Here is a 52830-nt window from a genome sequence, read left to right on the forward strand (position 1 = left end):
ACCCCGGCCGAGATCGCCGCGTTCGTCGCCGGAGTCAAGCGCGGCCTCGCCGACCATCTGGCCGCCGGCTGAACCCTCTCACCAGCGGGAAGGACCCGAGCCGGCCCCGGCCACGACCTGCCCGACACCCCCCACGCACCACACCGAAAGGGACAGGATGACCAACCCCCACGCCGCCCGGGACATCGACACCAGCAGGCCGCACTCTGCCCGGATGTACGACTACTACCTCGGCGGCAAGGACCACTTCGAGGTGGACAAGAAGGCGGCCGAGACCGTGGCGGCGGCCTACCCCGGCATCTTCGTCTGCGCCCGCGAGAACCGTGCCTTCATGCACCGCGCCACCCGCGTCCTCGCCCAGGAGCACGGCATCCGCCAGTGGCTGGACATCGGCACCGGCATCCCCACCGAGCCGAACCTGCACCAGGTGGCCCAGTCCGCGGTCCCCGAGGCCCGCGTCGTCTATGCCGACAACGATCCCCTCGTCCTCAAGTACGCCGAGCGCCTGATGCGCAGCACGCCCCAGGGCCGCACCACGTACATCGAGGCCGACGTCAACAGCCCGGACGGGCTGCTGGACGCGCCCGAGCTGGCCGAGGTCCTCGATCTGAGCCAGCCCGTGGCCCTGTCGCTCAACGCCCTGATGCACTTCGTCACGGACGCCCAGGACCCGTACGGCATCGTGAACCGTCTGCTGGCCGCGCTCCCCTCGGGCAGCGCGCTGGCCCTGAGCCACTGCACCCCCGACTTCGACCCGGGCACCTGGCAGAAGGTCACCGACATCTACACGAACGCCGGCACGCCGGTGCGGTTCCGCTCCCAGCAGGACGTCGCCCGCTTCTTCGACGGGCTCGACCTGCTGAAGCCCGGCATCACCGTCGGCCACCGCTGGCGCCCGGACGACCAGCCCAGCGCCTCGGACGCCGAGGTCAGCCTGTGGACCGGCGTGGGCATCAAGCCGTGACCGTCAGCCCGCGGCGGCGGATTCCGTAGCCGGCTCCGCCGCTCGGGCAGCCTTCTGGCGCCCGCGGCTCAAGGACGCCGACCTGCTCTCCTGCGTCGTCGATCCCGAGCCGTTGCGCTTCGTGGACGGGTACGCGCCGCGCGGCGACGCACCCGGTCTGGGCATCACGGTCGACGAGGCCGCCGTGCGCGCCGCCGACCGCACCGGTCACGGCTGGCGCGATCCGGTGTGGCGGCATGCCGACGGGTCGTTCGCGGAGTGGTGACGGTGCCGTCGGCGGTCGTCACCGATGCCGGTCGTCACCGATGCCGCAGGGCCACGCGGCCGTTGGCCCCCTGCGTGCCGGGCGCCGTGAGTGGCTGTGGCGCCGGGAGGGCACGGCCCCGCGAGTGCGTGTCGCCGGGTGATGCCTTCGTCGACGCGGGCGGGCTGGAGGAGTGCGTGCCGACGGTGCGTGGCGCTCCCGGTCACGGGGACGCCTGGTCACGCCCGTGGACGAGCGACGGGAAGGGCACGGAGAGCGTCGGCTGCGGGCGTTTCTCGCTGTCCCGGACCCTGCGCGCGGGAGACGTGGTCGATGACGTCCTGATCGCCGAGACCGGCTTCCGCTTCGTCTGGGCCGCCCATGCGTTGCTCGACCCTCTCCCGGCGGGCCACACTCCACCTGGCCGAGGGAGCGAGGACCCGCCCGCCCCCGGACGCGGGCCCCTGGGTGGCGGCGAACCGGCCCGTCGCCCGCGGTGTGCGCCTGGACCGGCTCGGGCCCGACGACGACACCGCGGCCGGGCTGTCGTCGACGCCTCCCGCTGCCGCGTCCACGATGACGCGGACCGTCTGACGTTCGCCCTGGAAAACCGACGGACAGCCGACGTCGATCGCCCTGTGGCGCAACCTGGGCGGGTCCCCCGCCGAACACCCCTACCGCAGCACGGGAGTCGAGCCGATGATCGGCCGCGGCTTCGACCTCGCCGAGGCGGGCCCGAAAGACGCCGCCCGCGCACCGGCCTCGGGCAAGGCGCGCTGGCGGCGCACGCTCACCCCGAACCGCATCCGCCCCTGAACCACCCCGAATTGGAGCACCTGTTCATGAACCTACGAGCAGCCCTGACCGCCCACCGCCTCATCGCCATCGTGCGCGGAGACGACCCCGAAGCCGCCCTCAGCACCGTACTGGCCCTGGCCGCGGAGGGCATCGAGCTGATCGAGGTGTCGCTCAGCGGCAAGGACGCCCTCACCGTCATCGAACGGGCCCGGCAGGCACTGGGCCCCGACCGCCCCCTCGGCGCCGGAACCGTTCTGACCGCCGATGACGCCCACGCCGCGCGGCGGGCCGGCGCGGACTTCACCGTGACGCCCGCGCTCGGTGAAGGCGTGCGCGTGGCGCGGGAGTTGGGCATGCCGGTGCTGGCAGGCGTGCTGACCCCGACCGAGATCGTGGCCGCGCGCACCTACGACGCCACCGCGCTGAAGATCTTCCCGGCCGCCGAAGCAGGCGGCCCCGCCTATCTCAAGGCCCTGCGCGGACCGTTCCCGCACGAGCTGTTCGTGCCGGTGGGAGGCGTCGACGAGGCTGCCGCCCGCGCATATCTGGCGGCCGGAGCGACCGCGGTCGGCGTCGGGTCGCCCCTGGTCGGCGACGCCGCCGACGGCGGCAGTGTGAGCGCCCTGCGCGAACGCGCCCGGAAATTCCTCGGCGCCGTACGGGACGTCACACCATGACGGAAGTCGCCGTCCTCCGCCCCGACCGCCTCGGACTCGGCGAGGCCATCCGCTGGGCCGACGGTGCCGTCATGCTCGTCGACATCCTCGCGGGCCGCCTGCTCACCGCCCCTGAAGACCCCACCGCCCCGCTCGATGAACCGGCCCGACTGCCCGTGCCCCTCGGCGCGGTGGCCCCGGTGTGCGAGTCCCCCGGCACCTGGATCGCCGCCGAGGGCACCGGGATCTGCGTCATCGCCCCCGACGGCTCGACGCGGTGGCTCGCCCGACCCGGATCAGGCGCTCCCGTGCCGATGCGCATGAACGACGCCGGCGACGGCGCCGGCTCGCTCTACCGCGTCGACCGCGACGGCACGCCGGTCCGCGTCCTCGACGGCCTCACCGTGCCGAACGGACCGGCGTTCACGGCCGACGGCACCACCATGGACCTGGCCGACAGCGCGCGGGGCATCATCCGGCGCCACCCGGTCGACCCGGTGACGGCCGGTCTCGGAGCAGCGGAGACGTTCGTCGTGCTGGACGACGGCCATCCCGACGGCGCCGGACGGGTCGCGGTGTGGGGCACCGGGCCCGTGCGCCGGTATCCGCCGGGCGGCCGCGTCGACCGTGTGCTGCGGCTGCCCGCACGACAGCCCGCCGGCGTGTGCCCGGAGTCGGACACCCTGCACATCACCACGGCCCGCGTGGGGCTCACCGCTCCCCCCGCCGAGGACGGCGCGGTGTTCACCGCCGGGGTCGACGTGCCGGGCACGTCGACCCCGGCGGCCTCCTGCCGCCGAGGGGAGATCAGCGAATGACGAGCACCTGGCGCCCCGGCGGGGGACCCGTCGTCTGTATCGGGGAGACCATGGCGGCCCTGGCTCCCGCCGTACCGGAGCCGCTGGAGACCGTAGAGGACCTGCGGGTGTCCGTGGCCGGTGCGGAGTCGAACGTGGCGATGTACCTCGCCGATCTGGGCGTTCCGGTCGCCTGGCTCTCGGCTCTCGGCGACGACGCCTTCGGCCTGCGGGTGCGCGCCGCCGTCGGCGCGGCGGGCGTCGACGTCAGCGGCGTACGCCACGACCCGCAGCGGCCGACCGGCCTGCTGGTCAAGGAGACCGGCCGCACCGGCACCCGCGTCCGCTACTACCGCGGCGGCTCGGCCGCGTCCGCCCTGGGCCCCGAGGTGCTGGACGACGTCCGGCTGAAGTCGGCGTCCGTCGTGCATCTCACCGGCGTGACCCCGGCACTGTCCCCGTCCTGCCGCGGCCTGGTGGAACGGGCGCTCGCCACCCCGCCGGGCGAACGTCCCCACGCCCTCAGCTTCGATGTCAACCACCGGCCCGTCCTCTGGCCGGACGGCACCGCCGCCGCCGTCCTGCGCGATCTGGCCGATCGCGCCGACATCGCCTTCGTCGGACTCGACGAGGCACAGGGGCTCTGGGGTGCGGATCTGGAGCCTGCCGAGGTACGCCGGCTGGTGCCACGTCCGCGTCTTCTCGTGGTCAAGGACGGCGGACTTGCGGCCACCGCGTTCGGCGAGGGGAACAGCTGGACCGTGCCCGCGCTGCGCACGGACGTGGTGGAGTCCGTCGGAGCGGGCGACGCCTTCGCCGCCGGATTCCTGGCCGGGCTGCTGCGCGACGGCGACGTACCGCGCGCCCTGCGGCTCGGGCACATCACCGCCGCGTCCGCGCTCCGGGTGATCAGCGACCATGGCCCGCTGCCGGACAGCGCCCGCATCGAACGGCTCCTCGACCTGCCCACGCGGGAGTGGGCGCGGCAGGACACGGACCCCTGGACTCACCGTGGTCGCTGAGCCCGCTTCCGCGGCACGGCGGCTTTGAGGAGGCGGCGGAAGGTGGGGCACTCCATGTGGCTCGGGGCGGGACAGGCGGCGGCGTGCCGCAGGGAGTCACGCAGGACGGCCAGTTCACGGATCCTCCGGTCCAGCTCGTCCGCCTTGGCCGTGAGCATCTCGCGGTCGAGGCGGGGCCGCCCGTCCGGGCCGAACATGTCCGCGATCTCGTCGAGTGAGAACCCCGCGGTGCGCCCCATCGCGATCAGGGACAGGCGCTCCAGTACGCCGGGGTCGTACTGACGGCGCAGGCCCCGCCTGCCGGCCGAGGCGATCAGCCCTCGTAGAAGCGCAGCGTCGAGGCGGGCACCCCGGCGCGCTGCGCCACCTCGGCGATGTCCAGGTCTGTCACCCCTTGACTTCAAGTCGACTTGAAGTAGAACGCTGTCATCCCGGCCGGACGAAGGCAAGCAGAGGAAAGGCAAGCAGAGGAGACGATCATGGGCGACGCACGCAGGACCGACGACGAACAGGCGGCCCGCTGGAACGGGGCCTCCGGCCGTGCCTGGGTCGAGGCGCAGGCGGTGATGGACGAGGTGCTCCGGCCCTATGAGGATCTGCTCCTCGAAGCGGTGTCCGTCGAGCACGCACGCCGCGTGCTCGACGTCGGCTGCGGCACCGGCAGCACCACGCTGGCCGTCGCCCGACGGCTCGGGCCGGCGGGCCGCTGTGTCGGCATCGACATCTCGGAAGCGATGATCACAGCCGCCCGGGCACGTGTCGGGCGTGCGGGCGCACCGGCCGACTTCATCCGCGCCGACGCGCAGGAGCACCCGTTCGAACCGGCCGCCTTCGACACCGTCATCTCGCGCTTCGGCGTCATGTTCTTCAGCGACTCCGTCCGCGCCTTCGCGAATCTCCGGCGTGCCGTCCGGGACGGAGGCGAGCTGCGGTTCATCGCCTGGCGCGACGCCGCGGAGAATCCGTTCATGACCACCGCCGAACGCGCCGCGGCACCGCTCCTGCCGGACCTCCCCGCCCGCCGGCCCGACCAGCCGGGCCAGTTCGCCTTCGCGGACCAGGACAGGGTCCACGGCATCCTGGCGGAGAGCGGGTGGGCCGGGATCGGGATCCGGCCGGTCGACGTGGACTGCTCCCTGCCCGAGAGCGAGCTGGTTCCCTACTTCACGCGCTTCGGGCCGGTCGGCCAGATGCTGCCCGAGGTGGACGAGAACACCCGCGCGCAGGTCGTCGAGACGGTCCGCGCCGCCTTCGATCCCTTCGTGCAGGGCGCGGAGGTCCGCTTCACCGGGGCCTGCTGGCTGGTCGGCGCCCGAGCCTGATGCCGGGCCTTGTCACCCGCGAAAACTTTCGTGTACACGCCAACCCTGTTCGAAACACGGGCGGTTGACGCATAGTGATGGCGCTGTTCTACGGGCCCGACGAAGGAACGAGATGACGCGGAAGAACGCCCTGATCGTCCGAGGCGGATGGGAGGGGCACCAGCCGGTCAAGGCCACCGAGCTGTTCCTGCCCTTCCTGGAAAGCAGTGGATACGACGTCCGGATCGAGGAGTCGACCGACGTGTACGCCGACAGCACCGCGATGGCCGGCACCGATCTCGTCGTGCAGTGCGTCTCGATGTCGGAGATCACCGCCGAGCAGCTGTCGGGACTGCGCGCGGCGGTCGAGGCCGGCACCGGCTTCACCGGGTGGCACGGCGGCATCGCCGACTCGTTCCGCGCCTCCTCCGACTATCTCCACCTGGTGGGAGGGCAGTTCGCCACCCACCCCGGCAAAGAGCCCTGCGAACGCCGGGGAGGCCAGGAGGACAACTACCTTCCCTACACCGTCACCATCACGGAACTCGGCCGCGAGCACCCCGTCACGGCCGGCATCGAGGACTTCGGTCTCTGCACCGAGCAGTACTGGGTGCTCCACGACGACCTCATCGACGTACTGGCCACCACCACCCATCCCGTGCGGCAGTGGCAGCCCTGGGACCGCCCGGTCACCTCGCCCGCGGTCTGGACCCGCCGCTGGGGCGCCGGGCGGATCGTGGTGACGACACCGGGGCACAGCCTCGACGTGCTGGAGAACCCGAACGTCCGCACCGTCATCGAGAGGGGCATGCTGTGGGCGACGCGCACCGCATAGGCGTCGTGGGGCTCGGCGTCATCTCCCGCGCGTACCTGGACACGCTCTTCGGCCATCCCGCGGTCCGCGTCACCGCGGTCGCCGACCTCGACGCCTCCCGGTCGGCCGCGGTCGCCGCCGAGCGGCCGGGCGTCGAGGCGCTGACCGTCGAGGAGTTGCTGAGCAGCCCGGACGTGGACACGGTGCTCAACCTCACCGTTCCCGCCGCGCACGCCGGGATCGCCCTCGGCGCGATCGGCCACGGCAAGCACGTCTACGGCGAGAAGCCGCTGGCCGCGACGCTCGTCGACGCCCGGGCCGTGATGGCGGCCGCCGATCGGGCGGCGGTCCGTGTGGGGTGCGCGCCGGACACCGTCCTGGGCTCCGGCATCCAGACGGCGCGAGCCGCGGTGGAGGCGGGAAGCATCGGACGGCCCCTGTCCGCCTCGGCGGTCATGGTCACCCCGGGACACGAACGCTGGCATCCGCACCCCGACTTCTACTACACCGCCGGCGGCGGCCCGCTGCTGGACATGGGGCCGTACTACCTGGCGTCCCTGGTCCATCTGCTGGGTCCGGTGCGTGCCGTGATCGGGGCGGCCGGCCGGCTGCGTGCCGAGCGTGTCATCGGGTCCGGACCGCGCGCGGGCGAGCGGATACCGGTCGAGGTGGACACCCATGTCTCCGGTGTCCTGGAGCACTCGGGCGGCGCCCTGACGACGCTCACGACGAGCTTCGACGGCGTGGCCACCACAGCCGCGCCGATCGAGGTCCACGGCGAGACGGGGACCCTCGCGGTCCCTGATCCGAACCACTTCGACGGCGAGGTGCGGCTCCACGCACTCGGCGGCACGCGGTGGCGCCCGCTCCCGCCGTCCGCGGGCTACGTCGCCGGCGCACGCGGCGTCGGTCTGCTCGACTTCGTCGCCGCCGACGGCCGGCGGGCGCCCCGCGCGAGCGGCGGTCTCGCCCTGCACGTGCTGGAGACGATGAGTGCCCTGCTCCGCTCCTGCGCCGAGGGGCGGCGCATCGAGCTGACGACGTCGGCCGAGCCGCCCGTCCCCGTTCCGCTGACGGCCGCCGAGGAGTGGCGGGGAACCTGGGAAGGACTCGCCGCCGGGTGAAGCCGTCGGGCGTCAGTCCACGGGCCACCGTCAGTCCACGGGCCACGTGTGTACGGGCGCGTTGAGGTGCATGTAGTCGATGTACGTCGCCGTCATCTGCCGTAGCGCCTCCCGCCGGTCCGGGGCGGCGCCCTTCTGCAGGCGGTGGACCGTCTCCGCCTGCCACAGGGCGCCGTTTCGGGCGGTGACGCAGCGCTGCTCGATGACGCCCAGCATGGGCTCACGCCATGTCGCGTCCAGGCCGGCCAGCTCCAGGCCGCGATGAGCCAGGGGGAGCAGGCGCCGCAACACCAGTTCCGTGACCGGCACTTCGCCCATGCCGGGCCAGTACAGGCGGGCGTCGATGCCGTCGCGGGCCGCGGTGTGGAGGTTCTCCTCGGCGACCGCGAAGGACATCCGCGTCCACACCGGCCGGTCCTCGTCGACCAGGGCACGCGTCATGCCGTAGTAGAAGGCGCCATTGGCGATGATGTCGGCGACGGTAGGACCGGCCGGCAGGACGCGGTTCTCGATGCGCAGGTGCGGCCCGCTGCCGGTGACCGCGTAGACGGGCCGGTTCCAGCGGTAGATCGTGCCGTTGTGCAGGGTCAGTTCGCCCAGTTGCGGCACGCCGCCCGCGTCGAGCGCCGCCTGCGGGTCCTCGTCGTCGCACAGCGGCAGCAGCGCCGGGTAGTAGCGCACGTTCTCCTCGAAGAGGTCGAAGACGCTGGTGATCCACCGTTCTCCGAACCACACCCGCGGCCGTACTCCCTGGGCCTTGATCTCCTGCGGGCGGGTGTCGGTGGCCTGCTCGAACAGGGGGATACGGGACTCGCGCCACAGCTCCCTGCCGAAGAGGAAGGGCGAGTTCGCCGCGAGGGCGATCTGCACGCCCGCGATGGCCTGGGCCGCGTTCCAGTAGCCGGCGAATTCCTTCGGGTCGACCTGGAGGTGGAACTGGATGCTGGTGCAGGCCGCCTCGGGGGTGATGACGTCGGCGTACATCGACAGGCTCTCCACACCGTCCACGCTGATCCGCAGATCCTCGCCCCGCGCCGCGAAGATCTGCTCGTTGAGCAGCCGGTACCGGGGGTCTCCGGAGAGGGCGGCCTCGCCCACGTCCGCCTCCCCCAGCGTCGGCAGAATGCCGATCATGATCAGGTGCGCGCCCACGGCCGAGGCGCGTTCCTCGGCGTGGTTGAGCGCGTCGCGGATCTCCTGTTCCCAGGCGCCGGGGCCGCCTGCCGTCAGCTGCCGGGGCGGGATGTTGATCTCCAGGTTGAAGCGGCCCAGCTCGGTCGACCAGGCGGGGTCGGCGATCGCCTGGAGGACCTCCGTGTTGCGCATGGCCGGCCGCCCGTCACCGTCCACCAGGTTGAGTTCGATCTCCAGCCCGACCTGGGGGCGCTCGCTCTCGAAGGCCGACTCGCGCAGCATCTGCGCCAGCACGTCGAGACAGGTGTGCATCTTCTCCCGGTACCGACGCCGGTCCTCCCGTGTGAACACAAGGGCCGGCACATCACGTCCCATCGTGTCCTCCCGAGTTCCCTCGGCGGAGCCCTCTCGTCCCAGCGTCGCACCTCCGGCGCGGCCCGGACAGTCAGCGCACAACCGCGGTCACAGAACGCCCACCCTCGTGCAGCACACGGTGAGCGGCCTGTTCCCCACCCGGTCCTGAACCCGGTCCTGAACCCGTGCCGGAACCCGGCGCCGGCGTACGGCGCCGGGGTTCCTTCTCCGCACGGGCAGGAGCCCCGGGTCAGGAGTGGGTGACCTTGATGTCGGAGATGCGGACCTCGCCGTAGTTGTCGTCGCTGCACGGGTCGGAGTTGCCGCAGTTGGCCTGCGTGTAGGCCCCGGCCTTGAAGTAGTTGGTGTCGCCCTCGTGCGAGATCGTGGTCTCCAGCCGCCCGTTGTAGTACACGTCGATCTCCCCGTCCTCCGCCACGAACTTGGCCTCGAACCTCGTGCCCAGTTCGTAGTCGTCGGTGACGAGGTGATGGTGGCGGTCGTCACCGTTGGTGACATAGAGGCTGCTGCCTTCGAGACGGAAGACCGTGACGTCGTCGTCCCCGCCGTGGACCTGCGCGCCGACCAGGTACGGCCGCTCCTCGGGCAGTGCCGTGAACGCCTCGTCGACCACGAGCGTGTGGGTGCCCTCCGTCGTGGACCATTCGGCCTCGTCCTCGCCGCCTTCGGTCATCTCCCGCAGTTCGGCGCGCGGATAGCTGGAGCCCCCGGTCGTCACGCCGTTGACGGCGGCCCGGAACCGGACAGCGTCGCAGTTGCCGCTGACCCGGAACCACGGGGACGCGGAGAAGCCGGTCAGCTCGGGCTGCGTGATCTCGGTGGGGTCCTCGTCCTCGCCGGTGGGCAGGGTCAGCTTCCAGTCGCTCAGGTCGAGGACGTCGGACGGGGCTGCGCACCGTGCGGCCGGCCGCTCCTGCGCGGCCGCCGTGGCGGCGGGCTGGGCGGACAGCGTCAGCGCGGCGGTCGACACGGCCGTGATGACGCCCGCCAGCACGCTGGTCGGAGTGCTTGGCATGGAGGGTTTCCTCCCTCTCTCGGATACTCGGTTCTGGCCGTCCCGAACCGTATGCGCCGCCGACGGGACGGGTCCCGAAGTACCTCCCTGCACTTGTTGACCATGGCCGAAAGCCCCAGCCACCCCACCGCCCTCCCCCTCCCTCGCGTCTACGCTTGCGTGCGACTGATGGAGGGTCTGGGTAGACACCGCGTACGGCCCCTCCGGCGCAGTAAGTTCGATGTGCGCGCACGGTCACGGTCGTACGCGTTCTGGACTCGAACGAGGGGGAAATTTCCGTGCGTTCCGGGGACGAGTTTGCCGGTCGCTATGTGCTGAGGGAGGTCATCGGCGCGGGGCGGAGCGGGGACGTGTGGCTGGCCCACGACTCGATGGTGGGCCAGGATGTCGCGCTGAAACCGGAGCGGGTCGACGAGAACCGCGAGACGGCGGTGCGACGACTGCTGGGCGAGCCGCGCGCCATGGCCAAGTTCCGCGACCATCCGCACGTCGTGACCCTGTTCGATGTCGTGACCGTGCCGGCGGACGGCGAGGGGGCGGACACCTACTGGTTCGTCATGGAGTACGTTCCCGGCGGCGGCCTGGACCGACTGCCCCCGGTCTCTCCGCTGCGTGCGGCCCGCATGGGTGCCCAGCTCGCCGACGCGCTCGCCGCGCTCCATGACGCCGGCGTCGTCCACTGCGACGTCAAGCCCGCCAACATCGGCCTCAGCCGACGCGGTACGGCGAAGCTGCTGGACTTCGGCGCCGCGTACCGGGTCGGCGGCACCGACACCATCACGGCCAATGGGCCCTTCAGCTTCACTCCCGACTACGCCGCCCCCGAACTGGCGCGGGGCAATGTGCCTCGCCCGGCCTCGGATGTGTTCTGCCTGGGCACCACCCTCTACGCGCTGATCACCGGTTCGCCGCCGCGCGGTGTCGAGACCGAGCGGGACGACGGTGGCCGCAGGGAGCCCGGGGACTCCCAGGACTCCGACCGCCTGAGGTACTGGAAGGCCGAGCAGGGCGTCGTCGAGATGGACGCCGACGCCGTGGGACCGCTGTATCCCGTGCTCACCGCCATGCTGCAGCGCGACCCGCGGCAGCGCCCCGACGCCGTCGAGGTCAAGCGGCTCCTGGAGGCCGTCGCCGGACCGGATGCGGACACCACGCAGGACACCTTGCAGGACACGGCCCGGCGCTCCCAGCGGCGCCGCCGGCTGCTCGCAGCGGCCGTCGGCCTGAGTGCCGTGCTGGCCCTGGGGCTCGTCGCCCTCCCCGGCGACGGGGACGGCGGGACCGGCTCCGACGGGGCCGCCCCGAGTCAGATGGCGGGAGACGCCTCGAACTCCAAGACATCGGCCCTGATCGGCGATCCGCAAACCGCCGACGTGTGCGCTCTGGCCGACCGCGAGGCTTTCGACCAGTTCGGCACCGCCAAAGTCGACGTGGACTACGGCAACTTCGACCGCTGCGACACCCTCGTGAGCGTCGATTCCGACACCCGGATCGATGTGTCGATCCAGCTGCTCCCGGGCTCGCCGCCCGAGTCGTCGAAGCCCTCCAGCACCGTCGGGAGGATCGACATCCGGGAGGAGGAGGCCGAGAGCGACGAATGCAATCTGCTCCTGACGTCCGACGGCAATACCGAGAACACCATGGTCGGGGTCCGCGTCAACATGGGCCAGGGGTCCGTGACCGGCGGCAACGCGACACTGTGCACGGTCGCCAACGAGGCGGCGACGAGCGCGGCGAACGTCCTCAACAACGGCCCTTTACCCCGTCGGGACCCCCGCTACAGGCCCGAGTCGCTGGCCTGGAAGAACGCCTGCGAACTGCTCGACTCCAAGGCGCTGTCCGTCGTTCCCGGCCTCCAGGGCGAGGTACCGGACGCCGGTGTCGCGGACTGGAGCTGCGAGTGGACGAGCGATGTCGACAACCTGGACACGGAGATCGCCTTCTTCCGTGACCAGCCCAAGTCCGCGGAGGACGGCGGCGAGGAGATCACGCTCAGCGGCTACCGCACCGTCATCGAGCCGGACGACGACGGCGACAGCTGTTCGGCCTTCGTCGAGTACCGCCAGTACAGCGGCATGGGCGCCGAGATGTTCGCCGAGATGGTGCGCCTGGACGTCGGCGGCGAGCGGTCCATGGACGAACTCTGCGGGATGGCCACCGACCTGGCCCGCTCCGCGGCCGCCGAACTCCCCCCGCGATGACACGGGGGGGGCGGGCTCAGGGCATGGGGTCGGGCCAGGTCGCCTCGTCCTCCATCAGGTCCAGGTCCGGCGGTACGAGTGTCGTTGACTCGACCAGCCCCTTGAGCAGGTTCTGCAGCAGGCTGTTGTCGGCGGGGCGGCCCTGCGACTTGTCGTGCATCAGCGGGTACTTGAAGCCGGTGCGGTCCAGACGGCGGCGTACGGCCTCGATGCGGTACTCGATCTTGCGCTCGTTCCAGCGTGCGTCCGGGCGCAGATACGCGAGCTGCTCGGCCGCCATCGCGTAGGTCAGGGGGCGTGGATCCTCCTCGTAGAGCAGGTACCGCTGGCCGAGCACAACCAGGAGCAGCCGTTCGTCGTCGTCCAGGGCCCAGGTCTCCGGCCGCGCGGTCTCGGCGTGCCGCCGCGACACCGGTCCTTCGTCGTCGTGGCTCGCCACATACAGCTCGACCAGGTGCTCACGGTAGCCGGAGCCCTTGACGAACAGCGGCGTGTAACCGGTGGTGAGCGGGATCGGCTCCGTGCTGAAGTGCATCATCCGGCCGCGGGGCAGCCGGACGAGCTGCTGTCCGATGTTGCGCAGCCACCAGTGCCCCTGGCGGTACGTCAGCTCGCCGTGCCGGCGGCTCACCCGCAGGTCGTCCACGCCGACGCCCAGGTCCACGTCCGGCTTCTCGCCACGGCCGAAGGCGACCGTCAGGCCCGGCCGGGGCGGGGCACTGAGGTCGCCGGTGACCGAGCGCACATGCAGCGTGCCGGGCTGGGCGGGCGCGACTCCGCGCGCAAGGCTGGCGGAGAGAGTCATCGCGGTTCTCCTTGGATCGGGTGCTTTCTCGACACGCGTACGGGCGCTGCTACCAGGATCCGGCACCACCTACGGGACCCCTCCCCAAAACGCCCTCGTACAAAAGGAGCGTGCCCATCCGCGCTCCACCGGATGTGGCGCCCAGGACGACGGTTCCGGGGAGGGAGCGGAACCGTCGTCCACGAGCGCGTGCGCGTCGACGTGCGCGACGGCAGGCGGGTCGGTACGCCGGTTTCAGTAGGCCGGTTTCAGGGTCCCGCCGGGGAGCTTCTTGTCGTCCTCCCGGGCGACACTGCACACCACATAGCGGAAACCGGCCTCCCACTCCTCGTCCGTGGAGTACCAGCCCAGCATCTCGTGCCCCTCGCCGCGGGCCCAGTTGACGCCGTACTTCTCATAGCACAGCTCTCCCCAGTCGACGCTGTCCGCCGAGCCGTCGCCCGAGGCCCAGGCCCAGCCGACGATCTGCTCGTGGTGCGGCTCGTCGCAGCTCACCAGGGTGTCGGTGATCGTGCCGTCCTCGTCCTCCTCGGAGTTGATGCAGTCACCCGGGCCGAGCTGGGTGACGTACGCCTCGTCGCCGAACTTCCGGAACTCGCCGAGCGGGCCGCCGATCGTGGCGTTCTTCAGGAAGAGCAGACAGGCCGCGGCAGGGGGATCGCTCTGGCCGGGCTCGGGCGTGAGGACGTACAGCACGGGATCGGCCATGGTGCCGCGCAGCTCCGCGGTGCGCCGGGTGCACTCGTCCCGTACGTTCTCGGTGCCGTCCGTCGCGATCGTGGTGATGACCTGTCCCTGGGGGTCGTCGTCATAGCAGTCGACAAGGTCCAGTTCGGGCCGTCCCTGGAAATCCTCGTCCTTCCAGTCGGCGTCGACGCACTGGCCCGCCGTGAGTTCCTCACGCAACCGCACCTGCTCGCCGTACGGGTAGGCGGCGCGGGTGACCGACGGGGAGGGGGTCGCGACGGCCTTCGCCTTGACGTCGGGGGTCTTCGCGGTGTCCCCCGCGTCGTCGAACGTCGTGGCCCCCAGCCCGAACCCTCCGGCGCCGATCAGCACGGCGGCGAGCGCCAGCAGGACGGTGGTGCGCCCGGCCGGCGGACGGGAGGTGGCGATGAGGGGCGCTTGAGTCTCCGTCCCGGACGGCTCGGGCAGCGGCACACTCGCCGTTCCCGTTCCCGTTCCCGTTCCGGTCGCTGCCGCTTCGGCAAGCAGTTCGGCCGCCTCCGCAACCGGTATTCGGTCCGCCGGGTCCTTCGCCAGCAGGCCCATGATCACGCGGCTGAGCGGTTCGCTCGCCCGCTGCGGCACGGCGGGGTCGGTGTTCAGCGCGGCGAGGAGGGTGGCGTCGAGCGTGTCCCGCTCGAACGGAGCGGTGCCCTCGACGGCGGCGTAGAGCGTGACGCCGAGCGAGAACAGGTCGGACGCGGCAGTCGCCTCACCGCCGGACAGCCGCTCCGGAGCCACATAGCCCGGCGTGCCCACGACCATGCCGCTCTGGGTGATCCGGGTCTCGCGCAGCCGCAGCGAGATGCCGTAGTCCGTGAGCAGCACCCGGCGGTCGGCGATGCCCGCATGGTCCGGCGCCAGCAGGATGTTGGAGGGCTTCACGTCGCGGTGGATGATGTCGAGCCGATGCCCGGCACTGAGCGCGTCGAGTGCGGCGGCCCCGATCCGGGCCACTTCGTCGCTCGGCAGCGGATGGCGCTCCTTCAGTACGGCGCTCAGGTCGCGCGTCCCCGGCAGGTACTCCATCACGATCCACGGGCGGTCGTCGGCCTCCACGACGTCGTACACCGTGATCACGTTCGGGTGCTCGCGCAACTGCGCCGCCTTCAGCGCCTCCTTGCGCCCCCGGCCGGCCGGGTCGTCGAGGGCAGCCTCCGAGGTGTGCGGTACGTCGATCTCCTTGACCGCGACCTGCACCCGCAGTTCCTGGTCCTCGGCCAGCCACACGCTCCCCCCGCCGCCGGAACCCAGCCGCTGCCGCAACCGGTACCGCCCGGCGACGACCTGCTCCCGCTCCCCTGCCACCAGCGTTCTCCCTTCGGCCGTGCGCGCACCACGTCAAAGAGCGCCCCGCCATGCTCATCCCGTCCGTCCGGGAGCCCTCCCGAATCCCCGGCCGCCGGCGCGGTCGACTGGCGCTTGCTCAGGGCGGGTTGGGGGCGGGTGAACGTCGACCGGCGGGTTGTGCTACGGTTTCCGAGTTGCAGTTGTGGTACCCATGAACCTATGTGCGCCTGACGGGAATGTTTATCCATCAGGCGCATTATTTGTTTTCCGGCATCTCCGGATGGGGCCTCTGCCTACAGAAGGAGAAAGTCATGGCACAGGGCACTGTGAAGTGGTTCAACGCCGAAAAGGGTTTCGGCTTCATTCAGCAGGACGGCGGCGGCCCCGACGTCTTCGCCCACTACTCGAACATCGCGACCCAGGGCTTCCGTGAGCTGCAGGAAGGCCAGCGGGTCAACTTCGACGTCACGCAGGGCCAGAAGGGCCCGCAGGCGGAGAACATCGTCCCCGCCTGATCGCCGGACGCTTTTCCGCTCACCGGGGTCCGCACCGTCATGGTGCGGACCCCGGTGAGTGCTGTTTCCAGTGTGTTTTCCAGGAAGGCAGGCATCCGCAATGCCCCGCAGGCCCCAGAAGCCCAACCGGCGCTCGTCGTCACCCCCACCGTCCGCGGCGTCGCCCAGGGAATTCCGGCTGCCGGAAAACACCACACCCGCACTTCCCGCCGTCGAGGAATTCGCCGGTCTGGACATGCCCGCCGGACTGCTGGACACCCTCACCGCGCAAGGCGTGACCACCCCTTTCCCCATCCAGGCCGCCACGCTGCCCAACTCGCTCGCCGGCCGTGACCTGCTGGGCCGTGGACGCACCGGCTCCGGCAAGACCCTCGCGTTCGGGCTCGCGCTCCTGGCCCGCACGGCCGGACAGCGCGCGGAGCCCAGGGCACCTCTCGCCCTCGTGCTGGTGCCGACCCGCGAACTCGCCCAGCAGGTGACGGAGGCACTGACTCCGTACGCGACCGCGGTGAACCTCCGGCTGGCCACCGTGGTCGGCGGACTGTCGATCACCAAGCAGGCCGGGGCTCTCCGGCGCGGCGCCGAGGTCCTCGTGGCCACCCCCGGCCGCCTCAACGACCTCGTGGAACGCGGGGACTGCGTGCTCGGCAGCGTCCGCATCACGGTGCTCGACGAAGCCGACCAGATGACCGACATGGGCTTCCTGCCGCAGATCACCAGGCTGATCCAGCAGGTGCGGCCCGACGGGCAGCGCCTGCTCTTCTCGGCCACTCTGGACCGCAACATCGACCGCCTGGTGCAGCGGTTCCTGACCGATCCCGTCGTGCACTCCGTGGATCCGTCCGCGGGAGCGGTGACGACGATGACGCACCACGTCCTCCACGTCCTGGACGAGACCGACAAGAAGGCGGTCACCACGCGCATCGCGGCCCGGGACGGCCGGGTCATCCTCTTCCTCGACACCAAGCGGTCCGCCGACCGGCTCGCCAAGCGGCTCCTGGCGGTCGGCGTCCGCGCGGCGGCCCTGCACGGCGGCCGGTCTCAGCCGCAACGCAACCGCACCCTCGACCAGTTCAAGAACGGCCAGGTCACCGCGCTGGTCGCCACGAACGTCGCGGCCCGCGGCATCCACATCGACGACCTCGACCTCGTCGTGAACGTCGATCCCCCCACCGACCACAAGGACTACCTTCACCGCGGCGGCCGCACGGCCCGCGCCGGCGGCTCCGGCAGCGTGGTCACCCTGGTCCTGCCCGACCAGAAACGGGACGTCACCCGGCTCATGTCCGACGCGGGAATCCGTCCCCGTACCGCCCGCATAACCTCCAGCGACCCCCACCTGTCCACCATCACCGGCGCCCGTGAGCCTTCCGGCATCGCTGTCACCATCGAGGTCCCCCAGCCGGCGGCACCGCCGGCAGTCCGCCCGAAGCGCAAGCCCGTCGGCGAGCCCGGCAAGCGCTCCAACCGCCGCCGCCGAAACGGCAACGGGGCGGCCGGAGCGGCGACGGGTGTCACCCCCGGCACGGGTGGCGGCCGCACCCCGGACCGCCGAGCCTCGGACACCGCCTCGACCGGTGCCGCCTCCGGCAAGGCCGCCCCCCGCCGAGCCTCGGCACCCCGAGGCAACAGGCAACGCCCTGCCCGTTGATCACCTGAGTCCGGCGTTCGCCCGAGCTTTGTGAACCGCCGCCGAACGCAACCGAGTCGGGCGGGGCGCCCCCCCAGCACGGCTGCAGCCCGGGCGCGCACCCTGGTGGGGGTGGTGTCGCGCGTCCGGGCTGCGATTGCCGTTCGAAGGGGAGTTGACGGGGTTGTTGCGACTTGGGGGCCGCTACGCGACGGAGTACGAAGCCACCCGCCCCGCGGCCGTCACGGCTACGACCGCAACGCGCTGGAACCTGCGCATCGGCCCCTCGGCGCCTCTTTAGCGGGAGATGTGCGGAACGGCGTACTGATCGATACCGAACTCAGGCGAGTCGCCACCCTTGTCACCGTGCTTGCCACCGTTCGGCGCGTCCCAGGAGGCGACGGCGTTGGACTGCGAGACGGCCACCGCGGTGATGTCCGTGGCGTCCTTCTCCTTCTCGTGGCCGCCTGCGAAGCTGACGCCGGCACCGAGGGCGGACAGCCCCGCGATCGCTACCGCCACGACCGCAACACGCTGAATCTTGCGCATGGTTTGACCCTTTCTTACGTGGGCAATCGCCCTCGCTTGATTACGTAATGTGATGATAAGCACACGAGCCGTAGCGGTATTGGATCTCCGGAGGCTCCGCGCGCCGTGTCGAATCAGGGCGGGACATACGGGAATCGCCGCCATCGGCGCGAGCTGACAAGCCGTCAGGAGATCGTGACCGAAGGCCCACGCGCATGCGTTACGGCGTCAGGGTGCTTTCGCCGCCAGATCACCAAGTCCGGCGTGCCACACCGGCTCGTCTATCACTTTTCCTTCTAATCTTCGGTCACGGTACGAAGTCGATCTTTCACGGATCGCACCCACCTCACTCACCGGAGATGACATGCGCAAGCTTCACAAGGCTGCCGTCCTGGTCGCCGCTCTCAGCAGCGTCGGGCTCCTGGGCGCCGGCACCGCCAGCGCCAACGGCGGCGACGGTCACGGCGGCAAGGGCGGAAACTACAGCGTCCTGCAGAGCACCGAGTGCAAGTCGCACGACCTGAACCTCGACATCCTCGGCCAGGTCGGGATCCTCAACGGCCTGCTGGGCCAGGGTCTCAACGGCGAGGGCAACTCGGGTGGCCAGGGCACCCACCTGGGTTCGGACATGGGCTGCAGCAACAGCGCGTTCTGAGCACCTTACGGTCGCGCAGTCGGCCGAGAGCAGGACGCAGATCCCGGCACCGAGCCGCAGGGCCCGGCGCCGGGATCTCCCATGTCAGGGAGGCCGTCACCGCACCCTGCCCCGGAGCCGCAGGAAGTCCGACAGGCCTTCCAGGAGCCGGTCGACGTCCTCGGTGCTGTTGTAGGGCGCCAGGCCGACGCGGAGGCCGCCGGTGTCTCCGAGGCCGAGTCTGCGGGACGCTTCGAGGGCGTAGAAGGAGCCGGCGGGTGCCTGGACACCGCGTTGCGCCAGGAAGTCGTACGCGTCGGCCGGGTCGTGGTCGTCGAAGGTGAGCAGCAGGGTGGGGGTGCGGTCGGCGGCGCGGGAGTGCACGGTGACCTGCTCCAGGGCGGACAGTCCTTTGTCGATCTGCGCGCGCAGGACGTTCTCGTGCTCCTCCAGCGCAGCGGACGCGGAGACCAGCCGCCGGCGGCGGGTGCCGGTGGCGGCGGTGTCGAGGCCGGCGAGGAAGTCGACCGCGGCACGGGTGCCCGCGAGGAACTCGTAGGGCAGTGTGCCGAGTTCGAAACGTTCCGGGACGGCGTCCGTCGAGGGCAGCAGCTTGTCCGGGTGCAGGCTCTCCAGCAGTTCGGGCCGGGCGGCGAGGACGCCGTGGTGCGGGCCGAGGAACTTGTAGGGGGAGCAGACGAAGAAGTCGGCACCGAGTTGCCCGACGTCGACCAGGGAGTGGGCGGTGTAATGCACTCCGTCGACGTGGAGGAGCGCCCCGGTCTCGTGCACCGCACGGGATATCGCGGCGATCGGGGGCCGGGTGCCGATCAGGTTGGAGGCGGCGGTGACCGCGACGAGCCGGGTCCGCTCGCAGAGCACGGCGCGGATGTCCTCGACGCCCAGCTCGCCGGTCGCGGGGTCGAAGTCGGCCCATCGGACGGTGGCGCCTGCCTGCTCGGCGGCCTGGATCCAGGGGCGGATGTTGGAGTCGTGGTCGAGGCGGGTGACGATCACCTCGTCGCCGGGCGACCAGGTTTTGGCGAGGGTGCGGGAGACGTCGTAGACGAGCTGGGTGGCGCTGCGGCCGAAGACGATCCCGGCCGGTTCCGCGCCCAGCAGGTCCGCCATGGCCCGGCGGCTCTCGGCGACGATGGCCTCGGCGTTGCGCTCCCCGGGCGTGGTCCGGCCCCGGTTCGACAGCGGCTGCGCCAGCGCGTCGGCGACGGCCTGGATGACCGGCCGGGGTGTCTGGGTGCCGCCGGGTCCGTCGAAGTACGCGATCCCGGCGCTCAGGGCTGGGAACTGCGCACGGAGAGCGGCTACGTCGTACGTCACGGAAGCTCCTGTCGCTGCTCGGCCGCGGCCGGGGTTCGGCCGGCCATGCCATGGTCGAGGCGAAGACGACGGTAGTTCACGACGCCGACAGCGTGAACGGCCGCTCCCCGAAGAACGGCCCGGGTGTCAACCCGCGTTCGACCACGCGTCAGGACGGGGTGCCAGCACCGCGGCGACCACGGCGTCGGCCGATGCCATGACGTCGGCGACGAAGCGCAGGCGGCCGATGCCGAGCCGGCGCAGTGCCGAGCCGTGGTCGGCGGCGACGACGAGGCAGACCACGAGGAGGAGCAGTCGCCAGAGGGCCAGCACCGGGCGGCGTGTCAGGCGGGGCAGTTCGGCCAGGGAGGCGTGCAGTCGCTCGCAGTGGAAGGGCACGTGGCGCTGCTCGTCGGTGAGGATCCGTCCCGCCACATCCGAAGTGAGCGGGTCATCGGCGCCATCGCGCAGGGCACGGTAATAACGCAGCGCCACCACTTCCGCGATCATCAGCACCAGCAGTTCCATGCGCAGGCCCATGAGCCGCCGCAAGCGTACGAATGCCGTGTCGCTCCAGTGGCCGCTCAGCGTCGGCACGCTCCCCGCGGCCAGCAGCCGGGCGAGCAGGCGGGCGTGGTTCTGTTCCTCGGCGACGAAGAGCCGGACCGCCCGCGCGTAGTCGGCGTCGCCGGCCTGGTCCGCCTTGCCGACGAGGTTGGCGCCGTCGCCGTCCTCGCCGACCTGGAAGCGCTGAATGCTCGCCGCAACCGCCGGATGCAGGGTCGCTCCGCGCCCCCAGTCCGGGTCCCCCTCGGCGTCCCGACGCTCCCGCTCGTCCTCGAACCGCTGCGTCCACTTGGCGAATCCGTCCGTGCGCACCCGGTCACTCCTCTCCCGGACACGGCCACCGTGCCCCGGAGAGGGACGACGCCTGCGAACACCGAACCGTTCCCCACAGGTCCGGGGAGCTGAGTCTTGTCGCCCTCGTTCTCTGACTCTAGACTCACTGAAGTGAAGTAAGTTCAGGTGCCGTACGCGACAGCGGTCGGGAGCAGACTCATGCTGGGTTCCTTGGACGGCAAGACCGTGCTCGTCACCGGCGCGGGGCAGGGCATCGGGCAGGCGATCGCGGTGGAGATGGCCCGCACGGGCGCCTCCGCCGTGGCCGTCGCCGACCTGAACGGGAAGACCGCCGCCGAGACCGCGGAGCTGGTGCGCGCCGCCGGTGCGCGGGCCGAGGCGATCGTCTGCGATCTGCGTGTGCGGGACGGTGTCGCCGCCATGGTGGCGCACACGGCCCAGCGTTTCGACGGACTCGACGTCCTGGTCAACAACGCGGGTGTGATCGAGACCGCGTTCACGGCCGAACCGGAGCGCGGGGTCGACGCGCTGCCCGAGGAGGTCTGGGACGCGGTCTACGAGGTCAACCTCAAGGCGGTGTGGCTGACGACCAAGTTCGCCGCGCCCCATCTGCGCCGCTCGACTCGTGGGCCCGCCATCGTCAACACCGCCTCCGTCTCCGGCCTCACCGGTTTTCCCGACGCCCCCGCGTACGGCGTCACCAAGGCCGGTGTCATCCATCTGACCAAGGTCACCGCCGTCGACCTGGCTCCGGTGCGCTGCAACTGCCTCTGCCCCGGCGTCGTCGACACCCCGCTCGCCCAGGGTCACTTCGCCGCCGCCGCGGACCGTGACGCCATGGAACGTGAACTGACCGCACCTCAGTTGGTGGAGCGGCTCGGGCGTCCGGAGGAGGTCGCCAGGCTGGCGTGCTTCCTGGCCTCCGACGACGCGGGGTTCATCACGGGGTCGTCGTACGTGATCGACGGCGGCGCGCTCGCCTGGCTCGGCCGGAGGGACTGAGGGGCGCGGAACGGCGGTGACGGCCACCGACAGCGAGAAGTGAGGAATCCATGCAGGCAAGGCTGGCTGGGAAGACGGCGCTGGTGACCGGCGCCACCGGAGGCATCGGCGACGCCGTGGTACGCCGGCTCGCGGCCGAGGGCGCGGCGGTCGTGGTGACCGACCTCGACGGCGATCGCTGCGAGAAACTCGCCGAGGAGGTCGGGGGCGGCGCTCTGGGGCTGGCCCTGGACGTGTCGGACGAGTCGGGGTGGCGCGAGGCCGTCACGGCGGCGACCGCCGCGCTGGGCGGTCTGTCCGTGCTGGTCAACAACGCCGGTATCGCCACGATGCACACCGTCGAGACCGAGACCATGGACTCCTGGGACCAGGTCCTCGGCGTGACCCAGACCGGAGTGTGGCTCGGCATGAAGTACGGCGGCCCGGCCATCGAGCGCTCCGGCGGGGGCTCGATCGTCAACGTCGCGTCGATCTTCGGCACGGTGGGCGGCTTCGGCGCCCAGTTCTCCTACCACGCGGCCAAGGGTGCCGTACGCCTGATGACGAAGAACGCCGCGCTGCATTGGGCGAAGCGCGGCGTACGGGTGAACTCCCTGCACCCCGGTTTCATCGAGACGCCCCGTTCCCGTGAACTCTGGCGGGACACGCCCCGGTTGACCGCGATGGTCGAGGGAACACCGCTGGGCCGGCTCGGCACGCCCGAGGAGGTGGCGGCGACGGTTGCGTTCCTCGCCTCTGACGACGCGAGCTTCATGACCGGGTCCGAGCTGTACGTCGACGGAGGCTGGACGGCGCGCTGAGCCGGCCGCTTCCGAAGGGGCGCGGCTCAACCAGTCGCAGCCGCATACGAGTTGACGTCATCGGTTCGCGTACATCGGACGTGCCCTTGCGCTGCCAGCACGTCGAGGTGGGCCGCGGTCTCGTTGACGGCGAGCATCTGGTTGAAGGCGTTGAGGTCCGCGAAGGGCACCCTGCGCCGGGTCCAGCCCAGGTCCCCCGCCACCTCGTACGCGGTGCGGGTACGGCCGTCGAGGGCGGCCAGCGTCTCGGTGAGCCGGTCGTCGTGATGGGCGAGCAGCTCCGCGACCCGGGTGTGCACGCTGTCGCCGACCGGGCCGTGCGCCGGCAGCAGCCGGGCGTCGCCGAGGGTGGTCATCAGACGCAGTGAGTCGAGGTAGTCGCCCAACGGCAGGGCGGGAGACCCGAGTTCGAAGCCGATGGACGGGGTGATGTGGGGCAGGACGTGGTCGCCGGCGAACAGCAGTCCCCGCGCCTGGTCGAGGTAGACCACATGCCCCTGGGTGTGGCCGGGCGTCGGAACGACCGTCAGGCGGGTGTCACCGAAGCGGAGTTCCTCCGCCTCCAGCCAGCGGTCGGGGGCCTCCCAGACACCGGGGTCGAAACTGCCGTGGTCCAGCGCGGCGACCCGCTCGGCGAGGTCGTGGGCGCCGGCCCGGCGCAGCGTCTGGAGCGAACCGGTCGGCTGGTCCGTCCGCAGCTCCCCCAGCAGCTCCAGACCGCGCCGCTCGCCCGCACCGAGGTAGACCCGGGAGCCCAGCAGTCTGCGCAGCTCGACGGCCTGAGTGTAGTGGTCGCGATGGATATGGGTGACCAGGATGTGACTGATCTCGCCGAGATCGTGGCCGAGTTCGGTCAGGGCGTCCTCAAGTGCCTTGCGCGACTCGGGGATCGACCAGCCCCCGTCGATCAGCACCAGCCCCTCCGTCAGCCCCTCCAGCGCGTAGACGTTGACGGCCCGCAGCCCGTCCTCCGGCAGCGGGAGCGGAATGCGGTGGACGCCGGGCCGTACGGTCTCGGGTCCGCCCTGTGCCCAACCGCCGTGGTCGAAACGGGGGGTGCGGGTCGAGGGGGTGGTCATGCATCTCCTTGCCGGTGTCGTTCGGGCGGTGCGGAGAGCCCCTCGTGCAGGTCGCGGGCGAGCCTGCGGGCTCCCGACCGGTCGAGCTTACCCACGGTGGTCTGGGGCAGCTCGCTGACGGTGAAGGCGAATTCGGGCCACTTGGTCTTGGACAGGCCGGTGCCGGCGAGATGCGCGGTGAGCTCGTCGAGGCCGAGTTCCGCGCTGCCTTCCTCCACCACGACGAGCACGGCGGCGCGTTCGCCGAGGAGCGGGTCGGGCACGGGGGCCACGCAGGCGCGGGCCACCGAGGGATGGGCGGCGACGGCGCGCTCGATCTCGGTGATGTCGAGGTTGCGTCCGCCGCGGATGATGACGTCCTTCTCCCGGCCCATGACGGTGACCGTCCCGTCCGCGCCGGTCACCAGCAGATCACCGGTGGGGAAGAAGCCGTCCGGGGTGAGGTCCGGCGGCTCGACCTTGCCGTCGCGGGCGTAGCCGAGGAAGAGGGACGGTCCGCGGACCTGCGCGCGGCCTGTCGCACCCGGCCCCAGGACCGTGCCGTCGGCGGCGACGGCCCTGAGGTCGGTGCCGGGGAAGGGCCGTCCGTCGCGGCCGAGGCGGATGTCCTCGGGGTCGTCGGGGCGGGGCGAGGTGTGTCCGAGACACTCGGACATGCCGAAGACCCGCAGGATCGTCGTGCCCAGGGAGCGTTCGGCGCGGGCGAGCGCTCCTCGGTCCATGGGGCCGCCGCCGACGGTGATCGAACGGACCCCGTCGAGGACCTTCGAACCTGCCGCGGCAGAGCCCATCTGGAGGGCCATGGTCGGCACGCACATGGTCCACCGCACGTCGTGGGCGGCCATCCGTTCGAGCGCCGCCCGCTGGTCCCATCGACCGGCCAGGACGAGCGGTCCGCCCAGCATGAGCGACAGACAGGTGCCGAAGCAGTAGGCGGCCGTGGAGGAGAGCGGCACGACTGCGGCCACCGCGTCCCCGTCGCGCAGGCCGTTGACGTCGATGGTGCAGGAACACGCGTACCGCAGCGCGCTCTCGGACTGGACGACGCCCTTGGGGCGTCCGGTGGAGCCCGAGGTGAGGCCGATGAGCGTGCCGCCGGACCAGCGGGAGACATCGCGCGGGCCGCGGGCGGCACGCACCGACCAGCCGTCGAGGGCCTCGGCCGTGCGCGCGTCCGGCCGGGCCCGGCCGCCGTCCCACTCATCGAGCGCGGCCGGGTCGGCGACCAGGACGTCGGGCCGGATGTCCGCCACGGCGGCGGCGAACTCGGCCCGAGTGGTGTGCCGGTTGACCAGGGCCAGGACACCGCCGGTCAGCCCCACGGCGAGTGTCGCGGCGACCGTGCGCCACGAGTTGTCGGCCTGGAGGAGCACGGTGCCGCCCGGCGTGCCGTCGGGGGTCATCTCGTCCGCCAGTTCGGTCGCGCTCCGCAGGAGGCCGCGTGCGGAGTGGTGTCCGTGGTCGTCGATGACGGCTGTGAAGTCGGCCTGTTCGGCCCGGTCGTAGAACTCCCGCACTGTCTGTCGCATCCGGTTCCTCGCCTCGTCGCGAAGGGGGTGGCTCACGCCGGGCCGGGTCCTCGGCCCGGCCTGCTCAGCCGGCGTACATCTCCGCCTCACCGCCCATGACGGCGATCCGGCGTCCGCGCATGTCGCCGACCTGGGCGACGGCCGCCGCCCACTCCGGGCTCCGCAGCGCCTTGCGCAGGTCCTCGGCGGTGTCGAAGCTCAGGACGGAGACGCCGTCCCAGCCCTCCGAGCGCGGTTCGAGAGCCTCGTCGATGTCGGTGTGGCGCCAGGCGCGGAGCCCGGGCAGCCGACGGGTGAGCTCGGCGTGCTCGCCGCGCCACCAGTCGATGAACCGCTCATGGGTCCACTCGGGCGGCCGGGCGGCCAGCAGGACGAGGTTGTACATCACGCCTCCTCAGGTGGTGAACAGGACCGCCGGTGAACGCCCGATCAGCAGGCGCCTCACTCTGCCCTCGCCGTCCAGCCGGGCCGAGGCCACGAAGCTCGCCTCCGGCACGCCCGATCTCCGCACCTCGCCGAGGTACAGCTCGTCCCGGCCGACCGTGCTCGCGCAGAGCGGGTGGTGGGTGCGCACGCCCACCTCCCGCTGCGCCAGGTAGCCCTCCATCTCGGCCCGGCCACCGTGGAAGTCGGTGCCTGCGTCGCCCCCGGTGGAGAACAGGATGGAGAAGGTGAAGTCGTCGCTGATCAGGTCGAGGATCCGGTCCGCGTCGTCGCTGTCCAGGATGGCGAACCAGGTGGTCAGGAACGGCGCGGCGGACGTGGACGGCGCGCTCACGGCCGGTCCACGAGATCGAAGTCGGGGGTGAAGAACGACTGGTAGCGCGCCATCAGTCCGGCCGGTGAGACCTGTACGGCGGAGAGGAAGGCGCCGGTGGTCACGCCCTGGTCGACGACGAAGCCGTACGCCGTCTCGACGTCGCCGTCGACCGTGTACCGCACGATCTCATGCGTACGGTCCACGGCGTCGCGCCCGGCGATGTACGCGGCGAAGTCCTCGCGGGACGTGCCGGTCCGTTGGCCGCCGGGGAGGGCGATGAGGAACCGGAAGCCGGGTTCCAGGAGTTCGAGGGCCTTCTCCGGGTCCTGGCCGTCCATTCTGGCCATGTACTCGCGCAGCACCATTGCGGATCGTTCTCCCTCAGCGTCTGCCATAAAACAACCTGAGTTCAGTTCAATTTGACTGTACGCCCGCCGCTCCGCCGCCGACAAGAGGCGGGGCGGGCGTGCGCCGGGGCCGGTCCGCGCCGGGGCCGAGGGCTATTACTCCGCGACCATCCGCACCACGCACCCCTCGATCATCTCGCTGATCTCCGACAGGGGAATCGCTCCGGTCGGCCGGTACCAGCGCCAGACACTGACGATCATGCCGAGCACGGCGAGACCGAGGGTGTGCGTGTCACGGACCGGGAAGGCGCCCTTCGCCATGCCGCGCATCAGCAGGTTCGTCCAGTCCCGCTCGACCATCTGGACCAGCTGGCGGGCCGCGACGCGCTCCGTCTCCTCGCGCTCGGACTTCCGCGGGTTGGCCAGCAGGGACATGTTGGCCTGCAGGATGCGCATCTGGCGGATCTCCTGCTCGGTGACCGCGAAGGCGCTGCGGACCGCCGCGCGCAGTTCCTCCACCGGTTCCGTCTCCCCGGTCGTGGCCTCGACGAACTGGTCGTGGGAGCGCTGGAGTTCCAGGCGCATGATGGTGAGCAGACAGTGCGCCTTGGACTCGAAGTAGTGGTACAGCGCGGTCTGCCCGATACCGACCCGGTCAGCAACCTCCGACCACTTCGTGTTCTCGTAGCCGTCCCCGCCGAACCGCTCCACGGCCGCCACGAGGATCGCGCCGCGCTTCGACCTGGGCCCCTCCTCCGGATCCACGATCCGCGCCCTTGCCATCGCCTCTCCCTCTGCTCCACGGCGGCTCCGATCACCGTCCGGTCGTCCGAGAGTAGACCCAAATTCAGGTCGGGCTCGAATCGGAGATCGGCAGGATTCCGCGCACCCCGTCCGGCCTCGCGAACCCTCGCGGCGAAGGCCCGGCCGGCGCGGACCCGGGCCGCGCGGACCCGGGCCCCTCGCCATCGGACCCCGCCAACCCAGACCCCACAGACCCGGACCCCACGCCATCGGACCCCGCCAACCCAGACCCCACAGACCCGGACCCCACGCCATCGGACCCCGCCAACCCAGACCCCACAGACCCGGACCCCACGCCATCGGACCCCGCCAACCCAGACCCCACAGACCCGGACCCCACGCCATCGGACCCCGCGGACTCGGACCCCGCAGACTCGGGTCATGCGGACTCGGGTCGTGCGGACTCGGGTCGTGCGGACTCGGGTCGTGTGAAGTCGGGCCGACGCCCGGCGAGGAATGCCGTCACGCCTTCCCGGCCCTGCGGGGACGCCGCGGCGGCGGCCAGGTGGCGGGCCTCCGTGTCGAGGTGTTCGTCCAGTGCGGCGGAGAGTGCCCCGCGGACGAGGCGCCGCGTCACCCCGTAGGCGCCGGTGGCTCCGCGCGCCAGCGCCCTCGCCGTCTCGACGGCCTCCGTACGCAGCCGCTCGGGCGCGACGATCCGGCTCACCAGCCCTATCTCCAGCGCCTCGGCGGCCGGGACCCTCCGGTTGGTCAACAGCAGGTCCAGGGCCCGCCGTGGCCCGACGAGCCGGGGCAGCGACCAGCTGACGCCCGCGTCCGGGGTGTACCCGATCGCGGTGTACGCGGCCGTGAAGGAGGCGTCGGTCGCCGCGAGGCTCACGTCCGCCGCCGTCACGAGCCCCAGCCCCGCCCCCGCGACGGCCCCCTGCGCGGCGACCACCAGGGGAGCGTCCAGCGCGGTGAGGATCCGCAGCGCCTCGTGGAGCGCGTCGGTGACATCGGTGAGATGCCCTGTCAGGCGCTCCCCGGACAGCGCGGCGAACTCCTTCAGGTCACCGCCCACGCAGAAGGACCGCCCGCGCCCGGTGAGCAGCACCGCCCGCGCCGTCTCGCACTCCCGGACGGCGTCCAGCATCTCCCGGGCCGTCGCCAGGTCGATCGCGTTGCCCGACCCGCGGCACATCTCGACCCGTGCCAGCCCGTCCCCGTCGACCTCGACCGTGACCCTCATCGCGCCGTCCACCCGCCGTCCACGGTGAGCACCTGCCCGGTGCAGTAGGAGGACGCGTCGGAGGCCAGGTAGAGCAGTGCCCCGTCCAGCTCCTGCTGCTCACCGCCGCGCCCCAGCATCGTGCCCCGTTCGACCCAGCGCCGGGAGCGCTCGTCGGCGAACAGCCCGTCGGTCATCTCCGAGGGGAACCAGCCGGGGGCGAGCGCGTTGACCCGCACACCCGAGCTTCCCCACTGCCCGGCCAGTTCACGGGTCAGGCCGATGAGACCGGCCTTGGACGCCGTGTAGGCCGCACCACCCAGCGGGGCTGCGGAGACCAGCCCGAGGACGGACGCGACGTTCACCACCGATCGCGTCTGACCGGACTCCGGCGCCTCGGCCAGCAGCCGCGCGAGATGGAAGGGTGCCACCAGGTTCACGGCCAGGACACCGGCGAAGTCCTCGGCGCTCTCTTCCTCGGCCCGTACGGCCCCGGAGGCGCCCGCGTTGTTGACGAGCACGTCGAGGCGGCCGGTCTCGTCGAGCGCCGTCTCCATCAGCCGTACCCGGTCCTCCGCTCGCGAGACGTCGCACACGACGGGGCGGATGCGCGGATCGTCGTCGGCCAGTTCCTTCAGCTTCTCCAGTCGCCGGGCGGCGGCGAAGACGACGGCGCCGGCCGAGGCGAGCACCACGGCGAACCGGGCCCCGAGCCCGGACGACGCCCCGGTGACCACGGCGGTCCGCCCGCGCAGTGAGAACAGCTCCGGTGCCGGGCGCACGACGGCGGTCATCCCTCCACTCCGATCGGCAGCGTGGTCGCCCCGCCGTCCAGGACCAGCGTCTGCCCCGTCATCCAGGACGAGGCCTCGGACGCCAGGAAGACGGCCGCATGCGCCACGTCCGCCACCGTCCCCAGCCTGCGCAGCGGCAGCTTCGCGGTCAGGATCGGCTCCCTGGGCTCCCAGACGGCACGGGCCAGCTCGGTCTTGATCAGTCCGGGCGCGATCGCGTTCACCCGTGCCTTCGGCCCGAGTTCGTAAGCGAGTTGCCGGGTCATGTGCAGCATGGCCGCCTTGGTCGCGTTGTACCAGCCGATGTGCGGGTCGACGATCAGTCCGCCGACGGAGGCGATATTGACGACCGCTCCCCCGCGCTCCTCCATCCACGCCCGCCAGGCGCAGCGGGTCCAGGCGACCATGCCGTACTGGTTGACTCGTACCGTCTTCTCCGCGCGCGGCAGGTCGAGGTCGAGCAGGTCGCCCATGTACGGGTTGGTGGCCGCGTTGTTGACCAGGACGTCGAGACGGCCGAGGCGGGACATCGCCTCCTCGACGCACCGCCGGGCGTCGTCGGGTTCGCCGGCGTTGGCGACCACCTCGTGGACCTCGCCGTCCCCTTTGGCCCGCAGCAACTCCTCGCGCGCCGCGGCCAGTCCGTCCGGCTTCCGGGCGGCGATCACCACATGGGCGCCCGCCTCGCGGTACGCCTTGGCGATCCCGAGGCCGATTCCCCGGGAACCGCCGGTGATGACCGCGACCCGGCCGCTCAGTGCCTGCTCGTTCACGCCGACTCCTCCGGGTACTTGGCCAGTTCACGCCGTGCGACCGTGCGCAGATGCACCTCGTCGGGCCCGTCCGCGATCCTGAGCGCCCGGGTGATGGCGTACAGCCGCGCCAGTACGGTGTCGTCGCTGACCCCTGCCGCGCCATGCGCCTGGACGGCCCGGTCGACCGCTCGGTGGGCGACCTCCAGGGCGGCCACCTTGATGGCGGCGACCTCGGTGCGCGCCGCCGCGTTGCCCTGTGTGTCCATCAGCCAGGCCGACTTGAGGACCAGGAGCCGTAGTTGCTCGATCTCGATGCGGCTGCGCGCGATCCACTCGCGGACGACGCCCTGTTCCGCGAGCGGGCCGCCGAAGGCGGTACGGGTCAGGGTCCGGCGGCACATCAACTCCAGTGCGCGTTCGGCGAATCCGACGGCCCGCATGGCGTAGTGCATGCGCCCGGGTCCCAGCCGCCCCTGAGCCAGGGCGAATCCCTCCCCCTCGCCGCCCAGGAGCGCCGACGCCGGCACCCGTACGTCCTCGAAGAGCACGTCGCCGTGGCCGCAGCGGTCGGTGTAGCCGAACATCGGCAGATCGCGCAGGATCGTGATGCCGGGCGTGTCCCGTGGGATCAGCAGCATGCTCTGCTGCCGGTACGTCGGCGCGTCCGGGTCGGTGACGCCCATCAGGATGATCAGCCGGCAGTCGGGGTCGAGGATGCCGGAGGTGTACCACTTGCGGCCGTTGACCACGTACTGGTCACCGTCACGGACGATCCGCGTGCGGATGTTCCGCGCGTCGGAGCTGGCGACCTCCGGTTCCGTCATCGCGAAGCACGAGCGGATCTCGGCCGCCAGCAGGGGCCGCAACCAGAGGTCCTGCTGCTCGGGCGTGCCGAAGAGCGCGAGCAGCTCCATGTTGCCGGTGTCGGGTGCGGAGCAGTTGAACACCTCGGGCCCGATCACCGACCGTCCGGCCAGCTCGGCGAGCGGCGCGTATTCGAGGTTGGTGAGGCCGGCGCCCCAGTCGCCGTGCGCGAGGAAGAGGTTCCAGAGGCCTTCGGCGCGCGCCTTCTCCTTCAACTCCCGCATGACCGGCGGGAGTCGATGGGGGTTATCGCCCTCGGCGAGCTGCCGGTCGTAGACGGCTTCGGCGGGCAGGACGTACTCGTCCATGAACGCGGCCATGCGGTCGCGGAGTTCTTCGGCCTTCGGGGTGAGTCCGAAATCCATGCCGGCGCTCCTTCAGGGCATGGGGGCGACGATGCCGCGCGCGGTGCGGATCATTTCCGCGATCGTCGGCGGCAGGCGCTCCTGGTCGGGGTCGTGGTGTTTGCCCTCGCGGTGCCTGCGCAGGTTGTGGCCCATGATCGCGGCCATCTTCGTGCGTGCCAGAGCGCGGAACCAGTCGAGGGCGGGGGGTTCGGGGCGGCCGTCGAGGTAGGCGGCGAGCAGTTCCTCCTCGCCGGGCAGGCCGGGCACGGTCCGCCCGAGCCGGGGGAAGTTGCCGTGGTCGGCGAAGAGAAGGAACCAGGTGAGGTCGATACGGGGATCGCCGACGGCCCAGATCTCCCAGTCGACGACGGCGACCGGCCGCTCGCCCCGGCACAGCACGTTGGCGAGGCGGAAGTCGCCGTGGGTCAGCACGGGCGGGATGCGCGCCGGGACCCGGGAAGCCAGCGCGTCCAGCAACTCCTCGGACCCGGGCCGCAGTTCGACCGGAACGGCGCGCATGGTGCGGGTCCACCGCTCCAGCTCGCTCGCCGGGTCCAGCGGGGGCTCGGACGCCTCTGTCCTCGTGTCGTGCAGGTCTCGTAGCACGTCGGCCACGGCCAGCATGCGACTCCGGCACAGCCCGGGATCGAGCCGGTGCTCGTCGAGGACCGGCTCGATCGCCTCGCCGTCCACGAACTCCATGGCGAACCAGGCCGGTGTCTGCTCGTCGACGGCGGCGACCCGGGGGACGGGCACGGCCGATCCGGCGAGCAGGCGCAGCATCCGGGCCTGGCGGAGCACGTCGTTGCGGCCGATGGGGCGCTGTCCGGGTGGCACCGCCTTCACGACGTACCGGGCCGTCGCCGAGGCGATGGTGTAGGTGAGTCCCGAGTGGCCGCCGGGCAGGGTGCGCAGGTCACCGAAGGGCTCGCCCGGATGCCGGCCGGCCAGGCGTGCGCGGACCCGTCCGGCGAGTTCGGTCACCTCGGTCGCGGTGGTCAACGCCCGGCTCCCTTCGGCTCCTTGGGCAGCCCCAGCACACGTTCGGCCAGGATGTTGCGCTGGATCTCGTCGCTGCCGCCGGCGATGCGGTAGCCGGGGGCGCCGAGCAGGTGCTCGGTCCAGGCGAAGGTGCCCCACTCCCCCGTGTCGGCGGCGAGGCGAGGCCCCAGCAGTTGCTGGACGAGGTCGGTGGTGGCGCGCATGGTGGCGGTGGCGTGGAGCTTGCCGACCGACGCCTCGGCTCCCGGTTCGCGACCGGCGACGAGTGCGGCGGTGACGCGGAGGCCGATGAGCCGCTGGACGAGGGCGCGCACGTAAAGGCCGGCGGCCTGCTGCCGTTCTCCGCCGGTGAGCGGCCGGGGCAGGTGCCGGGCGAGGTCCAGTGCGCGGTCGGCGTTGTCCAGGCCGAGCCCGCCGGAGTCGAGACGCTCGGCGGCCAGCACGGTGAGGGTGACCCGCCAGCCCTCGCCGACGGGGCCGAGCCGGTCGGTGTCCGGCACGAACACCTCGTCCAGGTGGACCTCGTTGAAGCTGGAGCCGCCGGTCATCTGGCGGATGGGGCGCACGGTCACGCCGGGTGCGTCCATCCGCACCAGGAAGACCGTGATGCCCGCGTGCTTGGGCACGTCCGGGTCGGTACGGCAGACGGTGACGCCCCAGGTGGCGACGCCGGCGCCGGACGTCCAGATCTTGTGGCCGCTGAGCACCCAGCCCGCCCCGTCCCGTACCGCCCGGGTGCGGACGGCCGCGAGGTCGGAGCCCGCCTCCGTCTCGGAGAAGAGCTGGCAGGCGAGTTCGTCGGTACGGAGCATGGGGCGCAGCCAGCGCCGCTTCTGCTCCTCGGTGCCCCAGACGCGGATCGCGGGAGCCACGAGTTGCTGGGTGACGGGGAAGATCTCGGTGCGCCGGGGCACGTCGAAGGCGGCTTCCTCCTCCCGGTACAACTGTTCGTAGTAGGCGGGCAGTTCGCGCCCCCCGTACTCCTTCGGCCAGCCGAGCGCGCCCCACCCCTGGTCGTGGCGGGTGCGTTCCCACTCCCGTGTCCGGTCGGTGTGCTCGCGCTCCTGTGCCTCGGTCCGGTTCTCGAAGACGGCCACCGAGTCGTCGCCGCTGCCCCATGCCCGGCGCGTGGGGCGGGCTTTCGCGACGCCGCTCAGCCAGCGCCGGGCCTCGGCGCGGAACTCCTCAGGGTCCGGGATGCCGCTCATGGTCCTCCCTTCAGCGAGTCAGTACGGTGCAGGCGCTGACGCCCGGTGCTCCGTACACCTGGGTGAAGCCGGCCGCCGGGCCGCCCGGCACCTGCCGTTCGCCCGCTCTCCCCCGCAACTGCTGGACGATCTCGTGGACTTGGCGCAGCCCGGAGGCACCGATGGGCTCGCCGTTGGCGATGCAGCCGCCGTCGGTGTTGACCGGCAGCGCTCCGCCGATCGCGGTGGAGCCGGAGGCCAGCAGCCGCTCCTGCTCGCCGTGCTCGCAGAACCCGCACTCGGCCAGGTGCATCACCTCGGCGCCGCTCTCGGTGTCCTGGAGCTGGCACACGTCGATGTCCCCCGGCCCCAGTCCCGCCTGCTCGAAGGCCAGTTGTGCCGCGTCGGTGCTGACACTGGCGGGAGTGCCGGGCGGTGCCCACGGGCTGAACACCTCGAAGGAACCGAACCTCCTGGTCCGTACGACGGCCGCCCGCAACGCGATCGGGCTGCCGCCCAGGTCACGCGCGACCGTCCGGTTGCAAAGGATCAGGGCGACCGCCCCCTGGCCGGGTGAGCAGAACATGTATCTGGTCAGTGGGTCGTTGACCATGTCGGACGCCAGGATCTCGGCCGCGTCGAGCGGCCCCCGGCGCCAGGCGTGCGGGGTGAGGCTTCCGTTGGCGTACGCCTTCTGCGCGACCAGCGCGAGGGTGCGGGCGCTGATGCCGTGGTCGTGCATGTACCGCTGGATCTTCATGGCGAAGAACTGGGTGGTCACCATGAGCCCGTCGCGGCCGTAGGCCTCGTCGAGCCCCCAGTCGGCCGGCCGTGGGTCGAAGGCGCCACGCGGATGCTTGTCGAAGCCGACGGCGAGGGCCACGTCGGCCGCGCCCGAGCGGATGGCGTTCACGGCCGAGACCAGCGCACTGCCGCCGGTCGCGCACCCATTGCGCACGTTGACGAACGGCACGCCGGTCAGGCCGAGTTCGGCCACCAGCGTGTCGGCGTTCCCGGCCGCGTCGCTGCCGCCGTACGCCGCCCGGACCCGTGACCAGGGCAGCCCGGCGTCGGCGAGGGCCGCGCGGACGGCCTGCTCGGCGAGCTGCCGGCCGGTCGCCTCCGTACGGGCGAAGGACGTGATCCCGGCGCCGCAGACCAGTACCTCATCGGCGGTCATACGGTGACTCCCGACGCGGCGGCCCTGGGGACGCCGCCGGCTGCCGTGACCCGCAGCGGCATACCGATCGTGATCCGCTCGGGAGGTATGTCGAGCGCGGCCAGCACCCTGACTCCCTCGGGCAGTTCGACGTATCCGACGGCGAACGGCTCGAAGCCGGTGCCGGGGACGGCGTACGGCGGCGACTTGGGCGCGTACCGCTGGACGGTCCACGTCCACAGCGTGCCCGTCGCCGAGAGGGCGACCGGCTCGGCCGGGCCCCCGCAGCGCGGGCACACCGGCTCGGCCGGGTAGGCAGCCACCGCGCAGTCGGCGCACCGGGAGCCGCTCAGCGCCCCTTCCACTGCGGCTCCCGCTTCTCCAGGAACGCCGCCACGCCCTCCGCCGCGTCCTCGGAGTTGAGCATCACGCCGACCGCGAGGTGCTCCATGACCATCAGGGACTGGGTGTCGGCGTCGAGGCTCCGGTCGATGGTCATCTTCGTGATCCACATCGTGAACGGGCTCTTGTCGGTGAGCTGTCCGGCGAACTCCTCGACCGTCGCGTCCAGCTTGTCCGCGGGCGCCGAGGAATTGATGAGGCCGAACTCGGCGGCCTCGACTCCGGTGAGCAGTTTGCCGGTGAGCATGAGTTCCTTGGTCTTGCGGACACCGATCATCCGCGGCACCCGGTAGATGGGGCCCGCTCCGCCGAACAGCGCACGGCGGATGTGGAAGTCGCCGATCAGGGCGTCGTCCGCGGCGATCGCGAAGTCGCAGGAGATCATCAGCTCGAAGCCGCCCGCGGTGACGTGGCCTTCGAGTACGGCGATCGACGGGGTCTTCATCGAGTACAGCCGGTCACAGACCTTCGCCGACTTCACGGCGACGTCGATGGCGTTGGACCGTCCGACGAAGTCGGCCTGGAGGCTGTCCAGGTCGAAGCCGGAACAGAAGGTGTTGCCGCGCCCGCGCAGGATCAGCACGCGCAGCTCCGGGTCCGCGTCGACCTCGGAGATGATCTCGTCGAGCCGGTCCAGGATGGGCACGGTCACGCAGTTCTTCTTGTGCGGCCGGTTGAGCCAGACCCGCGCCACATGCCCGTCCCGCTCGAACTGGATCTCGTCTTCGACTGCCATGAGCTCCTCCAACCTGAACTGAATTCAGTACGATTCTGGGGGCGGCAACGGCCCGTGTCAATGGTCCGTGGGACCGGCGGCCAGGCCGAGCAGTCCGGCCAGGCGCAACCGGTGGTCGTCGGCGGTGCCGAACAGGGCCTCGTCGCCCCGCGCACGGCGTACATAGAGATGGGCGGGATGCTCCCAGGTGAAGCCGATCCCGCCGTGGAGCTGGACGTATTCGGCGGTGGCCAGCCGGTACGCACCCGTGCAGGCCACCGCCGCCGCACTCGCCGCCACCGGCACCCCGGCCGCCCGCGAGGAGACACAGGCGCTCGCGTACGCCGACGCCGACCGGGCGCCCTCGATCTCGACGAGCAGGTCGGCCAGCCGGTGCTTGACCGCCTGGAACGAGCCGATGGCCCGGCCGAACTGGGTTCGTTGCGACGCGTAGTCGAGCACGGCGTCCAGGGCGTGCGCGCTGCCGCCGACATGCTCGGCGGCGAGCGCCACCCGTCCCGCGTCGACGACGGATTCGGCGATGCCCGACGCCTGTCCGGGCTCGCCGACCGGTTCGGCCGGCGCCCCCCGGAAGCGGACGAGTGCCTGACGGCGCGTGGCGTCGAGGACCCGGCGCGGTGTCCGGTCGCAGGTCGCGCCGTCCGGCTCGCAGCCGAACAACCGCTCCCCGTCCGCCGTTCGGGCGCGCACCAGCAGGAGATCGGCCCCCTCCCCGTCGGGCACGAAATCGGCCTCCCCGCGCAACACCCATCCGCCGGGGCCCCGCTCGGCCGTCAGGCCTGCCGGGTGCAGGAATCCGGCCACGGTGGCCGTGAGCGCGCCGGAGGCGAGTGGGGGCAGCCAGCGCGCGCAGGCCCGCCGGTCGCCGCTGCCGAGCAGGGCCTGTCCGGCGAGGACGACGGTGGACAGCAGCGGCACCGGGCTCAGCACGCGCCCGGTCTCCTCCAGGGCCACGGCGAGTTCGGTGAAGGTGCAACCGGCGCCACCGTACTCCTCGGGCACGGCGAGCCCGTGCACGCCGATCTCGCCCGCGAGCCGCTCCCACAGCACCCGGTCGTGACCGCGCGGGCTCTCCGTCTGTTTCCGCACCTCCTCCGGCCCGCAGGTCTCCGTGAGCAACTGCCGCAGGATCTGGCGTAGTTGGCGTCGTTCTTCGCTGTCCAGCAGCAGCGCCGGGTCGGCATCGAGCCGGAACATTCCAAGCCTCCCTAGGGCCGGTTCTCAGTTGCCCCGTCGTCCGCGCGGAGCGCGGGCGCAGCGGCGGTCGGTGCGGCGAGCGTGCGGGCCGGGCGCCGGGGCGCAGGCGGGGCAGCTCAGAGCTAGACCGTGAAGCGTCCACCGTTGGCCAGGAGGACCGCGCCGACGAGGTTCGCGGCCTGGTCGCTCGCCAGGAACAGGGCGATGTCGGCGATCTCCTCCGGTGTGGCGTACGGGCGTACCCGCGGATCGGCGAAGCCACGGCGCAGCGCCGCGGGGGTCCTGGCGGCCATGCCGGTCTCGGTGGGCCCCGGTGCCACGGTGTTGACGCGGACACCGAACGCGATCGCCTCCTTGGCGACGGACTGGCTCAGCGCGTGCGCGCCCGCCTTCGAGGCCGCGTAGTGCGGATAGCCGGCCTGAGTGTCGAAGGCCGACGAGGAACCGATGGTGACGACGGCTCCGGACCGGCGCGGCGCCATGACCCGGAGAGCCGCGCGCAGCACATGGAAGGTGCCGTCGAGGTTGACCCGCACGACCCGCTCCCAGGCGCTGTCGTCGAGCCGCGCCGTCACCTCCGGTGGCCGGTCCGCGACCAGGGCCTCGGCGATCCACTCCTTGGCCGTGGGGTCGTCGACCCCGGCGGCGTGCACCACCACGTCGAGCCGCCCGTGCCGCCGTACGACGTCGGCGAAGGCCTGCTCGACCTGCGCGGGTTCGGCGACGTCGACGGTGAGCGGCTGCGCTCGCGCCAGCTCCTTCGCGACGGCCTCGGACGCCGGGCCGTCCACGTCCGCGAGGAACACCTCGGCGCCGTCCGCGGCGAGTCGCCGGGCGACCGCCGCGCCGATACCGGATCCCGCGCCGGTGACGAGCGCGACCCGTCCGTCGAAGCGTCCCGTGTGCCCACCGCCCATGCGCGGTCACCGCCTCACCCATTGACTGAACTGACTTCATTTTTGTTAATGTCCCAGGTATGTCAACAGGCGGAACGAGAGCGGTCCGGCTCACCCGCTGGGGCGGTCCACCGGACCTCACCGAGGTGCCCCCGCCCACTCCCACGGGCGAAGAGGTCCTGATCCGGGTGGAGGCGGCCGGCCTCTGCCGCTCGGACCTCCACGTCATCGACGCCCGGGCGGGCGACCTCCCCTACCGGCTTCCGTTCACCCTCGGGCACGAGGTCGCGGGACGGGTGGCGCAGCGCGGTCCACGGGCCACGGGCCCCGCGGTCGGAGAGCGCGTGATCGTGTACGGCCCTTGGGGGTGCGGGAGGTGTGCACGCTGCGCGGCCGGGGCGGAGAACTACTGCGACCGGCGCACGGCCCTGGACGCGGACCGCCGCGGAACCGGGGCGGGGCTCGGGCGTGACGGTGGAATGGCCGATCTGCTGCTCGTGCCGTCCGGGCGACTGCTGGTGCCGGCGGGCGACCTGACCGCGGTCCAGGCAGCACCTCTGTCCGACGCCGGGCTGACCGCTCACCACGCCGTGGCCGCGGTCCGGGGGGCGCTCGCCGCCGACGCGGAGGCGAGCGTGGTCGTGCTCGGCGTCGGCGGGCTGGGGCACCTGGCGGTCCAGATCCTGCGCGCCGTCACGGCCGTGCGGGTGCTCGCCGTGGACGTACGGCAGGAGGCGCTCGCCCTGGCCGACGCGTGCGGCGCGCACTTCGGTACGCTCCTGCGCCCCGACACCGCGGCGGTCCTGCGGGACCGGACCGGCGGCGTCGGGGCGGACGCCGTGCTCGACTTCGTCGGCAGCCGGTCCAGCATGGAGCTGGCGGTGGCCGTGCTGCGAGCGGGCGGGGAGCTGTCCGTGGTGGGCAGCGGCGGTGGGGAACTGGCGGTCCGCAAGCCCGGCGCGCTCCCTCCTGGAACGCGGATCTCCCTGCCCTTCTGGGGGACCTTGCCCGAACTGGAAGCCGTCGTCGCGCTGGCGCTCAACGGCGCCTTGCGGGTGGACGTGGAGCAGTTCGCGCTGTCGGACGCGGCGGAGGCGATCACCAGGCTCCGCTCCGGCGAGGCACGGGGACGGGTGGTCCTGGTCCCCGACTGATCCGGCCGGAACCCCTACCGCCGCGCCGCGTGCCGACTGCTCGGGACGGAGGCTCGGGCCGACCGCCGAGGACGGAGGGTCGGGTCGGCCGCCGAGGACGGAGGGTCGGGTCGGCCGCCGAGGACGGAGGGTCGGGCCGACCGCCGAGGACGGAGGGTCGGGTCGGCCGCCCGGCTCGGAGGGTCGGGTCGGCTGCTCGGCGCGAAATCCGGTGCACGAGGCTTGCCCGCCCGGCTCCGGAGTGCCTAGCTTACTGAATTGAGTTCACTTTACCTCAACGGTTCGTGAGGTGGTCATGCTTCTCACACACGTGGCTCGATCGCGCTCCTCCACTGGGGAGGGACAGTGAGTCAGTTCCTGCTTGTCCTGGTCAGCGGGGTGGCCAGCGGAGCGGTGTACGGCCTCATGGGCCTCGGGCTGGTGATCATTTACCGGGCCACGGACGTCGTGAACTTCGCGATGGCGTCGCTCGCGACCCTGGGGCTGTATGTTGCGGTCTCACTCCACGACCGCGGGGTGGCCACGGTGGTGGGCGTCCTCGCCGCGATCGCGATCACCGTGGCGGCGGGCATGCTGGTACGCGAGACGGTGATCCGGCCACTGGGGCAGGGGCAGCTCTTCTCCGCGCTCGTCGTGACCATGGGCGTGTCCCTGATCGCCGAGAGCGTCGCCGGATCGATCTGGGGCGACCAGCCGAAGGCCTTCCCCAACCTGGTCGACGGGACCGTGCGCTGGTCGGGCGCCGCGCTGCCGGTCCAGAGCCTGGTGACGATCGCGGTCGCCGCGGTGGCGATGGCGCTGGTCGGCTATCTGTTCGCACGCACCACGCTCGGCTCCGCGATGCGCGCCGCAGCCGAGTCGGCGGACACCGCCCGGGTGATCGGGCTGAGCTCGCAGCGCCTGGCCAGGATCTCCTGGGCGCTCGGCCTCGGTCTCGCCGCGCTCGCAGCCTGTCTGTACGCCCCGCGCTCCGGACTGGTGCCCACCGCACTGGTCGCACCGCTGTTCCGGGCCTTCGCCGGGATCTTCCTCGGTGGTCTGACCAGCATGTACGGCGCCGTCCTGGGCGGGCTGACCATCGGTGTCCTGGACAACCTGGCGGCGAACTACGTCTCCGCCAGCTTCCGGGACACGTTCGTGTTCTCGTTCACCGTGCTGGTCCTGCTGATCCGTCCGCAGGGCATGTTCGGCACCCGCACCTTCCAACGGGTCTGAGGGGTCGCATCCATGGTCTTCAACCGTTCCCTCCTGGCGAAGGCGGCTCTGGGCCCGGCGGCCGGCGCGGTGCTCATGGCGTTCATGGCCGGCGGCGCCATCCCCGCGTACCAGATGTACTCGGTGGGGCTCGCAGCCGTGTACACGATCGTCGTGCTGTCGGTCGGCCTGCTCGCCGGCTGGTCCGGCATCTGGTCGGTGGGCCACCCCGCGTTCTTCGCCATCGGCGCCTACTTCACCGCCTACGGCAGCGCCCACGACTGGCCCCTGGAGGCGGTGGTCCTCGGTGCCGTCGCCACCGGCGCCGTCCTGGGCGGCTTCATCGGGTATGCGGGAGCCAGGTTCTCGGTGCTCTACATCGCCCTGCTGACCCTGGCGTTCACGACGGTGACCCTGGAAGTGGTCAACCGCTGGAGCAGCGTGACCGGCGGCGACCAGGGAGTGCCGGTGATCCAGCTGCGCAGCGCCCTCGGCCTGGGCACTCTTCTGGGCGGCGGCACCAACGCCCAGTACCTCGCGGTCGGGGCCGCCGCCGTGGTGCTCGCACTGGCCGTGCCGGCCGCCGCCTCCGGGCTGCGGATGCGCCTGGTGGCCGCCAAGTCGCATCCGCTCGCGGCCCGTACGATCGGCATCGCGCCGGAGGCCCAGTCCGCGCTGTCGTTCGCGGTGAGCGCGGCCTGCACCTGCTTCGCGGGGGTGCTGCTCGGTCTGCTCACCGGGTTCGTGAGCCCTGAGCCGTTCTCGCTGGCCTTCGGCATCTCGCTGATCGCGGCCTGTGTGCTCGGCGGGGTCGGCACGCTCATCGGCGCCGTGGCCGGCGGCGCCTATCTGACCTGGAACCCCTCGCTCTCGTCCGCCGTCGGGCTGCCCCAGCCGGTCGTGCAGGGCCTCGTACTGATCGCGGTGCTCCTCTTCCTCCCCGGGGGAGCCGTGCCGTTCCTCGCCAAGCTCGGGCGCAGCATCCTGCGGCGCGTGCCGCGGCGGCCGGAGGGCCACGTCCCGGCGGTTGTCGACGAGCCGGCGGACCCGTCGCCGCTCCGGGCCGCGGCTGAGACCGGCGCTGACACCCCCGTCCTGCTCCGGCTGGAGCACGTATCGGTGTCGTACGGCGGACTCAAAGCCCTGGAGGATGCCTCGCTGTCCCTGCGGCAGAACGAGATCCTGGCCGTCATCGGGCCCAACGGAGCGGGAAAGACGACGCTGTTGAACGCGCTGTCGGGACTGACCGGCAACGGCCGGGTGAACGGGAGCGCCGACTTCACCGGCCGGCCCCTGCTCAAGGCCAGGGCGACCGCGCGGCGGCGGCTGGGCATCGGCCGCACCTTCCAGCACGCGGAGGTCTTCTCCGAACTCACCGTCGCGGAGAACGTGTTGTGCACCCGTCGCCTGATCACCGCCCGTGACCGGCAGGCCGTCGCACGGCTGCTGCGCTCCGTCGGTCTCGCGGACGTGGCCGACCGCCGCCCCGATGAGCTGCCGTTCGGCCTCCAGAAGCGTCTCGACCTGGCCCGCGCGATGGCCGGGGAACCGAAGCTCATGATCCTGGACGAGCCGTTCGGCGGCCTCGACACGGGCGAACGGGCGCTGCTGGCACAGCAGATCAGGAGGCTGCACGCCAACGGTACCGCCGTGGTGGTCATCGACCACGTCCTCGACGACCTCTTCGCCGTCGCCCACCGGGTGATCGCCTTCGACTTCGGCCGCACGATCGGCGAGGGCGCTCCGGACACCGTTCTGCAGGATCCGGCGGTCCGGTCGTCGTACCTGGGAACGGTCGACGGCAGGACCCGGCCGCCCGAGCGGGTGGGCGAGCGGAGCATGATCCGCCTGCGCGGGATCGGCCACACCTACGGCGGTGTGGTCGCCCTGCGCGACATCGACCTCGACATCCGCCAAGGGGTCGTGCTGGGCATCGCCGGGGCCAACGGAGCGGGCAAGAGCACGCTGGGCGGCATCCTGCACGGCTCACTCAAGCCGGCCCGGGGCGCCAGGGAGACGGGCGGAGCCGTCCGCACCAGCCTGGCGCCCGAGGGACGGGCCCTGTTCAAGACGTTGACACTGCGCGAGAACCTCGAAGTGGCGGCGTACGCGGCGGGCATCACCGGCGCGTCACTGCGCGAACGGCTGGAGGACACCGTCGAGTGGCTGCCGCCGCGGCTGCGCGACCGGATGTCCGCCTCGGCCGCCGGGCTGTCCGGCGGCGAGCAGCAGATGCTCGCCATCGCCCGGGCTCTCATCGTCCGGCCGGACGTCCTGATCGTCGACGAACCGGCGCTCGGGCTCGCCCCCGCCCTGGTCGACGAGGTGTACGACCGGCTGGCCCGGCTCGCCCACGACGGCCTGACGGTCGTCCTGCTCGAACAACTGCTCAGCCGTGCCCTGTCCGTCTGCCACGAGGTCGTCGTGCTGCACGAGGGCGGCATCGCCGCCCACGGCCGGCCGGACGACCCTCAGTTCGCGGCTCTGGCGGAAGCGGCGTACTTCAGCGGCGGCCTGGATGCGGCCACCACGGCCGTGCCGGCCGACGCCCGGACCTCCCCAGTGAAGTGACAATCCCGTTGTGAACGAGGTGGACCGTGTTCCGGATAATGAGAAGATTCCGCCGCGCCGCGGGAGCGACGGCCGTCCTGGCCGTGATCGCGCTGACGGCCAACGCGTGTGCCGACGAGGACTCCGCGGGAGCCGGCGGAGGTGACGGGTCGGAGATCCACATCGGCGCGTGGCTTCCCCTCACCGGCTCCACCGCCGCGTACGGCGGGCCCCAGAAGGCGGGCGCGGACGCGTACTTCAAGATGCTCAACGCGTCTGGAGGCATCAACGGCCGCAAGGTCCGCTGGACCGTCAAGGACAACGCGGGAGACCCGCAGCAGACCGTCCAGATCGCACGCGAACTCGTCGGCCAGGACGACGTCGTGGCCATCGTGAACGCCAACGGCACCTCCCAGGCGGAGGCGGCCTTCCCGTTCGTCCTCGATCAGTCCAAGGTCCCGGTCCTCAACGAGGTGGGCGGCAGCGAGTCCTGGTTCGAGCCGCCGCGCCCGGGGCTGTTCGGCACCCAGACGCTCTACGAGGACCAGGCCGCGGCGATCGCCGCCTGGGCGGTGCAGGACGGCGCGAAGAAGATCACGGTCGTGCACAGTGACCCGGCCGCGTTCGTGAACGTGGCCGAGCAGGTGGAGCCCGTCGCGAAGAAACTGGATCCCTCGGTCGAGGTGGACCGGGTGTCGGTCAAGTACCAGACCACCGACTACACCCCGGTCATCAGCAAGGTGAAGGCGGCCGACACCCAGGCGGTGATCCTGATCCTCACCTCTCCCGAGGCGGCCGCCTTCGTCAAGGAGGCCAAGCTCCAGGGGCTCGACCTGCCCACCTACGCCTACGCACCCGTGGCCGCCGAGTCGACGGTCTCCCTGGCCAAGGACGCCGCCGAGGGCCTCAAGGCCGTACAGCTGGTCAAGGCGCCCTCGGACTCCGACCCCGCGGTGAAGGAGTTCCGGACGGCGATGGCCGAGTACGAGCCGGATGAGACCGCCGGCTTCCTCGCGCTGTGGGGCTGGAGCAACGCGAAGGTGTTCGCCGAGATCGCGAAGACCATCAAGGGGCCCGTCACCTCCCAGTCGATCACCGCGGCGTACGAGAAGGCGTCCAAGGTGGACCCGGGGGTGTCCCCGGTCATGAGCTTCAGCGCGAGCAACCATCTGGGCACCCGCAGCGTGCAGCGAGTGGTCGTGGAGAACGGCGTCTGGACGTCTGTCGGCGACTTCTACACACCGCCGGCCCGGGACTGAGCCGATCGATACCGGGGGCGGGCGGACGTCCCGCCCCCGGATCACACTGGCCGAGGCCGAAGAGGGTGACGGGGGTGACGGGGGTGACGGGGGTGACGGGGGTGACGGGGGTGACGGGGGTGACGGGGCCGTGCTGGACGTAGAACTCCACGCTCACACCCAGCCGCGCTTGCCGTGGCAACCGCCGAGCCCGCGCCCCGGAGCCGACGCTCTGGGGGCGAACCGCGCGACGCCGGTGCGCAGTTCGTACTCGCCGGAACTGGTGGTGTGGGACAGCTCGGCTCCGCCGCCCGCACGGGCCCGACCGCCCGGCCACTCCCCTGCTGGGATCTCGCGATACCGCGGTCAGTCGCCGGCAGAAGGGGACGCGGGCCTGCGCAGCAGCCGCTGTCCGAGCGTCCGGCGCGCGGGCCGCACCACCACGCGGCCGAAGGCCTTCTTACCGACCAGTTCCACTCGCAGCGTGACGGGCCGGTCAGGATTCGCAGCGGGCTGACGGTACTTGACCCTGCTGTGTACCAGCTGCAGACCGTCCACATCGACCACGACGCCCGGCCTCGTGACCAGTGTCAGGGTCTTCCCCGCCATGGCCACATCGATCAGCAGGGTGTCCTGCGTGATCACGGCCTCAGTGAAGTCGAGTGTCACGGCACACCAGTGCACCGCGAGTTCCAGCCTCCGCGGCACCACCCAGCGCCCCACGCGCTCGACCGCGCTGCTGTGGGCCTGCTCGATCCGGACCACGTCCTTGGCCTCTACCCCGGTCGCGCCGGCCATGGCCGATACGGGCGGCAGGTCCGCGGTGAGCACGGTCAGTTCACCGACGGTCCGCGCCGACAGGGCGGCTTCCAGGCGCTCGTCCAGCTCGTCCGCGGTCAACCGGCCGTCCCCCGCCGCGATCCGCAGCACATCCACCGCGCGGTCCCGGTCCGCGTGAGAGGCTCGCAGCTGGGGCGACGAGCCGGTTCCGGGGCCCGTTCCGGGGCCCGTTCCGGGGCCCGTTCCGGGGCCCGTTCCGGGGCCGGTTCCGGGGCCGGTTCCGGGGCCGGAGTGCTTCCCGGTGGGCGACATCTCTCCCGACATCCATCCGTCCTGGTCCTGTCGAACGTCTCCCGCGCGACGCAGGCGGCGGCGCGAGTAGAAGACCAACGCTATATCGCGACATGGATCCTGTCAGGACCCCATCTCCCGGCTATCCGAACCGGCCACCAGTGCGGCGCGGGGACGGACGGTTCGGAGGACCGTCTGACGCGGTGCCGGTGACTTAAGCGAACGGTTAACCAGCCATTGACACCGTTCGCGACCCGGAGCGCAATGGCCGGATACGCCGCCCGGTGGGGACCGGGCACGTCAGGGAGGATGTGTCATGCAGGTTCCCGCTCCGTTCGAGTACCAGCGGGTGCACAGTGTCGGGGAGGCGATCTCGCTCCTCGACCGGCTGGGCGATACGGCACGACTGGTGGCCGGCGGACACAGCCTGATTCCGATGATGAAGCTCAGGCTGGCCAACTTCGAGTACCTGATCGACATCAACGAGCTCCACGACGAACTGGGCTACGTCCGCGTCGAGCCGGGCCTGATCCGCATCGGCGCGATGACCCGGCACCGCGAGCTGCTGGAGTCGGGCGAACTCGCCGCCGCCTTCCCGGTCTTCCGCGACGCCGAGCGGGTCATCGCCGACCCCGTGGTGCGCAACCGCGGCACGCTCGGCGGATCCCTGTGCCAGGCGGACCCGTCCGAGGACCTGTCCGCCGTGTGCACCACGCTCGACGCCTCCTGTGTGATCCAGGGAGTGGACGGCGAGCGGGTGGTGTCGATGGAGGACTTCCACCAGGGCCCGTACGAGACCGCCGTCGGCGACGCGGAGATGCTGACCGAGGTCCGCTTCCCGGTCCGCCCCCGCGGTTCGAGCGCGTACGAGAAGGTCGAACGGCGCGCAGGAGACTGGGCGGTGGTCTCGGCGGGCGCCGCGGTGTGGCTGGACGAGGACGGGCTGATCGCGGATGCCCGGGTCGGGCTGGCCGCCGTAGGGCCCAACACCGCGGGCATCCCCGGGATCACTCAGGCGCTGCGCGGACAGTGGCCGGCGCAGGAGCTGTACTCCCGGGCCGGGGACATCGCGGCCGAGGCCTGCTCCCCCGTCACCGACCGGCGGGGCAGCGCCGAGTACAAGCGCCATCTGGCGCGGGAGTTGACCGTGCGCGTGCTGCGCAGGGCCGTGGCCAGGATCAACGGACAGGGGGCGTGAGCGTGCAGGTCAACATGAGCGTCAACGGCGAAGAGATCACCCGGGACATCGAGGGGCGGTTGCTGCTCGTCCACTTCCTGCGCGACCACCTCCGGCTGACCGGCACCCACTGGGGCTGCGACACCAGCAACTGCGGCACGTGTGTGGTGTGGTTGGACGGCGAACCGGTCAAGTCCTGTACGGTGCTGGCCGCGATGGCGGACGGGCACGAGGTACGCACCGTCGAGGGGCTGGAGCAGAACGGTGAACTCGACCCCGTGCAGCGCGGGTTCATGGAGTGCCACGGACTGCAGTGCGGCTTCTGCACCCCCGGCATGATGATGACCGCACGCGCCCTCCTCGACCGCGAACCGGACCCCTCCGAGGAGGAGATCCGCGAGGCGATCTCGGGGCAGATATGCCGCTGCACCGGTTACTCCAGCATCGTCCGCTCGATCCGCTGGGCGGCCGCGGAGGAGGCGGGAACCCGTACGACGGCCACGGACCCGGCCCTGGGCACCGGTGCCACGGAACCCGCCGCGGCGGCCACCTCAGGGAGCGCGTCATGACCACCGTTGCCGGAAACGGGCACCGCACGGCGTTCGTCGACAACGACCAGAAGCCCTGCGGCCACGGGCGGATGCTGCGCAAGGAGGACCCGCGCTTCGTCCGCGGCAAGGGCCGCTACGTCGACGACCTGCAACTGCCCGGCATGCTGCATCTGGCGGTCCTGCGCTCGCCGCTCGCGCACGCGCGGATCGTGTCCGTCGACACCACTCTGGCCGAGGCCCACCCCAAGGTCCGCCTGGTGGTCACCGGCGCCATGCTCGCCGAGAAGGGCCTGGCCTGGATGCCGACCCTCTCGAACGACGTGCAGGCCGTACTCGCCACCGACAAGGTCCGCTTCCAGGGCCAGGAGGTCGCCTTCGTCGTCGCCGAGGACCGCTACGCGGCCCGTGACGCGCTGGAGCTGATCGACGTCGAGTACGAGGCACTGGACCCGGTGATCGACGTGCGCACCGCCCTGTCCCCCGACGCGCCCGTCATCCGCGACGACCTCGAAGGCAAGGCGGACAACCACTGCTTCGACTGGGAGACCGGCGACGCCGCCGAGACCGACGCCGCCTTCGCCCGCGCGGACGTCGTGGTGAGCGAGGACATCGTCTACCCGCGCGTGCACCCGGCCCCCATGGAGACATGCGGCGCGGTCGCCGACTACGACGCGGTCGACGGCAAGCTCACCCTGTGGTCCACCACCCAGGCCCCGCACGCCCACCGCACCCTCTACGCGATCGTCGCCGGGCTGCCCGAGCACAAGATCCGGGTCGTCTCCCCCGACATCGGCGGCGGCTTCGGCAACAAGGTCCCGATCTACCCCGGTTACGTGTGCGCCATCGTCGGTTCGCTGCTCACCGGCAAGCCCGTGAAGTGGATGGAGGACCGCGCGGAGAACCTCATCAGCACGGGCTTCGCCCGCGACTACGTCATGCGCGGGGAGATCGCGGCGACCCGGGACGGAAAGATCCTCGCCGTCCGCACCAACGTGCTCGCCGACCACGGCGCGTTCAACGGCACCGCCGCGCCCGTGAAATACCCGGCAGGCTTCTTCGGCGTCTTCACCGGCAGCTACGACCTCCAGGCCGCCTACTGCAAGATGACGGCCGTCTACACCAACAAGGCGCCCGGCGGCGTCGCGTACGCCTGTTCCTTCCGCATCACCGAGGCCGTGTACCTGGTCGAGCGGATCGTGGACTGTCTCGCGTACCAGCTGGGGACGGACCCGGTCGAGCTGCGCATGAAGAACTTCATCCGGCCCGAGCAGTTCCCCTACCGCACCAAGACCGGCTGGGTGTACGACTCCGGGGACTACGCGCCCACCATGGAGCTGGCCAAGCGGCTCGCCGGCTACGACGCGCTGCGCGCCGAGCAGGCCGAGAAGCGGGCCCGCGGCGAAATCATGGGCATCGGGGTGTCGTTCTTCACCGAGGCGGTCGGCGCGGGCCCGCGCAAGGACATGGACATCCTCGGACTCGGCATGGCCGACGGCTGCGAGCTGCGGGTCCATCCCACCGGGAAGGCCGTGGTGCGGCTGTCGGTGCAGACCCAGGGACAGGGCCACGAGACGACGTTCGCACAGATCGTCGCCGAGGAACTCGGCATCCCGCCGCAGGACATCGAGGTGGTGCACGGCGACACCGATCAGACGCCGTTCGGCCTCGGCACCTACGGCAGCCGTTCGACCCCCGTCTCCGGCGCCGCCGCGGCACTGGTCGCCCGCAAGGTCCGCGACAAGGCCCGGCTGATCGCCTCCTCGATGCTGGAGGTGTCGGTCGCCGACCTGGAATGGGAGAAGGGCTCCTTCCACGTCGCGGGCGACCCGAAGGCCTCGGTCACCATCCAGGACATCGCGATGCGCGCACACGGCGCCGGCGATCTGCCGGAGGGCGTGGAGGGAGGCCTGGAGGCGCAGATCTGCTACAACCCGGAGAACCTCACCTATCCGCACGGTGCCTATATCTGCGTGGTCGACATCGACCCGGGCACGGCGAAGGTGACCGTACGCAGGTTCGTCGCCGTCGACGACTGCGGCACCCGCATCAACCCGATGATCATCGAGGGGCAGGTGCACGGCGGGCTCACCGACGGCGTCGGCATGGCGCTGATGGAGATGATCGCCTTCGACGAGGACGGCAACTGCCTCAGCGGTTCGCTGATGGACTACCTCATTCCGACCGCGCTGGAGGTCCCCGACTGGGAGACGGGGTTCACGGTCACGCCGTCCCCGCACCACCCCATCGGCGCCAAGGGTGTGGGCGAGTCCGCGACGGTCGGCTCGCCGCCGGCGATCGTCAATGCGGTGGTGGACGCACTGAAGCCGTTCGGCATCCGGCACGCGGACATGCCGCTGACGCCCTCACGGGTGTGGGAGGCGATGCAGGGCAGGCCGGCCCCGCCGATCTGATTGGCCCCGTCCGGGAGTTGTCGAGGAGGTGGTGGTGCAGATGCCCCAGGCGGTGAGTGCGCGTGCGCTCGAACTGGCCGAGCGGCGCGTGCCGTTCGTCCACGCGCGCGTGGTGCGCGCCCAGGCCCCCGCGTCCGCGCATCCGGGCGACGAGGCCATCGTGTACAGCGACGGCACGATCGACGGATTCGTCGGCGGTCAGTGCGCCGAGGGCTCGGTGCGCACGGCCGCGCTCGGCGCCCTGCACGACGGCGGACCCCTGCTGCTGCGCGTCCTGCCGGAGGGCGAGGCCGAGTTTCCCCAGACGCCCGGCGCCCGGGTCGTGGTCAACCCCTGCCTGTCCGGGGGCGCCTTGGAGATCTTCCTGGAGCCCGTGCTGCCGCCGCCCCTGGTCGAGGTCGTCGGGGACACTCCGATCGCCGAGGCCTTCGCCGCGCTCGCCGGCGTCCTCGGCTACGCCACCGAACGCTCCCTGCCCGAAGGGCCGCCCGCCGACCAAGCGGCGGCGGTCATCGTGGCCGGGCAGGGCCGGGGCGACGCCGAGGCCCTGCGCGCCGCCCTCGCCGCAGGAGTGCCGCACATCGCGCTGGTTGCCAGCCGCCGCCGCGCCGCCGCCCTCCTCGGTGAACTGGGCCTCACGGAGGAGGAGCGGGCCCGGATCCACACCCCTGCCGGGCTGGACATCGGTGCCCGCACAGCACCCGAGATAGCGCTGTCGATCCTGGCGGAGGTGGTGCGGGCCCTACGGGCGACCGGCACACCGCTGCCCGTGGCCGGCCGTACGGCCACGGCCGTGGACCCGGTCTGCGGGATGACGGTGACCGTGTGCGCCGACACCCCGCATCTGACCGCCGGGAAGAACGAGTTCTGGTTCTGCGGGACCGGCTGCCGGGATCGCCACGCCGCGGGACCGGTGGGCCAGGGGTGAGCGAACTGTTCACGGACGCCGACGACGTACGCCGGCGCCTCGCCACGGTCGGCCACCTGGTCGACGAGGGCATGGCGACCGCCCTCCTCCTGGCCACGGTCCTCGACCGGCCGCTGCTGCTGGAGGGCGAGCCCGGCGTCGGCAAGACCAGCGCGGCCAAGGCACTCGCCGGGGCCCTGGGCACCCCGCTGATCCGGCTGCAGTGCTACGAGGGTCTGACGGCGGGCGAGGCGCTGTACGAGTGGAACTACCAGCGCCAGTTGCTCGCCGTGCGGCTCACCGAGGCGGGCGGCCGGCAACTCGCCGACGCCGACCTGTTCACCGAGGAGTTCCTGCTCGACCGGCCCCTGCTGCGTGCCGTGCGCCACCGGAGCCCGCTGCCGCCGGTCCTGCTCATCGACGAGATCGACCGGGCCGACGACGAATTCGAAGCGCTGCTCTTCGAGTTCCTCGGCGAGTGGGCCATCACCATCCCGGAGCTGGGCACGTTCGCCGCCGTACGGCCGCCGGTCGTGGTCCTCACCTCCAACCGCAGCCGCGAGCTGCACGACGCGCTGCGCCGCCGCTGCCTGTACCACTGGATCGACTTCCCCACGCCCGAACGGGCGGCGGAGATCCTGCGCCTCGCGGTGCCGGCCGCGAACGAACCGCTGATCGCGTCCGCGACGGAGTTCATCGGCAGGGTCCGCGCACTGGACCTGGACAAGGCGCCCGGCATGGCGGAGGCGATCGACTGGGTCTCCGCCCTCGCCGCCCTGCGCGTCTCCCGACTGGCACGCCGCGATGTCGTCGCCACGCTCAGCGCCGTCGCGAAGAGCCCCGACGACCGCACCGCCATCACCGAGGCCCTCGAAGAAGCCGGGCCCCTCGAAGAGGTGGGCTGTTCCGAAGACTCCGCAGGCTCCGCAGACTCAGCAGGCTCCGAACAAGCGAGGAGACCATGAAGATCGACAACGAGTTCGGCGTCGACGTACCCGTCGAGCAGGCGTGGGAGGTGCTCACCGATCTGGAGGGTCTCGCTCCGTGCATGCCGGGCGCCCAGCTCACCGGCGTGGAGGACGATGTCTACCGCGGGCGGGTGCGGGTCAAGGTCGGGCCCGTGATCAGCCAGTTCGCGGGCACGGCACGCTTCGTGGAGAAGGACGACAGCGCCCATCGCGCCGTGATCAGCGCGGCGGGCAAGGACATGCGCGGGCAGGGCAACGCGTCCGCGACGATCCACGCCCTGCTGCGGCCCGAGGGCGCGGGCACGGTCGTGACCGTCAGCACCGACCTCAGCATCAGCGGGAAGCTGGCCCAGTTCGGCAGCGGCATGATCAAGGAGATCTCGGAGAAGCTGTTCGCCCAGTTCGTCGACAACGTCCAGACACGGCTGCTGACTCCGGCCGAGCCGGAGAACCCGGTACCGGACACGGTTGCGGCGGCATCGGACACAGGGCCCGCGACCGCACCCGCGCCGACCGCAACGGCGGACGTGGGGGCGGCCCGGACGAGCGAGCCGTCTCCGTCCCCGTCACCGCGGACGGAGACGGAGACGAAGGCGGAGGCGGACGCGGACGCGGACGCGGACGAGCCGCTCGACTTGATGCGACTGGCCGGGGCGTCCGTGTACAAGCGGCTGATCCCCGTGGTCGTCGGGGTCGTGGTGGTCGCCGTAGTGATCTACCTGCTGGTGTGATGACCGGGGACGGTCCGCTGCTGCCCGCCGTCGACCGGGCCGCCTTCGCCGTGGCACTCACCGACCGGCTCAGGCAACGGGGCATACCCGTCGGTCTCACCGCGGCGCGGGACTTCGTGAACGCGCTCGCCGTCTCCGCTCCCGCCTCGCGGACGGCGCTGTACTGGACGGCCCGGGTCACCCTCGTACGCGACCACCCGCACCTGAGCCGATTCGACGAGGTCTTCGATGCCGTCTTCGGCGGGTCCCTGCTCGCCGTCGACCCGCATGCCCGCCGGAACGGCCACGAGACGACCGCCGGCAGGGACGACTCCTCCGCGTCGCTGCCCGCAGACGCCGGCGATCCTGTCGGCGGTGCGGGCGGCCTGCCCTGGGTGACCCTGCCGGCCGTCGTCGCGGAGGCGGAGCATCGTGACGACCACCTGCCGCGCGTGCCGGAGCGGCTGCCGAGCGATCTGGCAGGTGCGGTGGACACGCCGTTCGAGCAACTGGACGCGTCGGAGGCCGAGTTGCTGGGGCTATGGCTGGAAACGGCACTGCGGGAGTGGCCCACGCGCCGGTCCCGCCGGTACGCGGTGCGCCCGGGCGGTCCCAGGGTGGCGATCCGCGAGACGGTGGCGCGGGCCCGCCGCACCGGATGGGAACCGGTCCGGCTGGTCCGTACCGGGCCCACGCACCGGCCGCGCCGGGTGGTCGTGCTGTGCGACGTCAGCCGGTCGATGCAGGCGCAGGCCGTGGCGTACCTGCATCTCATGCGGGCACTCGCGCTGACGACCCGTGCCGAGGTCTTCGCGTTCGCGACATCGCTGACGCGCCTCACCGCGGTACTCGCGCACCGTTCGGCTCAGACCGCCTTCGACGAGGCGACGGAACGGGTCGCCGACCGGTTCGGCGGCACCCGGATCGCGCACTGCCTGGACGCGCTGCTCGCCTCGCACCACGGCAGCGGCCTGCGCGGCGCCGTCGTCCTCATCGGCTCGGACGGCTGGGACGGCGATCCGCCGGAGCGGCTCGCCGCGGCCATGGCCCGGCTGCGGCGCCGCGCGCACGCGGTGATCTGGCTCAACCCCCGTGCGGGCGCCCCCGGTTTCGAGCCGCGCACGACCACGATGGCCGCGGCACTGCCCTACGTCGACCTGCTCCTGCCGGCCGACACCTTCGGCGCGCTCCTGCGGGCACCCACCGAAATCGCACGCCACGCCCCCCGCCACAACGGCCCACCCCGATCCCACGGTGACCGCCCCGCCCCCGCGCCCCACTGACCGGATCAACTCCCCCACCTCGACCAGCCCCTGC

The 52830-nt window shown here is 71.8% G+C and carries 53 protein-coding genes and 1 pseudogene (1 of these 54 cut by a window edge); 27 read left to right on the top strand and 27 right to left on the bottom strand.

Translation table 11 applies throughout. The annotated features are described in order from the left end of the window. The 7 genes and pseudogenes from GFH49_RS32695 to GFH49_RS32725 all read left to right on the top strand — a co-directional run. Positions 1 to 72 carry the 3' portion of a DUF397 domain-containing protein gene (locus GFH49_RS32695; RefSeq protein WP_155059665.1) on the top strand. The gene continues 180 nt to the left of window position 1, outside the view, so 72 of the gene's 252 nt are visible here — the last part of the coding sequence; its start codon lies off the left edge, out of view; its stop codon occupies positions 70 to 72. Positions 73 to 157: 85 nt separating this feature from the next. Continuing rightward, the gene (locus tag GFH49_RS32700) at positions 158 to 964 is read left to right on the top strand and encodes an SAM-dependent methyltransferase (protein WP_155059666.1); all 807 of its coding nucleotides are present in this window, start codon (positions 158 to 160) and stop codon (positions 962 to 964) included. Positions 965 to 1034: 70 nt separating this feature from the next. Beyond that, a pseudogene (locus GFH49_RS32705) lies at positions 1035 to 1229 on the top strand (galactonate dehydratase); the annotation flags it as partial. Positions 1230 to 1589: 360 nt separating this feature from the next. Continuing rightward, positions 1590 to 1802 carry a hypothetical protein gene (locus tag GFH49_RS40705; RefSeq protein ID WP_230396630.1) on the top strand — a complete coding sequence of 71 codons (213 nt, stop codon included), beginning with the start codon at positions 1590 to 1592 and terminating at the stop codon, positions 1800 to 1802. Between the two features lie 248 nt (positions 1803 to 2050). Further along, a complete protein-coding gene (locus tag GFH49_RS32715; RefSeq protein WP_155059667.1) occupies positions 2051 to 2683 on the top strand; it encodes a bifunctional 4-hydroxy-2-oxoglutarate aldolase/2-dehydro-3-deoxy-phosphogluconate aldolase in 633 nt (210 codons plus the stop codon). Next, positions 2680 to 3480, top strand: coding sequence for an SMP-30/gluconolactonase/LRE family protein (locus tag GFH49_RS32720; RefSeq protein WP_155059668.1), 801 nt, complete (start codon positions 2680 to 2682; stop codon positions 3478 to 3480). Before GFH49_RS32715 ends, GFH49_RS32720 begins: the two co-directional genes overlap by 4 nt. Next, complete coding sequence (locus GFH49_RS32725) at positions 3477 to 4481, top strand: sugar kinase (RefSeq protein WP_155059669.1); 1005 nt, start codon at positions 3477 to 3479, stop codon at positions 4479 to 4481. Before GFH49_RS32720 ends, GFH49_RS32725 begins: the two co-directional genes overlap by 4 nt. On the opposite strand, the gene GFH49_RS40710 is transcribed toward GFH49_RS32725, so the two are convergent. Further along, positions 4466 to 4720 (bottom strand): MerR family DNA-binding protein, encoded by a 255-nt coding sequence (locus GFH49_RS40710; protein WP_230396631.1) that lies wholly within the window; start codon positions 4718 to 4720, stop codon positions 4466 to 4468. The two genes, GFH49_RS32725 and GFH49_RS40710, sit on opposite strands and share 16 nt — an antisense overlap. A gap of 74 nt (positions 4721 to 4794) precedes the next feature. After that, positions 4795 to 4872 carry a MerR family DNA-binding transcriptional regulator gene (locus GFH49_RS41670; protein WP_408055978.1) on the bottom strand — a complete coding sequence of 26 codons (78 nt, stop codon included), beginning with the start codon at positions 4870 to 4872 and terminating at the stop codon, positions 4795 to 4797. 88 nt (positions 4873 to 4960) lie between these two features. On the opposite strand from GFH49_RS41670, the gene GFH49_RS32735 reads away from it, so the two are divergent. The 3 genes from GFH49_RS32735 to GFH49_RS32745 all read left to right on the top strand — a co-directional run bounded on the left by GFH49_RS32735 (position 4961) and on the right by GFH49_RS32745 (position 7720). Beyond that, on the top strand, positions 4961 to 5803 hold the full coding sequence (locus tag GFH49_RS32735) for a class I SAM-dependent methyltransferase (RefSeq protein ID WP_155059670.1): 843 nt from the start codon (positions 4961 to 4963) through the stop codon (positions 5801 to 5803). A gap of 112 nt (positions 5804 to 5915) precedes the next feature. After that, entirely contained in the window at positions 5916 to 6617 is a 702-nt protein-coding gene (locus tag GFH49_RS32740; protein ID WP_155059671.1) for a ThuA domain-containing protein, read from the top strand. Beyond that, entirely contained in the window at positions 6596 to 7720 is a 1125-nt protein-coding gene (locus tag GFH49_RS32745) for a Gfo/Idh/MocA family protein (protein ID WP_155059672.1), read from the top strand. Before GFH49_RS32740 ends, GFH49_RS32745 begins: the two co-directional genes overlap by 22 nt. Before the next feature lie 30 nt (positions 7721 to 7750). Here the strand turns inward: GFH49_RS32745 and GFH49_RS32750 are convergent, their stop codons facing one another. Together GFH49_RS32750 and GFH49_RS32755 are read right to left on the bottom strand one after the other, a co-directional pair. Continuing rightward, positions 7751 to 9229: a glutamate-cysteine ligase family protein gene (locus GFH49_RS32750; RefSeq protein ID WP_155059673.1), complete on the bottom strand. Its 1479-nt coding sequence runs from the start codon at positions 9227 to 9229 to the stop codon at positions 7751 to 7753. A 229-nt stretch (positions 9230 to 9458) separates the two neighbouring features. After that, positions 9459 to 10244, bottom strand: coding sequence for a polysaccharide lyase family 7 protein (locus tag GFH49_RS32755; protein WP_155059674.1), 786 nt, complete (start codon positions 10242 to 10244; stop codon positions 9459 to 9461). 278 nt (positions 10245 to 10522) lie between these two features. Here GFH49_RS32755 and GFH49_RS32760 point away from each other — a divergent pair, with 278 nt between their 5' ends. Continuing rightward, positions 10523 to 12445 carry a serine/threonine-protein kinase gene (locus GFH49_RS32760; RefSeq protein WP_155059675.1) on the top strand — a complete coding sequence of 641 codons (1923 nt, stop codon included), beginning with the start codon at positions 10523 to 10525 and terminating at the stop codon, positions 12443 to 12445. A 16-nt stretch (positions 12446 to 12461) separates the two neighbouring features. Here GFH49_RS32760 and GFH49_RS32765 read toward each other — a convergent pair whose 3' ends face one another. Both GFH49_RS32765 and GFH49_RS32770 read right to left on the bottom strand, forming a co-directional pair. After that, on the bottom strand, positions 12462 to 13250 hold the full coding sequence (locus GFH49_RS32765; protein ID WP_155059676.1) for an FHA domain-containing protein: 789 nt from the start codon (positions 13248 to 13250) through the stop codon (positions 12462 to 12464). 234 nt (positions 13251 to 13484) lie between these two features. Further along, on the bottom strand, positions 13485 to 15284 hold the full coding sequence (locus tag GFH49_RS32770; protein WP_155059677.1) for a serine/threonine-protein kinase: 1800 nt from the start codon (positions 15282 to 15284) through the stop codon (positions 13485 to 13487). A 293-nt stretch (positions 15285 to 15577) separates the two neighbouring features. On the opposite strand from GFH49_RS32770, the gene GFH49_RS32775 reads away from it, so the two are divergent. Both GFH49_RS32775 and GFH49_RS32780 read left to right on the top strand, forming a co-directional pair. After that, positions 15578 to 15781 carry a cold-shock protein gene (locus GFH49_RS32775; RefSeq protein ID WP_155059678.1) on the top strand — a complete coding sequence of 68 codons (204 nt, stop codon included), beginning with the start codon at positions 15578 to 15580 and terminating at the stop codon, positions 15779 to 15781. 100 nt (positions 15782 to 15881) lie between these two features. Continuing rightward, complete coding sequence (locus GFH49_RS32780; RefSeq protein WP_155059679.1) at positions 15882 to 17432, top strand: DEAD/DEAH box helicase; 1551 nt, start codon at positions 15882 to 15884, stop codon at positions 17430 to 17432. 276 nt (positions 17433 to 17708) lie between these two features. Here GFH49_RS32780 and GFH49_RS32785 read toward each other — a convergent pair whose 3' ends face one another. Beyond that, positions 17709 to 17960 (bottom strand): hypothetical protein, encoded by a 252-nt coding sequence (locus tag GFH49_RS32785; RefSeq protein ID WP_155059680.1) that lies wholly within the window; start codon positions 17958 to 17960, stop codon positions 17709 to 17711. Positions 17961 to 18303: 343 nt separating this feature from the next. On the opposite strand from GFH49_RS32785, the gene GFH49_RS32790 reads away from it, so the two are divergent. Further along, positions 18304 to 18594 (top strand): hypothetical protein, encoded by a 291-nt coding sequence (locus GFH49_RS32790; RefSeq protein ID WP_155059681.1) that lies wholly within the window; start codon positions 18304 to 18306, stop codon positions 18592 to 18594. Positions 18595 to 18690: 96 nt separating this feature from the next. On the opposite strand, the gene GFH49_RS32795 is transcribed toward GFH49_RS32790, so the two are convergent. After that, positions 18691 to 19911 carry a cysteine desulfurase-like protein gene (locus tag GFH49_RS32795; protein WP_155059682.1) on the bottom strand — a complete coding sequence of 407 codons (1221 nt, stop codon included), beginning with the start codon at positions 19909 to 19911 and terminating at the stop codon, positions 18691 to 18693. Between the two features lie 126 nt (positions 19912 to 20037). Beyond that, positions 20038 to 20769 carry a ferritin-like domain-containing protein gene (locus GFH49_RS32800; protein ID WP_155059683.1) on the bottom strand — a complete coding sequence of 244 codons (732 nt, stop codon included), beginning with the start codon at positions 20767 to 20769 and terminating at the stop codon, positions 20038 to 20040. A gap of 180 nt (positions 20770 to 20949) precedes the next feature. Here GFH49_RS32800 and GFH49_RS32805 point away from each other — a divergent pair, with 180 nt between their 5' ends. Together GFH49_RS32805 and GFH49_RS32810 are read left to right on the top strand one after the other, a co-directional pair. Continuing rightward, positions 20950 to 21753 carry an SDR family NAD(P)-dependent oxidoreductase gene (locus GFH49_RS32805; protein ID WP_155059684.1) on the top strand — a complete coding sequence of 268 codons (804 nt, stop codon included), beginning with the start codon at positions 20950 to 20952 and terminating at the stop codon, positions 21751 to 21753. A gap of 50 nt (positions 21754 to 21803) precedes the next feature. Further along, positions 21804 to 22553 carry an SDR family NAD(P)-dependent oxidoreductase gene (locus tag GFH49_RS32810; protein ID WP_155059685.1) on the top strand — a complete coding sequence of 250 codons (750 nt, stop codon included), beginning with the start codon at positions 21804 to 21806 and terminating at the stop codon, positions 22551 to 22553. Between the two features lie 26 nt (positions 22554 to 22579). On the opposite strand, the gene GFH49_RS32815 is transcribed toward GFH49_RS32810, so the two are convergent. The 17 genes from GFH49_RS32815 to GFH49_RS32895 all read right to left on the bottom strand — a co-directional run bounded on the left by GFH49_RS32815 (position 22580) and on the right by GFH49_RS32895 (position 37603). Continuing rightward, a complete protein-coding gene (locus GFH49_RS32815; protein WP_155059686.1) occupies positions 22580 to 23632 on the bottom strand; it encodes an MBL fold metallo-hydrolase in 1053 nt (350 codons plus the stop codon). Next, entirely contained in the window at positions 23629 to 25161 is a 1533-nt protein-coding gene (locus GFH49_RS32820) for a class I adenylate-forming enzyme family protein (RefSeq protein WP_155059687.1), read from the bottom strand. The genes GFH49_RS32815 and GFH49_RS32820 overlap by 4 nt, the downstream gene beginning before the upstream one ends. A 64-nt stretch (positions 25162 to 25225) precedes the next feature. After that, positions 25226 to 25546, bottom strand: coding sequence for an EthD family reductase (locus tag GFH49_RS32825; RefSeq protein WP_155059688.1), 321 nt, complete (start codon positions 25544 to 25546; stop codon positions 25226 to 25228). A 9-nt stretch (positions 25547 to 25555) separates the two neighbouring features. After that, on the bottom strand, positions 25556 to 25939 hold the full coding sequence (locus GFH49_RS32830) for a nuclear transport factor 2 family protein (RefSeq protein WP_155059689.1): 384 nt from the start codon (positions 25937 to 25939) through the stop codon (positions 25556 to 25558). Continuing rightward, a complete protein-coding gene (locus GFH49_RS32835) occupies positions 25936 to 26286 on the bottom strand; it encodes a nuclear transport factor 2-like protein (RefSeq protein WP_155059690.1) in 351 nt (116 codons plus the stop codon). The genes GFH49_RS32830 and GFH49_RS32835 overlap by 4 nt, the downstream gene beginning before the upstream one ends. A gap of 138 nt (positions 26287 to 26424) precedes the next feature. After that, entirely contained in the window at positions 26425 to 27051 is a 627-nt protein-coding gene (locus tag GFH49_RS32840) for a TetR/AcrR family transcriptional regulator (RefSeq protein ID WP_155059691.1), read from the bottom strand. Positions 27052 to 27451: 400 nt separating this feature from the next. Further along, entirely contained in the window at positions 27452 to 28264 is an 813-nt protein-coding gene (locus GFH49_RS32845; RefSeq protein ID WP_155059692.1) for an enoyl-CoA hydratase-related protein, read from the bottom strand. Further along, positions 28261 to 29037: an SDR family NAD(P)-dependent oxidoreductase gene (locus GFH49_RS32850; RefSeq protein ID WP_155059693.1), complete on the bottom strand. Its 777-nt coding sequence runs from the start codon at positions 29035 to 29037 to the stop codon at positions 28261 to 28263. The genes GFH49_RS32845 and GFH49_RS32850 overlap by 4 nt, the downstream gene beginning before the upstream one ends. Next, positions 29034 to 29810, bottom strand: a complete 777-nt coding sequence (locus GFH49_RS32855; protein ID WP_155059694.1) for an SDR family oxidoreductase — start codon at positions 29808 to 29810, stop codon at positions 29034 to 29036. Before GFH49_RS32855 ends, GFH49_RS32850 begins: the two co-directional genes overlap by 4 nt. Next, positions 29807 to 31021 (bottom strand): acyl-CoA dehydrogenase family protein, encoded by a 1215-nt coding sequence (locus GFH49_RS32860; protein ID WP_155059695.1) that lies wholly within the window; start codon positions 31019 to 31021, stop codon positions 29807 to 29809. The genes GFH49_RS32855 and GFH49_RS32860 overlap by 4 nt, the downstream gene beginning before the upstream one ends. A 12-nt stretch (positions 31022 to 31033) precedes the next feature. Continuing rightward, a complete protein-coding gene (locus GFH49_RS32865; protein ID WP_155059696.1) occupies positions 31034 to 32005 on the bottom strand; it encodes a phosphotransferase family protein in 972 nt (323 codons plus the stop codon). Continuing rightward, positions 32002 to 33213: an acyl-CoA dehydrogenase family protein gene (locus tag GFH49_RS32870; protein WP_155059697.1), complete on the bottom strand. Its 1212-nt coding sequence runs from the start codon at positions 33211 to 33213 to the stop codon at positions 32002 to 32004. The genes GFH49_RS32865 and GFH49_RS32870 overlap by 4 nt, the downstream gene beginning before the upstream one ends. A 10-nt stretch (positions 33214 to 33223) precedes the next feature. Next, positions 33224 to 34372, bottom strand: a complete 1149-nt coding sequence (locus GFH49_RS32875; protein ID WP_155059698.1) for a thiolase family protein — start codon at positions 34370 to 34372, stop codon at positions 33224 to 33226. After that, positions 34369 to 34716, bottom strand: a complete 348-nt coding sequence (locus tag GFH49_RS32880; RefSeq protein ID WP_155059699.1) for a Zn-ribbon domain-containing OB-fold protein — start codon at positions 34714 to 34716, stop codon at positions 34369 to 34371. Before GFH49_RS32880 ends, GFH49_RS32875 begins: the two co-directional genes overlap by 4 nt. Continuing rightward, entirely contained in the window at positions 34701 to 35489 is a 789-nt protein-coding gene (locus tag GFH49_RS32885) for an enoyl-CoA hydratase/isomerase family protein (protein WP_155059700.1), read from the bottom strand. The genes GFH49_RS32880 and GFH49_RS32885 overlap by 16 nt, the downstream gene beginning before the upstream one ends. Positions 35490 to 35546: 57 nt before the next feature. Further along, positions 35547 to 36686, bottom strand: a complete 1140-nt coding sequence (locus GFH49_RS32890; protein WP_155059701.1) for an acyl-CoA dehydrogenase family protein — start codon at positions 36684 to 36686, stop codon at positions 35547 to 35549. 122 nt (positions 36687 to 36808) lie between these two features. After that, on the bottom strand, positions 36809 to 37603 hold the full coding sequence (locus GFH49_RS32895; RefSeq protein WP_155059702.1) for an SDR family NAD(P)-dependent oxidoreductase: 795 nt from the start codon (positions 37601 to 37603) through the stop codon (positions 36809 to 36811). Positions 37604 to 37662: 59 nt separating this feature from the next. On the opposite strand from GFH49_RS32895, the gene GFH49_RS32900 reads away from it, so the two are divergent. The 4 genes from GFH49_RS32900 to GFH49_RS32915 all read left to right on the top strand — a co-directional run bounded on the left by GFH49_RS32900 (position 37663) and on the right by GFH49_RS32915 (position 43739). Next, on the top strand, positions 37663 to 38736 hold the full coding sequence (locus tag GFH49_RS32900; protein WP_155059703.1) for an NAD(P)-dependent alcohol dehydrogenase: 1074 nt from the start codon (positions 37663 to 37665) through the stop codon (positions 38734 to 38736). A 345-nt stretch (positions 38737 to 39081) separates the two neighbouring features. After that, a complete protein-coding gene (locus GFH49_RS32905) occupies positions 39082 to 39951 on the top strand; it encodes a branched-chain amino acid ABC transporter permease (RefSeq protein ID WP_155059704.1) in 870 nt (289 codons plus the stop codon). Positions 39952 to 39963: 12 nt separating this feature from the next. Continuing rightward, complete coding sequence (locus GFH49_RS32910) at positions 39964 to 42501, top strand: ATP-binding cassette domain-containing protein (protein WP_155059705.1); 2538 nt, start codon at positions 39964 to 39966, stop codon at positions 42499 to 42501. A gap of 38 nt (positions 42502 to 42539) precedes the next feature. After that, positions 42540 to 43739 carry an ABC transporter substrate-binding protein gene (locus tag GFH49_RS32915; protein WP_155059706.1) on the top strand — a complete coding sequence of 400 codons (1200 nt, stop codon included), beginning with the start codon at positions 42540 to 42542 and terminating at the stop codon, positions 43737 to 43739. A gap of 345 nt (positions 43740 to 44084) precedes the next feature. On the opposite strand, the gene GFH49_RS32920 is transcribed toward GFH49_RS32915, so the two are convergent. Further along, positions 44085 to 44687 (bottom strand): DUF1707 SHOCT-like domain-containing protein, encoded by a 603-nt coding sequence (locus GFH49_RS32920; protein ID WP_268867534.1) that lies wholly within the window; start codon positions 44685 to 44687, stop codon positions 44085 to 44087. Positions 44688 to 45105: 418 nt separating this feature from the next. Here GFH49_RS32920 and GFH49_RS32925 point away from each other — a divergent pair, with 418 nt between their 5' ends. The 7 genes from GFH49_RS32925 to GFH49_RS32955 are packed head-to-tail and all read left to right on the top strand — an operon-like array spanning position 45106 to position 52796. Beyond that, a complete protein-coding gene (locus GFH49_RS32925) occupies positions 45106 to 45987 on the top strand; it encodes an FAD binding domain-containing protein (RefSeq protein WP_155059708.1) in 882 nt (293 codons plus the stop codon). Continuing rightward, on the top strand, positions 45984 to 46535 hold the full coding sequence (locus tag GFH49_RS32930; protein WP_155059709.1) for a (2Fe-2S)-binding protein: 552 nt from the start codon (positions 45984 to 45986) through the stop codon (positions 46533 to 46535). The genes GFH49_RS32925 and GFH49_RS32930 overlap by 4 nt, the downstream gene beginning before the upstream one ends. After that, on the top strand, positions 46532 to 48928 hold the full coding sequence (locus tag GFH49_RS32935) for an aerobic carbon-monoxide dehydrogenase large subunit (protein WP_155059710.1): 2397 nt from the start codon (positions 46532 to 46534) through the stop codon (positions 48926 to 48928). Before GFH49_RS32930 ends, GFH49_RS32935 begins: the two co-directional genes overlap by 4 nt. Positions 48929 to 48968: 40 nt before the next feature. Then, a complete protein-coding gene (locus GFH49_RS32940; RefSeq protein WP_155059725.1) occupies positions 48969 to 49856 on the top strand; it encodes an XdhC family protein in 888 nt (295 codons plus the stop codon). Beyond that, the gene (locus GFH49_RS32945) at positions 49853 to 50800 is read left to right on the top strand and encodes an AAA family ATPase (RefSeq protein ID WP_155059711.1); all 948 of its coding nucleotides are present in this window, start codon (positions 49853 to 49855) and stop codon (positions 50798 to 50800) included. The genes GFH49_RS32940 and GFH49_RS32945 overlap by 4 nt, the downstream gene beginning before the upstream one ends. Then, a complete protein-coding gene (locus GFH49_RS32950; protein ID WP_155059712.1) occupies positions 50797 to 51534 on the top strand; it encodes an SRPBCC family protein in 738 nt (245 codons plus the stop codon). The genes GFH49_RS32945 and GFH49_RS32950 overlap by 4 nt, the downstream gene beginning before the upstream one ends. Then, positions 51534 to 52796 carry a vWA domain-containing protein gene (locus GFH49_RS32955; RefSeq protein WP_155059713.1) on the top strand — a complete coding sequence of 421 codons (1263 nt, stop codon included), beginning with the start codon at positions 51534 to 51536 and terminating at the stop codon, positions 52794 to 52796. The genes GFH49_RS32950 and GFH49_RS32955 overlap by 1 nt, the downstream gene beginning before the upstream one ends. The last annotated feature ends 34 nt before the right edge of the window (positions 52797 to 52830 follow it).

The organism is Streptomyces blattellae (assembly GCF_009709555.1).
Classification (GTDB): Bacteria; Actinomycetota; Actinomycetes; order Streptomycetales; family Streptomycetaceae; genus Streptomyces; species Streptomyces blattellae.

Bases quoted from the DNA above. Each gene is read 5' to 3' on its own strand.
- GFH49_RS32700 (WP_155059666.1), top strand. From the start codon at position 158: ATGACCAACCCCCACGCCGCCCGGGACATCGACACCAGCAGGCCGCAC.
- GFH49_RS40705 (WP_230396630.1), top strand. From the start codon at position 1,590: ATGCGTTGCTCGACCCTCTCCCGGCGGGCCACACTCCACCTGGCCGAG.
- GFH49_RS32715 (WP_155059667.1), top strand. From the start codon at position 2,051: ATGAACCTACGAGCAGCCCTGACCGCCCACCGCCTCATCGCCATCGTG.
- GFH49_RS32720 (WP_155059668.1), top strand. From the start codon at position 2,680: ATGACGGAAGTCGCCGTCCTCCGCCCCGACCGCCTCGGACTCGGCGAG.
- GFH49_RS32725 (WP_155059669.1), top strand. From the start codon at position 3,477: ATGACGAGCACCTGGCGCCCCGGCGGGGGACCCGTCGTCTGTATCGGG.
- GFH49_RS40710 (WP_230396631.1), bottom strand. From the start codon at position 4,720: ATGGGGCGCACCGCGGGGTTCTCACTCGACGAGATCGCGGACATGTTC.
- GFH49_RS32735 (WP_155059670.1), top strand. From the start codon at position 4,961: ATGGGCGACGCACGCAGGACCGACGACGAACAGGCGGCCCGCTGGAAC.
- GFH49_RS32740 (WP_155059671.1), top strand. From the start codon at position 5,916: ATGACGCGGAAGAACGCCCTGATCGTCCGAGGCGGATGGGAGGGGCAC.
- GFH49_RS32750 (WP_155059673.1), bottom strand. From the start codon at position 9,229: ATGGGACGTGATGTGCCGGCCCTTGTGTTCACACGGGAGGACCGGCGT.
- GFH49_RS32755 (WP_155059674.1), bottom strand. From the start codon at position 10,244: ATGCCAAGCACTCCGACCAGCGTGCTGGCGGGCGTCATCACGGCCGTG.
- GFH49_RS32765 (WP_155059676.1), bottom strand. From the start codon at position 13,250: ATGACTCTCTCCGCCAGCCTTGCGCGCGGAGTCGCGCCCGCCCAGCCC.
- GFH49_RS32775 (WP_155059678.1), top strand. From the start codon at position 15,578: ATGGCACAGGGCACTGTGAAGTGGTTCAACGCCGAAAAGGGTTTCGGC.
- GFH49_RS32780 (WP_155059679.1), top strand. From the start codon at position 15,882: ATGCCCCGCAGGCCCCAGAAGCCCAACCGGCGCTCGTCGTCACCCCCA.
- GFH49_RS32785 (WP_155059680.1), bottom strand. From the start codon at position 17,960: ATGCGCAAGATTCAGCGTGTTGCGGTCGTGGCGGTAGCGATCGCGGGG.
- GFH49_RS32790 (WP_155059681.1), top strand. From the start codon at position 18,304: ATGCGCAAGCTTCACAAGGCTGCCGTCCTGGTCGCCGCTCTCAGCAGC.
- GFH49_RS32805 (WP_155059684.1), top strand. From the start codon at position 20,950: ATGCTGGGTTCCTTGGACGGCAAGACCGTGCTCGTCACCGGCGCGGGG.
- GFH49_RS32810 (WP_155059685.1), top strand. From the start codon at position 21,804: ATGCAGGCAAGGCTGGCTGGGAAGACGGCGCTGGTGACCGGCGCCACC.
- GFH49_RS32815 (WP_155059686.1), bottom strand. From the start codon at position 23,632: ATGACCACCCCCTCGACCCGCACCCCCCGTTTCGACCACGGCGGTTGG.
- GFH49_RS32820 (WP_155059687.1), bottom strand. From the start codon at position 25,161: ATGCGACAGACAGTGCGGGAGTTCTACGACCGGGCCGAACAGGCCGAC.
- GFH49_RS32825 (WP_155059688.1), bottom strand. From the start codon at position 25,546: ATGTACAACCTCGTCCTGCTGGCCGCCCGGCCGCCCGAGTGGACCCAT.
- GFH49_RS32835 (WP_155059690.1), bottom strand. From the start codon at position 26,286: ATGGTGCTGCGCGAGTACATGGCCAGAATGGACGGCCAGGACCCGGAG.
- GFH49_RS32840 (WP_155059691.1), bottom strand. From the start codon at position 27,051: ATGGCAAGGGCGCGGATCGTGGATCCGGAGGAGGGGCCCAGGTCGAAG.
- GFH49_RS32845 (WP_155059692.1), bottom strand. From the start codon at position 28,264: ATGAGGGTCACGGTCGAGGTCGACGGGGACGGGCTGGCACGGGTCGAG.
- GFH49_RS32850 (WP_155059693.1), bottom strand. From the start codon at position 29,037: ATGACCGCCGTCGTGCGCCCGGCACCGGAGCTGTTCTCACTGCGCGGG.
- GFH49_RS32860 (WP_155059695.1), bottom strand. From the start codon at position 31,021: ATGGATTTCGGACTCACCCCGAAGGCCGAAGAACTCCGCGACCGCATG.
- GFH49_RS32870 (WP_155059697.1), bottom strand. From the start codon at position 33,213: ATGAGCGGCATCCCGGACCCTGAGGAGTTCCGCGCCGAGGCCCGGCGC.
- GFH49_RS32875 (WP_155059698.1), bottom strand. From the start codon at position 34,372: ATGACCGCCGATGAGGTACTGGTCTGCGGCGCCGGGATCACGTCCTTC.
- GFH49_RS32885 (WP_155059700.1), bottom strand. From the start codon at position 35,489: ATGGCAGTCGAAGACGAGATCCAGTTCGAGCGGGACGGGCATGTGGCG.
- GFH49_RS32890 (WP_155059701.1), bottom strand. From the start codon at position 36,686: ATGTTCCGGCTCGATGCCGACCCGGCGCTGCTGCTGGACAGCGAAGAA.
- GFH49_RS32895 (WP_155059702.1), bottom strand. From the start codon at position 37,603: ATGGGCGGTGGGCACACGGGACGCTTCGACGGACGGGTCGCGCTCGTC.
- GFH49_RS32900 (WP_155059703.1), top strand. From the start codon at position 37,663: ATGTCAACAGGCGGAACGAGAGCGGTCCGGCTCACCCGCTGGGGCGGT.
- GFH49_RS32910 (WP_155059705.1), top strand. From the start codon at position 39,964: ATGGTCTTCAACCGTTCCCTCCTGGCGAAGGCGGCTCTGGGCCCGGCG.
- GFH49_RS32915 (WP_155059706.1), top strand. From the start codon at position 42,540: ATGAGAAGATTCCGCCGCGCCGCGGGAGCGACGGCCGTCCTGGCCGTG.
- GFH49_RS32925 (WP_155059708.1), top strand. From the start codon at position 45,106: ATGCAGGTTCCCGCTCCGTTCGAGTACCAGCGGGTGCACAGTGTCGGG.
- GFH49_RS32935 (WP_155059710.1), top strand. From the start codon at position 46,532: ATGACCACCGTTGCCGGAAACGGGCACCGCACGGCGTTCGTCGACAAC.
- GFH49_RS32940 (WP_155059725.1), top strand. From the start codon at position 48,969: ATGCCCCAGGCGGTGAGTGCGCGTGCGCTCGAACTGGCCGAGCGGCGC.
- GFH49_RS32950 (WP_155059712.1), top strand. From the start codon at position 50,797: ATGAAGATCGACAACGAGTTCGGCGTCGACGTACCCGTCGAGCAGGCG.
- GFH49_RS32955 (WP_155059713.1), top strand. From the start codon at position 51,534: ATGACCGGGGACGGTCCGCTGCTGCCCGCCGTCGACCGGGCCGCCTTC.